General features: G+C 69.0%; 44 protein-coding genes. 26 read left to right on the top strand and 18 right to left on the bottom strand.

Features of this window, described 5'->3' with window-relative positions; all coding sequences use genetic code 11:
• Positions 1-131: 131 nt before the first annotated feature.
• From ACZ5BU_RS35600 to ACZ5BU_RS35585, 4 genes are read left to right on the top strand one after another with little or no spacing between them, the layout of a single operon-like run.
• Positions 132-347, top strand: coding sequence for a hypothetical protein (locus ACZ5BU_RS35600; RefSeq protein ID WP_465705255.1), 216 nt, complete (start codon positions 132-134; stop codon positions 345-347).
• 13 nt (positions 348-360) lie between these two features.
• Positions 361-1,128: an alpha/beta fold hydrolase gene (locus tag ACZ5BU_RS35595; RefSeq protein ID WP_465705253.1), complete on the top strand. Its 768-nt coding sequence runs from the start codon at positions 361-363 to the stop codon at positions 1,126-1,128.
• Positions 1,129-1,161: 33 nt separating this feature from the next.
• Positions 1,162-2,121, top strand: a complete 960-nt coding sequence (locus tag ACZ5BU_RS35590) for a GNAT family N-acetyltransferase (RefSeq protein WP_465705251.1) — start codon at positions 1,162-1,164, stop codon at positions 2,119-2,121.
• 45 nt (positions 2,122-2,166) lie between these two features.
• Entirely contained in the window at positions 2,167-2,919 is a 753-nt protein-coding gene (locus ACZ5BU_RS35585; RefSeq protein ID WP_465705249.1) for a carbohydrate deacetylase, read from the top strand.
• Positions 2,920-2,936: 17 nt separating this feature from the next.
• Here ACZ5BU_RS35585 and ACZ5BU_RS35580 read toward each other — a convergent pair whose 3' ends face one another.
• Positions 2,937-3,248: a thioesterase family protein gene (locus ACZ5BU_RS35580; RefSeq protein ID WP_465705247.1), complete on the bottom strand. Its 312-nt coding sequence runs from the start codon at positions 3,246-3,248 to the stop codon at positions 2,937-2,939.
• Here ACZ5BU_RS35580 and ACZ5BU_RS35575 point away from each other — a divergent pair.
• Positions 3,157-3,549, top strand: coding sequence for an Lrp/AsnC family transcriptional regulator (locus ACZ5BU_RS35575; RefSeq protein ID WP_465705245.1), 393 nt, complete (start codon positions 3,157-3,159; stop codon positions 3,547-3,549). The two genes, ACZ5BU_RS35580 and ACZ5BU_RS35575, sit on opposite strands and share 92 nt — an antisense overlap.
• A 3-nt stretch (positions 3,550-3,552) precedes the next feature.
• On the opposite strand, the gene ACZ5BU_RS35570 is transcribed toward ACZ5BU_RS35575, so the two are convergent.
• Positions 3,553-4,290, bottom strand: a complete 738-nt coding sequence (locus ACZ5BU_RS35570) for a helix-turn-helix transcriptional regulator (RefSeq protein WP_465705243.1) — start codon at positions 4,288-4,290, stop codon at positions 3,553-3,555.
• 86 nt (positions 4,291-4,376) lie between these two features.
• Between ACZ5BU_RS35570 and ACZ5BU_RS35565 the strand changes: the two genes are divergently transcribed.
• The gene (locus ACZ5BU_RS35565) at positions 4,377-5,138 is read left to right on the top strand and encodes a phytanoyl-CoA dioxygenase family protein (protein ID WP_465705241.1); all 762 of its coding nucleotides are present in this window, start codon (positions 4,377-4,379) and stop codon (positions 5,136-5,138) included.
• Positions 5,139-5,501: 363 nt separating this feature from the next.
• Positions 5,502-6,026, top strand: coding sequence for a hypothetical protein (locus ACZ5BU_RS35560; protein ID WP_465705239.1), 525 nt, complete (start codon positions 5,502-5,504; stop codon positions 6,024-6,026).
• Positions 6,027-6,054: 28 nt separating this feature from the next.
• Here ACZ5BU_RS35560 and ACZ5BU_RS35555 read toward each other — a convergent pair whose 3' ends face one another.
• The 5 genes from ACZ5BU_RS35555 to mce form a co-directional block, all read right to left on the bottom strand.
• Complete coding sequence (locus ACZ5BU_RS35555; RefSeq protein WP_465705237.1) at positions 6,055-7,386, bottom strand: AI-2E family transporter; 1,332 nt, start codon at positions 7,384-7,386, stop codon at positions 6,055-6,057.
• The gene (locus tag ACZ5BU_RS35550) at positions 7,383-9,182 is read right to left on the bottom strand and encodes a cell envelope integrity protein TolA (protein ID WP_465705235.1); all 1,800 of its coding nucleotides are present in this window, start codon (positions 9,180-9,182) and stop codon (positions 7,383-7,385) included. Before ACZ5BU_RS35550 ends, ACZ5BU_RS35555 begins: the two co-directional genes overlap by 4 nt.
• Before the next feature lie 80 nt (positions 9,183-9,262).
• Positions 9,263-10,594, bottom strand: coding sequence for a crotonyl-CoA carboxylase/reductase (gene ccrA / locus ACZ5BU_RS35545; protein WP_465705233.1), 1,332 nt, complete (start codon positions 10,592-10,594; stop codon positions 9,263-9,265).
• A 135-nt stretch (positions 10,595-10,729) separates the two neighbouring features.
• Entirely contained in the window at positions 10,730-11,629 is a 900-nt protein-coding gene (locus ACZ5BU_RS35540) for an anti-sigma factor RsbA family regulatory protein (protein WP_465705231.1), read from the bottom strand.
• A 71-nt stretch (positions 11,630-11,700) separates the two neighbouring features.
• Positions 11,701-12,129 (bottom strand): methylmalonyl-CoA epimerase, encoded by a 429-nt coding sequence (gene mce / locus ACZ5BU_RS35535; RefSeq protein ID WP_465705229.1) that lies wholly within the window; start codon positions 12,127-12,129, stop codon positions 11,701-11,703.
• Positions 12,130-12,265: 136 nt separating this feature from the next.
• Between mce and ACZ5BU_RS35530 the strand changes: the two genes are divergently transcribed.
• The 4 genes from ACZ5BU_RS35530 (at position 12,266) to ACZ5BU_RS35515 (ending at position 15,704) form a co-directional block, all read left to right on the top strand.
• Complete coding sequence (locus tag ACZ5BU_RS35530) at positions 12,266-13,468, top strand: acetyl-CoA C-acetyltransferase (RefSeq protein ID WP_465705227.1); 1,203 nt, start codon at positions 12,266-12,268, stop codon at positions 13,466-13,468.
• A complete protein-coding gene (gene meaB / locus ACZ5BU_RS35525) occupies positions 13,468-14,424 on the top strand; it encodes a methylmalonyl Co-A mutase-associated GTPase MeaB (protein WP_465705225.1) in 957 nt (318 codons plus the stop codon). The genes ACZ5BU_RS35530 and meaB overlap by 1 nt, the downstream gene beginning before the upstream one ends.
• A 298-nt stretch (positions 14,425-14,722) precedes the next feature.
• On the top strand, positions 14,723-14,881 hold the full coding sequence (locus ACZ5BU_RS35520) for a hypothetical protein (RefSeq protein WP_185759051.1): 159 nt from the start codon (positions 14,723-14,725) through the stop codon (positions 14,879-14,881).
• A gap of 103 nt (positions 14,882-14,984) precedes the next feature.
• On the top strand, positions 14,985-15,704 hold the full coding sequence (locus ACZ5BU_RS35515; protein WP_465705222.1) for a PH domain-containing protein: 720 nt from the start codon (positions 14,985-14,987) through the stop codon (positions 15,702-15,704).
• On the opposite strand, the gene ACZ5BU_RS35510 is transcribed toward ACZ5BU_RS35515, so the two are convergent.
• The 4 genes from ACZ5BU_RS35510 to ACZ5BU_RS35495 form a co-directional block, all read right to left on the bottom strand.
• Positions 15,701-16,921 (bottom strand): RNA polymerase sigma factor, encoded by a 1,221-nt coding sequence (locus tag ACZ5BU_RS35510; RefSeq protein WP_465705220.1) that lies wholly within the window; start codon positions 16,919-16,921, stop codon positions 15,701-15,703. The two genes, ACZ5BU_RS35515 and ACZ5BU_RS35510, sit on opposite strands and share 4 nt — an antisense overlap.
• A 7-nt stretch (positions 16,922-16,928) precedes the next feature.
• Positions 16,929-17,276 (bottom strand): YciI family protein, encoded by a 348-nt coding sequence (locus tag ACZ5BU_RS35505; protein WP_465705218.1) that lies wholly within the window; start codon positions 17,274-17,276, stop codon positions 16,929-16,931.
• 62 nt (positions 17,277-17,338) lie between these two features.
• Positions 17,339-18,061, bottom strand: a complete 723-nt coding sequence (locus ACZ5BU_RS35500) for a maleylpyruvate isomerase family mycothiol-dependent enzyme (protein ID WP_465705216.1) — start codon at positions 18,059-18,061, stop codon at positions 17,339-17,341.
• Positions 18,062-18,093: 32 nt separating this feature from the next.
• Positions 18,094-18,540, bottom strand: coding sequence for a DUF4231 domain-containing protein (locus ACZ5BU_RS35495; protein WP_465705214.1), 447 nt, complete (start codon positions 18,538-18,540; stop codon positions 18,094-18,096).
• A 32-nt stretch (positions 18,541-18,572) separates the two neighbouring features.
• On the opposite strand from ACZ5BU_RS35495, the gene ACZ5BU_RS35490 reads away from it, so the two are divergent.
• The 4 genes from ACZ5BU_RS35490 (at position 18,573) to ACZ5BU_RS35475 (ending at position 23,519) form a co-directional block, all read left to right on the top strand.
• Positions 18,573-19,073 (top strand): MarR family winged helix-turn-helix transcriptional regulator, encoded by a 501-nt coding sequence (locus ACZ5BU_RS35490; RefSeq protein ID WP_141852622.1) that lies wholly within the window; start codon positions 18,573-18,575, stop codon positions 19,071-19,073.
• Between the two features lie 91 nt (positions 19,074-19,164).
• Positions 19,165-20,838, top strand: a complete 1,674-nt coding sequence (locus ACZ5BU_RS35485) for an acyl-CoA mutase large subunit family protein (protein WP_465705212.1) — start codon at positions 19,165-19,167, stop codon at positions 20,836-20,838.
• Positions 20,759-22,543, top strand: coding sequence for an NAD-binding protein (locus ACZ5BU_RS35480; protein ID WP_465705210.1), 1,785 nt, complete (start codon positions 20,759-20,761; stop codon positions 22,541-22,543). The genes ACZ5BU_RS35485 and ACZ5BU_RS35480 overlap by 80 nt, the downstream gene beginning before the upstream one ends.
• A 49-nt stretch (positions 22,544-22,592) precedes the next feature.
• A complete protein-coding gene (locus ACZ5BU_RS35475) occupies positions 22,593-23,519 on the top strand; it encodes a tetratricopeptide repeat protein (RefSeq protein ID WP_465705209.1) in 927 nt (308 codons plus the stop codon).
• Here the strand turns inward: ACZ5BU_RS35475 and ACZ5BU_RS35470 are convergent.
• On the bottom strand, positions 23,516-23,971 hold the full coding sequence (locus ACZ5BU_RS35470) for a MarR family winged helix-turn-helix transcriptional regulator (RefSeq protein WP_465705207.1): 456 nt from the start codon (positions 23,969-23,971) through the stop codon (positions 23,516-23,518). The two genes, ACZ5BU_RS35475 and ACZ5BU_RS35470, sit on opposite strands and share 4 nt — an antisense overlap.
• A 100-nt stretch (positions 23,972-24,071) precedes the next feature.
• Here ACZ5BU_RS35470 and ACZ5BU_RS35465 point away from each other — a divergent pair, with 100 nt between their 5' ends.
• The 3 genes from ACZ5BU_RS35465 to ACZ5BU_RS35455 all read left to right on the top strand — a co-directional run bounded on the left by ACZ5BU_RS35465 (position 24,072) and on the right by ACZ5BU_RS35455 (position 27,511).
• Positions 24,072-25,085 carry a hypothetical protein gene (locus ACZ5BU_RS35465; RefSeq protein WP_465705205.1) on the top strand — a complete coding sequence of 338 codons (1,014 nt, stop codon included), beginning with the start codon at positions 24,072-24,074 and terminating at the stop codon, positions 25,083-25,085.
• Between the two features lie 73 nt (positions 25,086-25,158).
• The gene (locus ACZ5BU_RS35460; RefSeq protein ID WP_465705203.1) at positions 25,159-26,040 is read left to right on the top strand and encodes a MurR/RpiR family transcriptional regulator; all 882 of its coding nucleotides are present in this window, start codon (positions 25,159-25,161) and stop codon (positions 26,038-26,040) included.
• Positions 26,041-26,074: 34 nt separating this feature from the next.
• Positions 26,075-27,511 (top strand): hypothetical protein, encoded by a 1,437-nt coding sequence (locus ACZ5BU_RS35455; protein ID WP_465705201.1) that lies wholly within the window; start codon positions 26,075-26,077, stop codon positions 27,509-27,511.
• A gap of 109 nt (positions 27,512-27,620) precedes the next feature.
• Here the strand turns inward: ACZ5BU_RS35455 and ACZ5BU_RS35450 are convergent, their stop codons facing one another.
• On the bottom strand, positions 27,621-28,784 hold the full coding sequence (locus tag ACZ5BU_RS35450; protein ID WP_465705199.1) for a citrate synthase: 1,164 nt from the start codon (positions 28,782-28,784) through the stop codon (positions 27,621-27,623).
• Positions 28,785-28,857: 73 nt separating this feature from the next.
• Here ACZ5BU_RS35450 and ACZ5BU_RS35445 point away from each other — a divergent pair, with 73 nt between their 5' ends.
• Positions 28,858-29,997 (top strand): citrate/2-methylcitrate synthase, encoded by a 1,140-nt coding sequence (locus tag ACZ5BU_RS35445; protein ID WP_465705197.1) that lies wholly within the window; start codon positions 28,858-28,860, stop codon positions 29,995-29,997.
• 4 nt (positions 29,998-30,001) lie between these two features.
• Here ACZ5BU_RS35445 and ACZ5BU_RS35440 read toward each other — a convergent pair whose 3' ends face one another.
• Entirely contained in the window at positions 30,002-31,435 is a 1,434-nt protein-coding gene (locus ACZ5BU_RS35440; protein ID WP_465705195.1) for a flavin-containing monooxygenase, read from the bottom strand.
• Between the two features lie 115 nt (positions 31,436-31,550).
• On the opposite strand from ACZ5BU_RS35440, the gene ACZ5BU_RS35435 reads away from it, so the two are divergent.
• Together ACZ5BU_RS35435 and ACZ5BU_RS35430 are read left to right on the top strand one after the other, a co-directional pair.
• Positions 31,551-31,922, top strand: coding sequence for a YciI family protein (locus tag ACZ5BU_RS35435; RefSeq protein WP_465705193.1), 372 nt, complete (start codon positions 31,551-31,553; stop codon positions 31,920-31,922).
• Between the two features lie 57 nt (positions 31,923-31,979).
• On the top strand, positions 31,980-33,206 hold the full coding sequence (locus tag ACZ5BU_RS35430) for an RNA polymerase sigma factor (RefSeq protein WP_465705191.1): 1,227 nt from the start codon (positions 31,980-31,982) through the stop codon (positions 33,204-33,206).
• Here ACZ5BU_RS35430 and ACZ5BU_RS35425 read toward each other — a convergent pair.
• Positions 33,190-33,612 carry a MerR family transcriptional regulator gene (locus tag ACZ5BU_RS35425; protein ID WP_465705189.1) on the bottom strand — a complete coding sequence of 141 codons (423 nt, stop codon included), beginning with the start codon at positions 33,610-33,612 and terminating at the stop codon, positions 33,190-33,192. The genes ACZ5BU_RS35430 and ACZ5BU_RS35425 overlap by 17 nt on opposite strands.
• Before the next feature lie 23 nt (positions 33,613-33,635).
• Here ACZ5BU_RS35425 and ACZ5BU_RS35420 point away from each other — a divergent pair, with 23 nt between their 5' ends.
• A complete protein-coding gene (locus ACZ5BU_RS35420) occupies positions 33,636-35,072 on the top strand; it encodes an MFS transporter (protein ID WP_465705187.1) in 1,437 nt (478 codons plus the stop codon).
• On the opposite strand, the gene ACZ5BU_RS35415 is transcribed toward ACZ5BU_RS35420, so the two are convergent.
• Together ACZ5BU_RS35415 and ACZ5BU_RS35410 are read right to left on the bottom strand one after the other, a co-directional pair.
• The gene (locus ACZ5BU_RS35415; protein ID WP_465705185.1) at positions 35,032-35,967 is read right to left on the bottom strand and encodes an RNA polymerase subunit sigma-70; all 936 of its coding nucleotides are present in this window, start codon (positions 35,965-35,967) and stop codon (positions 35,032-35,034) included. The two genes, ACZ5BU_RS35420 and ACZ5BU_RS35415, sit on opposite strands and share 41 nt — an antisense overlap.
• Positions 35,968-35,987: 20 nt before the next feature.
• A complete protein-coding gene (locus tag ACZ5BU_RS35410; RefSeq protein ID WP_465705183.1) occupies positions 35,988-36,884 on the bottom strand; it encodes an alpha/beta hydrolase in 897 nt (298 codons plus the stop codon).
• Between the two features lie 76 nt (positions 36,885-36,960).
• Between ACZ5BU_RS35410 and ACZ5BU_RS35405 the strand changes: the two genes are divergently transcribed.
• Positions 36,961-37,338 carry a DUF4870 domain-containing protein gene (locus ACZ5BU_RS35405; protein ID WP_465705181.1) on the top strand — a complete coding sequence of 126 codons (378 nt, stop codon included), beginning with the start codon at positions 36,961-36,963 and terminating at the stop codon, positions 37,336-37,338.
• Between the two features lie 9 nt (positions 37,339-37,347).
• Positions 37,348-38,163, top strand: coding sequence for a phosphotransferase (locus ACZ5BU_RS35400; RefSeq protein WP_465705179.1), 816 nt, complete (start codon positions 37,348-37,350; stop codon positions 38,161-38,163).
• Positions 38,164-38,397: 234 nt separating this feature from the next.
• Here the strand turns inward: ACZ5BU_RS35400 and ACZ5BU_RS35395 are convergent, their stop codons facing one another.
• The gene (locus tag ACZ5BU_RS35395; RefSeq protein WP_465705177.1) at positions 38,398-39,762 is read right to left on the bottom strand and encodes a helix-turn-helix transcriptional regulator; all 1,365 of its coding nucleotides are present in this window, start codon (positions 39,760-39,762) and stop codon (positions 38,398-38,400) included.
• Between the two features lie 132 nt (positions 39,763-39,894).
• Here ACZ5BU_RS35395 and ACZ5BU_RS35390 point away from each other — a divergent pair, with 132 nt between their 5' ends.
• Both ACZ5BU_RS35390 and ACZ5BU_RS35385 read left to right on the top strand, forming a co-directional pair.
• Complete coding sequence (locus ACZ5BU_RS35390) at positions 39,895-40,605, top strand: hypothetical protein (protein ID WP_465705176.1); 711 nt, start codon at positions 39,895-39,897, stop codon at positions 40,603-40,605.
• A gap of 106 nt (positions 40,606-40,711) precedes the next feature.
• Positions 40,712-42,570, top strand: a 1,859-nt coding sequence (locus ACZ5BU_RS35385; RefSeq protein WP_465705175.1) for a DUF222 domain-containing protein, incomplete at its 3' end; no start/stop codon positions are given.

Raw genomic sequence — 42,570 nt, 5'->3', positions numbered from 1 at the left:
GGGGAGGGAGGTTGGGGGGGGGGGCGAGGACAGAAGGTAATTGGGGGGGGGCGATGCCAAAAAAACCCCTCCCCCCCACCCCCCCCCCCCCCCCCCCCCCCCCGCTGCTCGGTGGTACCCAATCCCGCGAGGTGAAGGCGGACGGCGAGTGGAACGTCCGGCGGGTCTCCGGGTCCGCGTCGGCGAAGTCGTACCGCTGCCCGGGTTGCGACCAGCAGATCCCACCGGCCACCCCGCACGTCGTGGTGTGGCCGGACAACCCCAGCCTGCTCGGTGCGCTGGGCGGTGCGCAGTCCCTCGACGAGCGGCGCCACTGGCACACTGCGTGCTGGCAGCGCAGTCGGTGAAAGGTTGTCGCGCATGAAGCTTCCGGTCACGTCGTACGGCGAGGCGGGTACGCCGGTCGTGGTGATGCACGGGCTGTTCGGCTCGGGGCGGAACTGGATGACCGCGGCCCGGCGGCTCGCCGACCGGCACCGGGTGTTCGCGTTCGACCTGCGCAACCACGGCGCCTCGCCGCACGTGGACACGATGAGCTACCCGGAGATGGCCGACGACGTCCGGGAGACGATCGAGTCGCTCGGAGTCGGGCCGGTCGCGCTGGTCGGGCACTCGATGGGCGGCAAGACCGCGATGCTCACCGCGCTGCAGCACCCGTCGGTGGTGGAGCGGCTCGTCGTCGTGGACGCGGCGCCGGTCGCGTACCCACCGGCCTTCGTCGAGTACGCCCGCGCGATGCGGAACGCGGACCTGTCGTCGGTGACCCGGCGCGCGGAGGTCGACGCGCAACTGGTGGACGCCGTACCGACGCCCGGCACGCGGGCCTTCCTGTTGCAGAACCTGATCCTCGACGCGGACGGCGCGCGCTGGCGCCCGAACCTGCCGGTGATCGAGGGCGCGCTGCCCTCCATTTCAGGCTGGCCGGCCGAGGCGGCGGGGCTGGTGTACGACGGCCCGACGCTGTTCATCTACGGCGGCAAGTCCGACTACGTCCAGCAGGACCACCGCGCGACGATCGCGTCGTACTTCCCTCACGTCGTTTATGCCGAGGTCGCCGAAGCAGGCCATTGGGTCCACGCCGAGCGCCTCGACGACTTCCTTGCGGCACTGACTCCGTTCCTCCGGTAAACGTTGGTGGGCGGCTTCCGGGTCGAAGGGCCGATGATCCGTTCGTTCGAGGTCGGTGACGGGCCGGCGATCGCCGCGGCTTGGACCGCCGCGGCGCCGGCCGATCCGATTTCCTACCGGCGGTTCCGGGACCTGTTCCTGCTCGATCGGAACTTCGACGCGGCCGGTCTCCAGGTGGCGGTGATCAACGATCAGGTCGTCGGTGCCGCGTACGCCGTCCGGCGGCTGATCGCGGCCGACGCCGACGACCTCGAACCGGCGACCGGCTGGATCCCGTTCTTCTTCGTACATCCCGACCATCGCGGGCAAGGTCTCGGCCGCGCATTGTTGACGGCGGCAACCGACTGGTTGCGGTCGCACGGGCGGACCGAGGTCTTCTTCTCGTCGTACACGCCCAACTACTTCCTCCCCGGCCTGGACGCGGCCCGCTACCCGTCAGCCGCTCGTCTGCTCGCCGCACTCGGCTTCAAGCGTGAGTACGACGCCGTCGCGATGGACCGAGGGCTCGTCGGGTACGCCGTACCGGACGAGATCCGCAAGCGGATCGACGCGCTGACGGCCGGGGGCTACAGCTTTGGCACACCGTCCGGCGACGAGCTGACCGCGCTGATCGCGATCGCCGGCACGGAGTTCAACCCGGACTGGGCCCGCGCGATCCGCGAGGGCGTCGTCGCCGGTCTGCCACTGGATCGGATCGTGGTGGCGCGCAACCCGGACCGGGAGATCCTCGGCTGGGCGATGCACGGGACCTATGAAGGCGTGATCGACCGCTTCGGTCCGTTCGGCGTACTGCCGGCATCCCGCGGTACCGGGCTCGGCAAGGTGCTGCTGCACCTGACGCTGGAGCGGATGGTTGCCGTCGGCGCCCACAGTGCCTGGTTCCTGTGGACCGGGGAGAAGTCCGCCGCCGGGCAGCTCTACCTGAAGACCGGTTTCGAGATCACCCGCACGTTCACCATCCTCCGGGCGTCCGTAAAACTGCCCGGCCGGTAGAACGTACGGTGGAGCTCGGTCCGGTCGCGGAGATGGGAGAGGCGTATGAGTGAGGTTCGGTTGGTGGTCCAGGGGGACGACTTCGGGATGTGTCATGCCGTCAACGTCGGGACGGTGGAGGCGTTCCGCCGGGGGATCGTGACGCAGGTGTCGACGATGGCGGCGTGCCCGTGGTTCACCGAGGCGGCGGCGCTGGCGCGGGAGTTCGCGATTCCGCTGGGCGTACATCAGACGTTGACGTGTGAGTGGGACTTCCTGCGATGGCGGCCGTTGACCGACGGCGCCTCGCTGGTGGGTCCGGACGGTACCTTCCTCCGGACGGTGGAGGAGGCAAGCGCTGCGATTACGCATGACGACGCGGTGCGGGAGTTGTTCGCGCAGGTCGCGAAGTTCGGTGCGGAAGGGCTGACAGTCGGGTATCTCGACTTACATATGGGTGCTTCGGTGCCCTCGGCGTACGACGAGGTGTCGGCGGCGATCGGGAAGCCCTTCATCTACGGACCTTCGGAGGCGCAGCGGTTCGCGTCGATCGAGACGCTGAGCGACCGCGCCGACAAGAAGTCCTGGCTCCTCGCGCATCTGGAAAAGCTGACGCCCGGCGTACACCTGCTGGTGACCCACTGCGCCGCGGCTCATCCCGAACTCGGCGCCCTCCACCGCCCCGGCTCCGAGACGTACCGCTGGGCCGAGGAGTACCGCCTCTCGGACCAGGCCATCGTCCTCGACCCGGAGATCCGCCGAACCATCGAGTCCCTCGACATCGAACTCACCACCGTCGCCAAGGCATTCGCCGACTGACGACCGGCGGGGCAGGGTTATGTGGGGCGGACGGTGAGGACTTGGGCGAGGGTGCCGATCGGGCCGGTCGCGTCGTGGAGGACGCTGCTCGTGAGGCCGATGCCGGTAGGCCCGAAGGTGACGGTGGTGTCGAAGCCGAGCCAGTCGCCGCGGGGCTTGTCGAAGAGGTGCGCGGTCAGGTCGACGTTCGGAAACGCCACCTCCTTCGGGTCCGCCCGTACGGTCATCCCGTTCGCGATGTCGAACAGACCGGCGGCGCGGGCCAGCGGGCTGACGTCCTCGTCGTCGACCAGGCGTACCGGCGTACGGACCCAGAACGCCGGCGTCATCACCGGCTACACCGCCGTACTCGACCCGGCCGCGATGGGTCGCGGCTTCGAGGTGATCATCCACGCGGACCTGGTCGCGAAGGACCTGGCCACCGTCGAGGCGTTCGAGGACCGGCTCGCCGCGATGCCCGAAGTGATCGAACTGCGCCGGATGTTCGGCATCCCCGACTACCTGATCCGCGTCCGCGTCGAGAACCCGGACGCCTTCGAACGCTGGCTGATGACAAGAATGCTCGGCGACCCCGCCATCGCCCGGGTCGACTCCCGCATCACCATGAAACTCGTCAAGTCCGAACGATGACGGTCAGGGGCGAGGTTCCGTAGTGCGGAGCGCGCCAGGTGAGGAGCCGGTGGTGGATTTGATGTGGCGGGAGAGGTGGCTGACGGAGTGGTAGCCGGTCAGCTCGGCGATGGCTTGGAGGGGGAGCGTCGAGTTGCGGAGGTGCGCGAGCGCGTGGCGGAGACGTACGGCCTGTAGCGCGGCTTGCGGGCTCGTACGGCGGACGCGGGCGAACGCGGCGCGCAGACCGGACGGGGAGATGCCGAGGTCGACGGCGATGTCGGCGATGCGGGGGCGTTCGGCGAAGCGTTCCTCGAACAGTTGCTCTGCCTGGGTGACCAGTTGCTCGGCGGGGGTCGGCGGAGGAGTGGCGGCACGGCGGAGGCGGAGGTCGAGTTCGGTGAGGAGGATCGCGCGGAGCTCGTCGCTCTCGGTCTCGCGGACCAATGCGTCGAACACCCGGCGCAGCGTGTGGTCGGTGTCGTCGTAGCAGCGGCGCGGCCACGGATGGTTGCTCGGGGCATCTACCTGGAGGAAGCGGTTCGTGTAGCCGGTGCGGCTGTGTTCTGCGTGCCAGGTGTTCGGCGGGGTGAGGAGAACCGTGCCGGGCGTAGCGTCGTACGTCTCGTCGCCGACCGGGCAGGTGATGCGGCCGTGGACGTAGTACACGAGTTCCCAGGACGTGTGGGCGTGCAGTGGATAGTCCTTGCCCGGGGCGGCGGTATGGATGCCGGCGCCGAGGAGCCGTGGCGATTTGTGCATAAGCCTTGTCGCCTTCTGCATTGTTTCTCGGGTACGTCGACTTGATGCTTGCATCGATCCGTGCATCTTGTGAAGGAGCACCTGCGATGGACATGCAGACCGCGTTGCGCGATCTCGGCGTCACCAACGACGTACTGACAACGGCCGAGAAGGAGCAGCTGGACCGCGACGGCTTCCTGCCGCTGGAGGGGATCCTGTCCGCGGAGGAGCTGTCCGCAATCAACAAGCGGCTGGCCGAGCTGACCGCGGCGGAAGGGGATCGGGCGGGCCTCGAAGTACACCAGGAGAAGGGCGCGGACCTGCTGGCGGATCTCGTGAACAAGGACCCGCTCTTCGAGGTCTGCTTCAGCCACCCGCGCGTACTGGCCGCGATGCATCACGTGCTGGGCGAGTTCCGCCTGTCCTCGCTCAACAGCCGCGCGGCTCTACCCGGCCAAGGCCACCAGTCCTTGCACGCCGACTTCGGCCACCCAGTCGAGCCAGGCGCGTACGAGGTCTGCAACTCGATCTGGCTCCTCGACGACTTCACCCCCGAGAACGGCGCCACCCGAGTAGTCCCCGGCTCCCACCGCCGAGGCACCCTCCCCGCCGACGAAATGCCCGACCCCGCCGCGACCCACCCCGACCAGATCCAACTAACAGGCACCGCCGGCACGGTAGTCATCTTCAACAGCCACCTCTGGCATGGCGGCACCAAGAACACCACCACGAACCCCCGCCGAGCCCTCCACGCCTACTTCACCCACCGCCACCTCCCCCAACAACTGGACCAGCAGGCCTACATCCGCCTGAACACCTACAACCGCCTAACCCCCGCCCAACACTTCATCCTCGACGTCACTGCCTGACCGTCTATCCAATTTGCCTTGAAACTGTCTAGCTTCCTAGACTAAAATGCATGGTCAGCGAACAGCCGACACGCAAGGTCGTGAAGGCGTTCAAGGACGCCGGCCGGCGGCGAGTCAGAACGGAAGGGTCACACAGCTTGTACGAATGCTCTTGCGGCGGGCACAGGTTCGCCCTGCCGGACGGGCATCGGATGATCTCGCCAGGTGTGGTGCGAAAAGCCACCAAGGTACTCGCCGACTGTGAGGGGACAGGCAATGAAGACGTATGAGGTCACCGTCAGTCGTGAGGGTCGTTGGTGGATGGTCGCAGTGCCTGAGATTGATGGGTTGACTCAGGCGCGAAGGTTGGACGAGGTCGAACAGATGGCTCGTGAGTACATCGCGGTGTCGACGGATGTGCCCATGTCGAAGGTTGCGGTGGATGTGTCCGGTATCGAGGCCGGTGGCCAGGATCTACTCGAGGCGAAGACGCTTGTCGACGGACTGCGCCGACGTGCGAAGGACCTAGAGGCCCTGGTCGCCGAGCTCACCCGTGAGGTCGCATCGGCGTTGACCGACGTGGATATTCCGGTCCGGGACGTGAGCAGTGTGCTCGGGGTTTCGCATCAACGCGTCTCGCAGCTCGTACAGGCCGCAGCGGGAGGAGCCCCGGAGTCAGCGACGAAGGCCGCGCGGCAGGAGTTCGCGCACGATCTCGTGATCAGACTCGACGGCGGCCGATCCCTGCGCGTCATCGAGATCGAGGCGGGGAAGAGCAGCCGTTCCAAGAAACCTGCAGCAAGTCGCTCCGAGGCGCAGAACACCGAACGTCCGGCTCGACGGACCTCCACCACCCGCCTACGCCGGCCCGTCGCCGGACACGCATCTCCCCGGAGGCAGAGCGTGTAGGCGGGTCGACGGCTGCGGTGCCGGAGCTCTAGGACGCGTCGGCTTTGCGGACCCAGACTTCTCGGATGATGAGGAGGATGGCGGCGGCTGAGGGGATGGCTAGGAGGGCGCCTACTACGCCTAGGAGGGCGCCGCCGAGGAGGGCGGCGATGACTGTGACGGCGCCGGGGATGTCGACGGCTCGGCGCATGATGCGGGGAGCTACCACGTAGTTCTCGACCTGCTGGTAGATGATGCCGTAGATCAGGCAGGCGAGGCCGGTCCAGAGGCCGCCGGTGAAGCCGATCAGGGAGACCACGACGACGCCGATGAAACCGCCGACCATCGGGATGAAGTCGCAGAACATCACCACGATCGCCAGCGCCACGGCGTACTGCCGCAGGCCGATGATCTCCAGGAAGATGAACATCGTCACGCCCGCGCACAGCGCCACCATGAACTGACCACTGACGTAACCGCCGACCCGGCCGAGGACCTCGTCGCCGAGGATCGAGACGCGCCGGCGCCGGGTGTTGGGGACCAGGCTGTACGCCGCCCGCTTGATCGACGGGAGCGACGCCAGGAAGTACAGCGTGAGCACCAGGATCGTGAACGCGTTGAACAGCGCGTTCGCGACCACCTTGCCGACACCGAGGATGCCGCCGAACGCGCGCTGGGCGAGCGCCGGGTCCTGGATGTACTCCTGGGCCTTCTGGATGAAGTGGTACTTGTCGTTCAGCTGCTGGAGTGTCTTCGACTTCTCCAGCAGGTCGAGGTAGCCCGGCGCGTTCTTGACCAGGCTGTTGATCTGGTCGCTGACCACCGGGACGATCGCGAAGCCGACGCCGACGACCGCGAGGATCATCAGCAGGAACACCACGCCGACCGACAGGCCGCGCTTCAGGCCGCGGCGCATGAACCACTCGACCAGCGGGTTCAGGCCGACGGCGATGAAGATCGAGACCAGCAGCAGGATCAGTACCGAACGGGCCTGGCCGGCCGCGTTCCACAGGCCCCAGGCGACGAGTACGCCGAGCGCCGCGAAGAAGCCGAACGAGAACGGGTGGCCGCGGCGCATCGGCGGGCCGGGCTGGCCCATGCCCTCGGACGGGTGCCGTTCCTCGATCAGCAGCTCGTCGGCGATGTCGAGATCCGCATCGGCCTTGTCAGCCGACGCGTCCGCCTTGTCGGCCGACGCGTCCGCCTTCATCGCTGACGCTTCCGCCTCGTCGGCCGATCCGTCCGCTTCCTCGGCGGCTCGTTCGCTCTTGCCGGCGGCGGCTTCGGCCTTGGCGGCTGCGGACCTCGCTTCGCGGGTAGCTTCCGCGAGGTCCGTGTCGTCGGTGGTCGCTGTGGAGGTGTCGTCGCCGGGTGGCGTCACATCTTGTCCTTCGGGGATCGTGCGCCCGCGCCGGCCGCATCGGTCTTGTCGTCCGCGGACGACTTACCCCCGGAGGACTTCGCCGAGGCGGACGGCCGCGTGTTCACCCGAGTGTCCTCCGCCCCGAGGTCACCCAGCCGGAACTCGTCCACCATCGTCGAGTCCTTCGGCTCGTCACCGTCGCCGGCCGACGCGGTGCTGGTCGAGGCGGTGCCGGCCGAGGCGGTGCCGGTCGACTTGGTGCCGGTCGCCGGGCCGCCGGCGGTTTTGCTGGTCTTGTCCGCGAGGTCGCCGGCCTCCTTCGGGTCGACCCGCAGCCCGGTGTCGATCCGCGTCTCGTCCACCCGCGCGTCACCCGCATCGGCCCCGACGAACGGGCTCGCTCCGGTGAACGGCCCGCCGTCGTCGTACGACGAGATCGGCCCCGGCGTGGCACCCGGGAACGGGTTGTCCTCCGCCGTTGCCTCCGGGTACGAACCGGTGCCCGCGGAGGAGTCGTCCCCACCGAGCGGGCTGGAGGAAGCCTCCGGCACAGACGAGCTGCCGCTTGACGACCCCGCACCGAACGAGCTGGAGGAAGCGGACGGGCTGGTAGAGGACGTGTCGGCGCCGAACGGCTTGTCGGCCGAGAAGGAGTCCTCCGGCGCGAACGGGCTGCCGGCGCCGGTCCCCGGAGCGCCGGAGGCGGTGGGTCGCGGGGTTTCGGCGGGGCGGGAGAACGGGTTGACGTACGGCGCGGCAGCGGTCTCGGAGTCGAGTTCGGCGGCTTGCCGGGCGATGTTGCTGGCGATCTCGTTCAGGCCGGCGATCTGGGTGAGGATGCCGTCGCGGCGCTTCGCCAGGCGCTCCGTCTCGCGGGCTACGACGGTGCGCGAGCGCTCGGCCTCGTCGGCGGCGTTCGCCAGCTCGGCCTCCGAACGCGTCCGTGCCGTCGTCAGCAGCTGCTCCGCCTCGCGGCGGGCGCGCGCGAGCGTGCGCTCCGCCGACTCCTCGGCCTCGGCGCGGATCTTCCGTGCCTGCTCGGTCGCCTCGGCCACCCGGCGCTCGGACGCCTCGGCGGCCTCCTTCATCTGGGTGGTCAGGCTGTCGGTGTCGGCCGCGATCTGCTGGTGCTTGTCCGCGAGCTCCTTCGCCTGCTGTTCGCGCTCGTCTGCCAGCCGCGCGCGGAGCGCCGCCGACTCGCGCTGGATCGCCGTACGGATCTTCTCCGCCTCGTGCAGCGCGCCGTTCTTCAGCGTGCTCGCCTGCGACTCGGCCGTCAGCTGCAGCGTCTCGGCCTTCCGGCGGGCCGCCTCGAGTACCTCGGCCGCCTCGGTCTCCGCCGTACGGCGCAGTTCGGCCGCGTCGCCCTCGGCGGTCCGGCGCATGCTGTCGGCCTCGTTCAGCGCGACGGTACGGATGTCCTCGGCCTCGCGCTCGCCGGACGCCCGGGCCGCGGCGGCCTCCTTGGCGGCGTTCGCGCGCAGCTCGTCGGCCTCGCGCTTGGCCTCCTCGAGCGCCTCGGACGCCTGGTCCTGGGCGAGCCGGAGGATCTGCGCGGCCCGGTCGCCGAGCCCGGCGTACGACGGGTTCGCGCTGGCGTCGAGCTGGCGCCGGGTCTCCTCGAGCTGCTGCTGCAGCGGCGCGACGTTGCGTTGCAGCTCGTCGGCCCGGTTCCGCGCCTCGACGAGTTGCATCTCCAGCGCGCGGACATAGTCGTCCACCGCCTGCTTGTCGTACCCACGACGGCTGACCGGGAAGCCCCCGGCCGCGGTCGCCGTGCGGTCGAAGAACGGCAGGCTCGACTCGTCAGGCATTCCGGAGTTTCCCTTCTGGCGGCTCAGCGTGAATCCTTCACCTTAAGCCTGTCAGAACCCCACTCAAACGCCCAAACGTACTACTTGTCACGGAAGCGATTGATCGCGTCCAGATGCCGTGCACGGAGTTCCGGGTCGCGGACGCCGAGGCCCTCGGTCGGGGCCAGGGTCAGGACGCCGACCTTTCCCTGGTGCAGGTTGCGGTGTACGTCGTACGCCGCCTGGGCCGTCTCCTCCAGCGGGTAGACGCGGCTGACCGTCGGATGCACCATCCCGCGGGCAATCAGCCGGTTCGCCTCCCAGGCCTCGCGGTAGTTGGCGAAGTGAGAGCCGATGATCCGCTTCAGGTTCATCCACAGGTACCGGTTGTCGTACTCGTGCATGAACCCGGACGTCGACGCACAGGTGACGATCGTGCCGCCCTTGCGCGCGACGAACACCGAGGCGCCGAACGTCTCCCGACCCGGGTGCTCGAACACGATGTCCGGGTCGTCCCCGCCGGTCAGCTCGCGGATCCGCGCACCGAGCCGCTTCCACTCCTTCTGGTCCTGGGTGTGCTCGTCCTTCCAGAACTTGTACCCCTCCGCGGACCGGTCGATGATCAGCGAGGCGCCCATCGCCCGGCAGATCTCGGCCTTCTCCGGCGACGACACCACACACACCGGGATCGCGCCGCCGTTCAGCGCGAACTGCGTCGCGTACGAGCCGAGTCCGCCGGACGCGCCCCAGATCAGTACGACGTCGCCCTGCTTCATGTTGGCGCCGTTCGCCGACACCAGTTGCCGGTACGCCGTACTGTTCACCAGTCCCGGCGACGCCGCCTCCTCCCAGGTGAGGTGCGCGGGCTTCGGCATCAACTGGTTCGACTTCACCAGCGCGATCTCCGCCAGGCCGCCGAAGTTCGTCTCGAAACCCCAGATCCGCTGCTCGGAGTCGAGCATCGTGTCGTTGTGCCCGTCCGGCGACTCCAGTTCGACCGACAGGCAGTGCGCGACCACCTCGTCGCCGGGCTTCCAGGCGTTCACACCCGGCCCGGTCCGCAGTACGACGCCGGCCAGGTCGGAGCCGACCACGTGGTACGGCAGGTCGTGCCGGGCGGTCAGCGGTGACAGCTTCCCGTACCGCTTCAGGAACGCGAACGTCGACACCGGCTCGAAGATCGACGTCCAGACTGTGTTGTAGTTGATCGCGCTCGCCATCACCGCGACCAGCGCCTCGCCCGGCCCGAGCTCGGGAGTCGGTACGTCGTCCAGGTGCAGACTCTTCCGCGGATCCTTCTCCTTGGCGTCCAGTCCCTCGAACATCGTCGCCTCGTCGGCGTGCACGGTGATCCCGCGATAGTGGTCCGGTACGTCGAGCTCGCCGACGGCCGCGTTGTCGCCGGAGAGGATCGCTTCGAGGATCTGCTTCACGGAGGTACCTCCTGCAGCGGGGGTCTGGTGAGCGCCGAACTTACCGTTGAGTATGCGCCCCTGGCTGTGCCCTGTAACACAGCGGACGGCCGTTGAGACGACCGTCACTTTTCCAGTCCACCGTTGTCAGTGGTCTTATCTCAATCCGGTGTGCAGACGGACCTGGGTGAAGTCGTCACCCGATCTCAGCTGCACCAGGTCGCACAGCTGGTTGGCGAGCCAGACGCCCCGCCCGCCGAGCCCGTCGAGCGGCGGCAGGACCCGGCCGACGAGCAGGTTCTCGATCCGGCCGCGGTCGGTCACGTCGCAGATCAGCGCGCCTTTGGCGATCCAGACGGCGAGCGTCCCGCGCCCGCCGCCGAACCGGATGCTGTTCGTGCAGATCTCGTGCAACGCCAGCGACAGATCCTCGAGCCGATCCCGCGAGACGCCGTGCGAGGCCGCGTGACCGCCCAGCCACTGCCGCACCTGCCCGAGCTCGTCCGGCCCGAACTCCCACCGCTCGGCGCGGTCCGGTACGACGTCCAGCGCGGTCCGGAACACCTTCTCCGCAAGGGCATCCGCGCCGGCGTGCGTCGCGGTCGGGTCGATGCCGACGGACGCCTCGTACGCGCAGCACAACCGAAACGACCGGTCCCGCGCGAACGCGAGCTCGGTCAGCGCCTCGTGCAGCAGCACCTCGTCGTACGCCGCCGCGCTCCGGCCCGGGTACGCCGGTTCGCCGAGGCCGCGGACCGGTCCCGGGTGCTGGTCGAGGAGGTTCCGCCAGAACGGGATCAGCCGCGCAGGGTTGCCACCGGCAACGGTCATGTCGATGAACCGGACGGACTCCCGAGCCGTGCCGAGGGCGTCGCGCAGTACCGCGATCCGCTCCGGTGGAAGTACGGCCACGATGGTTTCCCCCGCCGCCAGACCCGCCTCGACGAACGCAGCCGCGCGCGGCACGAACGCCTCGTCCCCGGCATGGACGAAGGCATCGTGCTCGAACCCGGCCGGCGCACCGTGCAAGGAGTCGGTGGCGCTGTCCTTCAGCACCCGAACAGACTAGTCCGCCCGACCGACAAGCAGCAGTTCTTTAGCGTGCCGTCACCCGGTGTGCGCTCTGCTCATCTGTGGGTAGGCGATGGCTCCACGAGTTCGACCAGGACGCCGCCGGCCGACTTCGGGTGGATGAAGTTCACCCGGGAGCCGGCGGTGCCGCGCTTAGGTTCGTCGTAGAGCAGCCGTGCGCCACGTTCCCGCAGTACGGCGGACACCGCGTCCAGGTCGTGTACCCGGTATGCGAGCTGCTGGATGCCGGCGCCGCGCTGGTCGAGGAACTTCGCGATCGGTGACGCGTCGGACAACGGTGCCAGCAACTGGATCGAGGATCCGGAGTCGCCGACCGACAGCATCGCCTCCCGGACGCCCTGCTCCTCGTTGATCTCCTCGTGCGCCACGGTCATGCCGAACACGTCGGCGTAGTACCGCACGGCCTCGTCGAAGTCGGCCACCGCGATGCCGACGTGGTCGATCGCATCGAACAGCTGATCCATCCTTGAAGCTTTGCGCAGACCCGGCGTCCAGGACCATCGAAAGTGGCCGAGCTGACACGACCTGATGCGAACCGTGTGACCCGTCTGACGTGGTCGACCAGCGGCGTACCAGTGCCGTCGCAGGTATCGTGACAACATGTCTGACACGCGGAACTCAAGCGTCATCGTCGCCGGTGCACGGACCCCGATCGGGCGGTTGCTGGGCGGCCTCAAAGGCTTCACCGGCGCGGACCTCGGCGGGTTCGCGATCCAGGGCGCACTGCGGAAGGCAGGCGTCGCCGCGGATCAGGTGGAGTACGTGATCATGGGCCAGGTCCTGCAGGCCGGCGGCGGCCAGATCACCGCCCGCCAGGCCGCGGTCAAGGGCGGTATCCCGATGGACGTACCGGCCGTCACGCTGAACAAGGTCTGCCTGTCCGGGCTGAACGCGATCGCGCTCGCCGACCAGCTGATCCGCGCCGGCGAGTACGAGATCGTCGTGGCCGGCGGCATGGAGTCGATGACGAACGCGCCGCACCTGCTGCCGAAGTCCCGCGAGGGCTTCAAGTACGGCGACACCACGCTGGTGGACTCGATGTCGTACGACGGGTTGTGGGACGCGTTCACCGACCAGGCCATGGGTGCGCTGACGGACCAGGCCAACAACACCGGGCTCAAGCTGACCCGCGAGGAGCAGGACGAGTTCAGCGCTCGTTCGCACCAGCGCGCGGCCGAGGCCTGGAAGAACGGCGTGTTCGCGGACGAGGTCGTTCCGGTCGAGGTGCCGCAGCGCAAGGGTGACCCGATCGTGGTGGACACCGACGAAGGTGTCCGCGGTGACACGTCGGTCGATGCGCTGGCGAAGCTGCGACCGGCGTTCGGCAAGGACGGGACGATCACCGCCGGATCGGCCTCGCAGATCTCCGACGGCGGGTGTGCTGTCGTCGTGATGAGCAAGGCGAAGGCCGAGGAGCTGGGACTGAGCTGGATCGCCGAGATCGGTGCGCACGGTTCGGTCGCCGGTCCGGACTCGACGCTGCAGAGCCAGCCGGCGAACGCGATCGTCAAGGCGTGCACGAAGGAAGGCATCACCCCGGCCGACCTCGACCTGATCGAGATCAACGAGGCGTTCGCGGCGGTCGGGATCGCGTCGGCGCGCGAGCTGCAGGTCGGCGACGACAAGGTCAACGTGAACGGCGGCGCGATCGCGCTCGGCCACCCGATCGGGATGTCCGGCGCGCGGCTCGTCCTGCACCTGGCCCTCGAGCTCGGCCGCCGCGGTGGCGGCCTCGGCGCCGCCGCCCTCTGCGGCGGTGGCGGCCAGGGCGACGCCTTGATCGTCCGGGTTCCGAAGAGCTGATGCCACGACGTACGGCGCCGGTCGGTGAGCTGGTCGGGCGGGCCCGGGAGGGGGACTCCCGGGCGGTGGCCCGGTTGATCTCGCTGGTCGAGGACGAGTCGCCGTTGCTGCGCGACGTGATGGCGGCGTTGGCGCCGTACGCCGGGAACGCGCACATCGTCGGCATCACCGGATCGCCCGGGGTCGGGAAGTCGACGTCGACGTCCGCGCTGGTTTCGGCGTACCGCGAGAGCGGGAAGCGGGTCGGCGTACTCGCGGTGGACCCGTCGTCGCCGTTCTCCGGCGGCGCTTTGCTCGGCGATCGCGTCCGGATGCAGGACCATGCGACCGACCGGGGTGTGTTCATCCGCTCGATGGCGTCCCGCGGGCACCTCGGCGGACTGTCGTGGTCCACGCCGCAGGCGCTCCGGGTGCTGGACGCGGCCGGCTTCGACGTCGTACTGGTGGAGACCGTCGGCGTCGGCCAGTCCGAAGTGGAGATCGCCGGAATGGCGGACACCACCCTGGTACTGCTCGCGCCCGGCATGGGCGACGGCATCCAGGCGGCCAAGGCCGGAATCCTCGAGGTCGGCGACATCTACGTGGTGAACAAGGCCGACCGTGACGGCGTCCAGTCGGTCACCCGCGACCTCCGGGCGATGCTCGCGCTGGCCGAGCGTTCCGAAGGCTCCTGGGTGCCGCCGATCCTGAAGACGGTCGCGTCCCGCAACGAGGGTGTCGCGGAGGTCGTCCAGGCGATCGAGGACCGGCTGACCTGGATGTCCGGGAACGGCGTACTCACCGAACGCCGGCGCAGCCGCGCCCGGGACGAGATCGAGGCCATCGCGACCACCGCGCTCCGGGCCCGGTTCGCCCACCTGCACGGCGACGCCCGCCTCGACGTACTCGCCGCAAAGGTCGCCGAAGGCGGCACCGACCCCTATTCGGCCGCGGACGAGCTGATCGCCGCGTTGTGACGATTGTCTCCCTGTGGAACAATCGACCACGTAGTGTCACTTCGTGTCTTTGCATTTCGTTCACCAGGAGTTGTGCCGAATTCGGGCAAATGCCGCAGGATTTACCCTTGGCAAGGCGATCCGCGTCTCCGGGCGGCGCGCCGGTGGCTGCCGTGCCCCCGAATCCGTTACAGAATGGACCTTGTAGCTGGTGAGCATTGTGCGGTGGGCTGTGTTCAGTCAGTGACAATTGGTGACGGTCCGTGATACAAACTCAAGCACAGTCGACCGAGTGGATTTAGGAACAAGGAGTGGCGACATGCCGAAGAAGCTGTTGATCTGGTCGCTCATCGCCTTTGCCGGCTTCTATCTGTTCACTCAGCCGGCCAACGCCGCGGGAGCGGTCGGTGGCGCGTTCTCTGCCGTGGGTGACGCGTTCGGAAGTGTCATCACCTTCCTGACCGCGCTGTTCAAGTGAGCTGCCCCTGAAAAGGTGCCTGGGAGTGTCCCGTCGCGAGTGATCGTGCGGGACACTTGGGTCCACGGGGTCACACACCAGCGCGTGACAGGGGAGTGAGTGGATGGCCGGAATAGGCCTGTTCCGGATCTTCGACCCGAAGGTCCGGCGCCATCTGATCTCGGACGAGGGCGAAGTCGTCATCGACGAGGTGCGGCACCACTGGGTGGTGTTCACGGTGCCGATGCTCGAGGTGATCCTCGCGGCGGCACTGCTGCTGACGATGGCGACCACCGCGATCGGCGGGCAGCCGGTGCTGCTGGCGATCGTGCTCGTGCTGCTCGCGCACGCCTTCTGGCAGTTCCTCACCCAGCACCGGGACCGGTTCGTGGTCACGAACATGCGGGTGATGCGGATCCGCGGCGTCTTCTCGCAGACGGTCGCGACCACCCCGATCGCCCGGGTCCTCGACATCACGCTGCAGAAGCCGATCATCGGGCGGATGCTGGGCTACGGCCACTTCGTCTTCGAGTCGGCCGCGCAGGATCAGGGTTTCCGCGAGATCAAATGGGTCAGCCGTCCCGACGACCGGGACCTGACCATCCAGCGCGTCATCCAGCGCACCGGCCTGCGGGCGTCGGCGAGCGTCGACGTACTGCAGGGTGACGAGGACTCCGACGACGACGGCACCGGTCCGATCGGGATGGACTCCGCGCAGGAGGTCACCGCGAGCACCTCGGCTCCCGTCGCCACGCAGTCGTCCCGTCCGACCCCACCGCCGTCGTCGTCAGCGTCGAAGTCGATCTTCAACAGCGAACGCGGCAACTGGACCGACAACGATTAGGCCAGTCCTCTGAAGTAATCCCGGCGGCGTTCGCGGTGGGCGCGTTCGGGGTGACTCGGTGGGGCCGTGTCGAGGGCTGACTGCAGGGCGTCGGCGGCCTCGGCGTAGCGGGACTCGCGGGCGAGGAGTTCGCCACGTACGGCGTGGTGCCGTGAGCTGACCGGGATCGCGTCGAGGAGCTTCAGCGCGGTGTCGACGGCGCCGGTCTCGGCGATCGCGACGACGCGGGCGAGCTCGGCGGCGGGGCTGGGGGAGACCTCGACGAGCAGGTCGTACAACCGGACGATCTCGTGCCAGTCGGTCACGTTGTAGGCCGGGACGCGGGCGTGTTCGGCGGCGATCGCGGCCTGCAGTTGGTACGCGTCCGCCTGCCGCCCGGAGCGTTCCAGCGACTCGTTGAGCAGCCCGATGCCGCGGGCAACCATCGCCTGGTCCCACAACGATCGGTCCTGCAGGTCGAGCGTCACCACCTGGCCGTCGTCGTCGATCCGGGCCGCGCGGCGCGCCTCGGTCAGCAGGAGCAGCGCGAGTACGGCAATGGGCGTCGGCTGGTCGGGCAGCAACGAATGCAGCAGCTCCGCGAGCCGGATCGCCTCCGCGCAGAGATCGACGTCGTACGCCGCCTCGCCTTCGGGCGGTGCATGTCCTGCCGTGTAGAGGCTGTGGACGACCGCGCTGACGGCCGGCAGCCGGTCGGGCAGCTCGGCGGCGGACGGTACCCGGTACGGGATGCGCGCGGCGGCGATCTTCTGCCGGGCGCGGACCAGCCGTTTCGTCGTCGCGACCTCGGTGCTGAGCAGGACGCCGGCGATCTGGGCGGGGGTGAGGCCGCAGAGGGTGCGGAGCGCGAGGGCGACGCGGGTCGGCGGCGAGAGGGACGGATGGCAGCACGTGAAGATCAGCCGGAGCAGGTCGTCCTGGACAACCTCCTCGGGCTCGAGGTCCCGGCGGGTGAGTTCGATCAGGTCCTGGCCGTCGCGTTCCTTGGCGCCGCGGGCGCGTTCGCGGCGGATGATGTCGATCGCCTTCCGCCGCGCGGTGACGGTCAGCCAGGCACGCGGCTCGGGCGGTATGCCGGTGACGGGCCACGCCCCCAGCGCCGCCAGCGCCGCCTCCTGGACGGCGTCCTCGGCGAGCTGCACGTCGCCGAGCGTCCGGATCAGGGTCGCAAGAATCCGCGTCCCCTCGATCCGGATCGTCTCGGCCAGCACGTCCATGACTCGACTACTTGGCCACGATCACCGGCCGGACCTCGACTGCACCGCCCCAGGCGGCGGGGATCTCGGCGGCGATCTTGACGGCTGCCTCCAGGTCGTCGGCCTCGATCAGGTAGTAGCCGGTCAGCGCCTCTTTCGTCTCGGCGTACGGCCCGTCGGTGGTGACGACCGGTCCGCCGCGTGCGCCCTCGACCCGGACGACGGTCGCCGTCGCGGTCGGGTGCAGGACGGCGCTCGCCTTGACCTGGTCGGCGTACTCGAGGCCGAACCGGCGGTACTCGGCCAGCTCGTCGGCCTGCTCGGGCGCCCACCAGTCGACGTCCGCGGTGTAGGTCAGTGCCAGGTATTGCGCCATGGGAGTCCTCCTTCTCAGCTGTTGTGAAGGGAACGAACGGGAACCCCCCGCAAAGGACATCATCACTGCGAGGCTTCGGAAATCCTCCCGCGGAAGGCGCGTACCACGTTCGGGTCGCCGAGGATCTCGATCGCGTCCTCCCCGGCCCGGCCCCACAACCACAGGTAGACCGGCTCGGGTTCGCCGGTCACCTCGGCCGCGACCACGCCCTCGTCCCCACGTTCCACGTCGACGCTGGTCGCGTCGGCGCGGACCGTCCAGGACCAGCCGCCGGCCCGTAGCCGGATCGCGGCGTCGATCGGGTACTCGGTGTCGCCCTCCTCCCACCACGGGCCGCCGAGCGTCGGGTACAGCACCTCGTCGATGCCGTCTCGCGCCAGCCCCGGGTCGATCGGCGTGACCGCGTCGTGCGCCTGTTCGACGTCGATCCGGTGCACCACGGTCTCGTGCGCCATCCGCCGGTACCAGAACGCGGACGTGCTGTCCCGGGGGTTGAACGTCCAGGTCGGCGTCGTCGTACCGGCGCTCTCCAGGGCGTCGACGATCGCCACGCGCGCCTCGTCGTACCACTCGAGGCTGTCCAGGCCGGAGAAGTCCGGCGGCCACGGGTCGGGCAGGGCGCTGCGCTTCAGCACTTCGATCTTGTGGACGTAGACCTGCGCGACATGCCGTACGACGTCGTCGACCGTCCAGCCGGGGCAGCTCGGCACCGCCGCGTCGAGCCCGGTCCGCGCCACCTCGCCCAGCCGCGCACTGTCGGCCCGCACGTGATCCAGGTATCTCATGGTCCGCACCCTGTCAGAGCCCGCCGACAGTTTCAGATGCTCCGCGCCTTCAGGGCGGCCTCCCAGTCCTCGGTCTCGGTGTGGCTGATCTCGACGACGCGTTCGGCGAGCAGTTTCACCGGGTCGTCGGCGCTCGCGTAGCGGCCGGCCTTCTGCGCGTACAACCAGGCCTCGTTGCGCAGTTCCTGGGCGGTCCGGGTGTACGTCGGGTACGAGTCCTTGAACCCGAACAACGTCCGGATCCCCTCGGCCAGCGCGATCACGCCACCGAGGGCCGGAGCCAGCCAGGTCGGCGCCGAGATCGCGACCGAGATCGCGATCACCAGCGCGGCCAGCAGTTGTACGGTGCCCAGCGCCCGATACCAGATGCGGGCCTGCCGGGCGTGCGCGGCGTACCACCGGAAGCGGATGCTGATCAGCTGCTCGGCGGGCGAGTCCGTCCCGAGCGCGGGGAAGTCCGAATCTCTGAGCTTCGACATGGTCCGACAAGTCTGGGGCTAAGGTTCCGGTCATGGCCAGGAGAAGGGCGTTGCCGTTCGATCCGATCGACGAGGCGTCGCGGCAGTGGGGGCGGCGGTGGGGTGCGGTCGAGCAGATGCGGGCGGTCACGTCGCTGATGCGCGCGCAGCAGATCGTGATCAACGAGCTGGACGACATCCTCCGCAAGCACGGGCTGACGTTCGCCCGGTTCGAGGCGCTGGTGCTGCTGACGTTCTCGCGCCGCGGGTCGCTGCCGCTCGGGAAGATGGGCGAGCGGCTCCAGGTGCATCCGACGTCGGTGACGTCGATCGTGCGCCGGCTGGAGGCGGCCGGGCTGGTGACCCGGACGCCACACCCGGACGACGGCCGTGCGGTGCTGTGCGAGATCACCCCCGAGGGCCGTGACCTGGTCGAACGCGCCACCGCCGACCTGGTCGCCGCCGACTTCGCGCTCCGCGGCCTCACCGACGAGCAGCTCAAGATGCTCTGGTCGGTACTCGAGCCGCTGCGGCACAACGCCGGCGACTTCTGAGCTGTCTCCCCAATGGTGTGACGCAGCTGCGATTGGAAATAGTTGGACGTCCTAGTATTTTGGGAGCCAGTTCCCTAGGGAGGTCTGACTGATGGATGCCGAGCAGATCGCGGCCGGGCAGAGCCGGTGGCAGCAGCGGTACGACGCCGCGCGCAAGCGGGAGGCGGATTTCACCACGCTCTCCGGCACCGAGGTCGCCCCGGTCTACGGTCCGCCCGAGGGCAGCGCCGACCCGCGGATGGAGCGGATCGGCTGGCCGGGGGAGTTCCCGTTCACCCGCGGGCTGTACGCGACCGGGTACCGCGGCCGGACCTGGACGATCCGTCAGTTCGCCGGCTTCGGCAACGCCGAGCAGACCAACGAGCGGTACAAGATGATCCTGAACGGCGGCGGTGGCGGCCTCTCGGTGGCGTTCGACATGCCGACGCTGATGGGTCGCGACTCCGACGACCCGAGGTCGCTCGGCGAGGTCGGGCACTGCGGTGTCGCGATCGACTCCGCCATCGACATGGACCGGCTGTTCAAGGACATCCCGCTGCAGGACGTCACCACCTCGATGACGATCTCCGGCCCCGCCGTACCGGCCTTCTGCATGTACCTGGTCGCCGCCGAGCGTCAGGGTGCGGACATCTCCAAGCTCAACGGGACGCTGCAGACCGACATCTTCAAGGAGTACATCGCGCAGAAGGAGTGGCTGTTCCCGCCGGAGCCGCACCTGCGCCTGATCGGCGACCTGATGGAGTACTGCGCGACCACGATCCCGGCGTACAAGCCGCTCAGTGTCTCCGGGTACCACATCCGCGAGGCCGGCTCGACCGCCGCGCAGGAGCTCGCGTACACGCTCGCCGACGGCTTCGGGTACGTCGAACTGGGCCTCAGCAGAGGCCTGGACGTCGACGTGTTCGCGCCCGGTCTGTCGTTCTTCTTCGACAGCCACCTGGACTTCTTCGAGGAGATCGCGAAGTTCCGCGCCGCCCGCCGGATCTGGGCGCGCTGGCTGCGGGACGTGTACGGCGCCAAGACCGACAAGGCGCAGTGGCTCCGCTTCCACACCCAGACCGCGGGGGTCTCGCTGACCGCGCAACAGCCGTACAACAACGTCGTACGGACAGCCGTCGAGGCGCTCGCCGCCGTACTCGGCGGGACGAACTCGCTGCACACCAACGCGCTCGACGAAACGCTCGCGCTGCCGAGCGAGGAGTCGGCCGAGATCGCGCTGCGCACGCAGTCGGTGCTGATGGAGGAGATCGGCGTCACGAACGTGGCCGACCCGCTGGGCGGGTCCTGGTACGTCGAGGCGCTCACCGACGCCATCGAGGCCGAGGCCGAGCAGATCTTCGCGCGGATCAAGGAGCTGAGCCCGGACGAGACGATGACCGGCGGGATCCTGCGCGGGATCGAGGACGGCTGGTTCATGGCCGAGATCGCCGACGCCGCCTTCGAGTACCAGCAGAAGCTCGAGAAGGGCGAGAAGAAGATCGTCGGCGTCAACACGCTCACCGACACGGTGTCCGGCGAGCTGGAGATCCTCAGGGTCTCGCACGAGGTCGAGGTCGAGCAGTGCCGGGTGCTCGCGGAGCGCAAGTCCCACCGCGACGAGGACCGGGTACGTCGTACGCTATCGGCTCTGGTGGAGGCGGCCAGCGGCACTGGCAACCTGATCGAGCCCATGCTGGAGGCAGTGCGTGCGGAGGCCACGATGGGGGAAATCTGTCACGTTCTTCGGGAACAGTGGGGCGAGTACCGAGAGCCCGCCCGCTTCTGAGGAACCGGCCGACCGGTCCGCCGCGACCGGGACCGCCGACGAACGGCCGGTCGTGGTCTGCGGCTCGGACCGCACGATGCTGCGGGTGGTCACCGAGCTGGTGAGTTCGGGCGAACGGGTGACCGCGATCGTCAACCCGGCGTCGCGGCACCGCGACCGGATCGCGGAGCTGGGCGCGACCGTGATCCTCGCCCCGGTGATCAGCGAGTCCCTGCTCCGCAGGGCCGGGATCGACGGTGACGAGGACGGTACGCCGTCCACCGCCCGCGCGCTGGTGCTGCTCGACACCAACGACGTGCACAACGTCCACACCGCGCTGACGGCCCGCGACATGGATCGGGACCTGCGGATCATCCTGCAGATGGTGAACCCGCGGCTGGGCAGTCAGCTGAACAGCCTGCTCGGCGACTGCGTGGTGATCAACGGGCCGTCGCTGGCCGCGCCCGCGTTCGTCTCGGACGCGCTCGACGACGACGAGCTGACCTGGATGGAGCTCGGCGGACGGATGGTCGTCGTCGGTCAGGCCGACCTGATCCGCGAGCCGCATCTGACCGTGCTGGCCGACACCACGTCGTCGGCGACGCCGCAGTTGTTGCCGCAGGCCAGCACCGACCCGGAGGGCGACATCGTCCTGGGTACCGGCGTACGGACAGTCTGGTACGGCCGCGGGGTCCGCCCGGCCGGCTGGGCGATGGCGGTCCGGGACATCCTCGACAGCCGGGTCCGGAAGATCGCCGCGCTGATGGCGGGGCTGATCGCGATCGGTACCGGGGTCGTGCACTTCTTCGGCCACATCGAATGGTGGCGCGCGTTGTACCTGGCCGCCGGTGTGGTCACCTCGGCGGGGATCGACGACGACAAGTTCAACGACGCGCAGCCGTGGGTGAAGGTCAGTGCGGTCGTCGTCCAGCTGACCGGGATCGTGTTGATGGCGCTGCTGACCGCCGTCGTGGTCGACTCGCTGATCGGCGCGCGGCTGTCGCGGATCATCGGCGGGGTGCGGGGACGGCCGCGCAACCACGTGGTGGTCTGCGGCCTCGGTACGGTCGGCGCCCGGGTGCTGGAGATCCTCGTCGAGCGGGGCGTCGCGGTGGTCGGCGTCGACCAGGACGACGACGCACCCGGCATCCTGGTCGCGCATCGGCTGAAGATCCCGGTCGTGGTGGGAGACAGCAGCAACGAGGAGACGCTGCGGTCGGCCGGTGTCCAGCGCTGCCGGGCGATGCTGGCGATCACCGACGGGGACATCACCAACCTGGAGTCGGCAATGGTCGCCCAGGAGCTGAACCCGGACGCGCGGATCACGATGCGGATGTTCGACCACGACCTGGCCGAGCGGGTCGAGCGGCAGCTCGGACTCGGCAACAGCCGGTCGGTGTCGATGCTGGTCGCGCCCGCGGTCGCGGCGGCTGTTGGTGACAAGCGCCGCCAGGTGATCGTGCCGGCCGGTCGTCGGGTCCTACTGCTGACCGAGGTGGTGGTCGAGTCCGGCTCGGTCGCCGAAGGACGGAACCTGGGCAGCCTGAACGAGGCCGAAGGCCTGCGCATCCTCGCCCGGCAGGATCGGAACGGGCCCTGGGACTGGCAGCCGGCGCCGACCCGGGCCGTCAGCGCGGGCGACCGGGTGGCGGTCGCGGGCACCCGTGCCGGGCTCGCCCGGCTGCTGATGGTGACCCGGGCGCAGCGCAAGTCGGCCGCGTCGTAGAGGATAGGTTTGTGAACATGCGGAGCAGGTACGGAATGCGAGGAACACGGTGAGCCAGTCCAACTTCTCCCGTCCCGGGGCGGTCGACCTCTCGTCCCTGCGCAAACCGGCCGGCGCTCCAGGTGGCAACTCGGCCGCCGGTGCTGCCGCTGCCGCCGGTGGTGCCTATGTGCTCGAGGTGACCGAGGCGAACTTCCAGGCCGACGTGATCGAGCGGTCCCTGCAGGCGCCGGTCGTGGTCGAGCTGTACTCGCCGCGTTCCCAGGGCGCGGCCACGCTCAGCGCCGCGCTGACCAAGCTCTCGACCGAGTACGACGGCAAGTTCCTGCTGGCCCGGATCGACGTCGACGCGAACCCGCAGGTGGCGCAGGCGTTCGGCGTACAGGCCGTACCGGTGGTGATCGCGATCCTGCGGGGTCAGCCGGTGCCGCTGTTCCAGGGCGTGCTGGGCGAGCCGGAGGTCAGGCAGTACCTCGACCAGCTGCTGACCGTCGCGGTGGCGAACGGGATCACCGGGCGCGCCGAGCCGGTCGGCCAGGCGGCCGAGCCGGTCGAGGAAGACGCCCCGAACCCGCGGTACGAGAAGGCGGAGACCGCCCTCGGCACGGGCGACCTGGACGGCGCGGTCGCGGCGTACGAGGAACTCCTCAAGGAGACCCCGAACGACGCCGAGGCGAAGTCCGGGCTGGCTCGGGTGCAGCTGGTGAAGCGTACGCAGGACGTGCCGGCCGACGTACGGACCCGGGCCGCGGACAACCCGGCCGACGTCGAGGCGCAGATGTTGGTCGCCGACGTCGACCTGATGGGCGGGCACGTCGACGACGCGTTCGCGCGGTTGATCTCGACGATCCAGGCAACGGCCGGCGACGAGCGCAACGCCGTGCGGCTGCACCTGCTCGAGCTGTTCGAGGTGGTGGGTGCTGACGACGAGCGGGTGGTCAAGGCTCGCCGGCGGTTGATGGCGGCGCTGTTCTAACTCTTCTCGGTCTTCAGGATCGGATCTGTGGTCAGGGTCTCTGAGACCCTGGCCAGGAGTTTGCGGAGGGTTTCCGCTTCCTCGTCGGTGAAGGCGGCGGCCAGCCGGCGTTCGACGCCGGCCGCCCGCTTGTCCGCCTGATCCAGGGCCGTCCGGCCGGTCGCGGTCGGACGGGTCTCGATCACGTGCTTGTGCAGTGGGTGCGGCGTGCGTTCGATCAGGCCGGCCGACTCCAGGTTGCGCAGGATCGTGGTCATCGTCTGCGGCGTGACCTGGCACCTCCTGGCCAGCTCGGCGGCCGAGATCCCCGGCTGTTCGTCGAGGACGAACAGGGCCGCGTACTGCGGCACCGTCAGCCCGGCCGGCTTCACCGCGGCCGACTTCGCCGCCTGTAGTTCCTGCTCGACCCGCTTGAGGTGACTCCCGAGCCGCTGGTCGAAGGGCATCCGCATAGCAGCCATCGTACGAACAGCGGTGGTGATATATGCATTGACGACCATCAGAGCTCTGATTAGTCTCTGTGGTCGTATCCAGTTCTCGAGAGAGGTTCTTATGAGGTTTCGCGTGCTGGGGGCAGCGCTACTGACGCTGGCCACCTCACTACTCACCACTGCTGCTGTCACTACTGCTACTGCTGCCGTTCCTGCTGTTCCTGCGGCCCGAGCCGGGTGTTTGCCGGTGCGGATCGACGGGCGGACGGGCGATCGGTATCCGGAGGGGATCGCCTGGGATCCGACCCGGCGGGCGTTCCTGATCGGGTCGATCGCGACCGGGCGGATCTCCGTGGTCGGGCGGGACGGCGTACCGCATCCGTTCGGGGTCGCGCCCGGCGTGTCCACCTTCGGGTTGCATGTCGATGCCGTCCGCAACCGGGTACTCGTCACCTACGCCGACATCGGCAACGGCGACCGCTCGTCGGAATCCACCACCTACAAGGAATCCGGCGTCGCGATCTACAACCTGCGCACCGGCCGCCTCGAACGACGCGTCGACCTGAACACGCCGCGACTGAACCCGGCCGGCGGCCGCCACGGCGTGAACGATCTCGCGATCGATGCCGCGGGCAACGCGTACGTCACCGACCCGGCGTCCGACGCGATCTACAAGGTCACCCCGGCCGGCGCCGCATCGGTGCTGGTCCGCGACGAACGACTGCGCAGCGACACGATCGGCGCCAACGGCATCGTCTGGTTGCCGTCCGGCGACGTGCTGACCGTCCGGTACGACACCGGCACGCTCTACCGGATCTCGCCGCGAGGTGAACTCAGCGCCACTGGTCTGACCAGTGCACTGGTCGGCGGAGATGGCTTAGCACTCACGAAGGACGGCCGGCTGATCGCAATCACCAACAAACTCGGCGCACCTGGTGCCGAGCAGGCGACCGTGCTGAGCAGTCGCGACAACTTCCGGACCGCGCAGGTCCGCTCGGTCGAGCCGTGGCCGGTCGCCGGTCCGACCACTGCGGCGGTCACGCCGTACGGCACCTATGTCCTGAGCGGCCGGATCGACGTGCTCATCGCGGGTGGCTGGTCCGACCAGTTCACCATCCAGCGGATGGCCCGCTGAGTTCTCGTGGTGGCCGGAATCGGCCAGTGTGAATTGTTGTAATCGATGCTGAAGCACTCTGAGAATCAATTACATGAGTGCTGTCGAGTCACCGCCGCCGAGTCTCGAGGCGCGGATCCGCGGGTTGTTGCCGGCGCTCAGCCCGGCACAGGCGCGGATCGCGACCGAGGTACTGCGGGATCCGGCGGCGGTGGCGTCGTCGACGATCGGGCAGTTGGCGGACCGTTGTGGTACGTCGCTGCCGAGTGTGACGCGGTTCTGTCTCGCGCTCGGCCTGTCCGGGTACGCGGAACTGCGGCTGGCGCTGGCGGCCGAGACTGGTCGGACCAGTCTCAGCTGGGAACGCGGGACCGGCTCCGAGGTCGGGCCGGACGACTCGCTGGACGACGTACTGCGCACCCTGCTCCGTGCCGACAGCCGTGCGCTCGAGGACACCGTCGCGGCTCTCGACGTCGCTGAGCTCGGGCGGGCCGTACAGGCGATCTCGGACGCGCGGCGGATCGATCTGTACGCCGTGGCCGGATCCGCGGCGGTGGCCGAGGACCTGCGGTTGCGACTGCACCGGATCGGGCGCGGCGCGAGCAGTTGGAGCGACGTCCACACCGCGCTGGCCAGTTCCGCGTTGCTCGGGGTCGGGGACGTCGCGGTCGGGATCTCGCACAGCGGCGAGACCGTCGAGGTGCTCGAGCCGCTGGTCAGGTCCGGGCGGCAGGGCGCCACGACCGTTGCCATCACCAACTATCCGCGATCGCCGCTGGCGCGGGTCGCGGACATCGTGCTCGTCACCGCCGCGCGTGACGTGACGTTCCGGACCGGGGGACTGGCCGGGCGGCACGCTCAGCTGCTCGTCCTCGACGCGTTGTACCTCGGGGTCGCGCAGCGCGACTACCCGCTGGCAGAACAGGCCTTCGACGCCACTGCCGACGCGGTCGCCGGTCATCGCCGGCGTTCCTGAGTTTCTCCGTTCGTCCGCCTCCCGAAGGAGAGCCATGCAAAGTCCGCACCAGCTCCTCGGCCCAACCCGCCGCACCCTGCTACTCGGCGCCGGCGCCACCGCCCTCACCGCCGCCGGTGCCACGGCATCCACCGGCACCGCCGCAGCATCCACCGCCGCCGCCTCTGCCTCCGCCAGCGCGGCAGCCGCCTCCACCTCCGCCTCGGGGGCGGGTGCAGTGTGGCCGGCGGATGCTGCCGTGCCGTCGCCTGACACGCTGCCGCTGACCGGTGGGCCGGACTTTCCGGTCGGGTTGTTCTGGCCGCCTCACCCGTATGCGAGTACGGCGGCGCGGTTCGCCGAGATCAAGGACGCCGGGTTCGACTTCGTCATCTCCGGGAACTACGCCGGGGACGGCAACATCTTCCAGTACCAGCTCGGCCTGGCCCGCGATGCCGGACTGAAGATGCTGATCTCCGACGACATCCAGATCCGGAACATGTCCCGCTGGTTCTCGATCTCCGACACCACCACCGACTTCCTCAGCATCACCCCCGCCGAGGCGCGCGAGCTCTACACCCGCGCCCGCAACGCGTACGGACCGTACTCCTCGCTCGCCGGCTTCAACTTCTACGACGAACCCGGCGCCGGCTGGTTCGCGACGCTGGCGAAGGCCCTCGCGATCTCGCGGGACCTCGCGCCACAGCTCCTCCCGTACGTCAACCTGCTGCCGTCCGACGACCCGGCGTACTACCGGAGCTTCGTGGACGTCGTGCAGCCGTCGCTGATCTCGTTCGACCGGTACCCGCTGTTGTCCGAGGGCCGCGACGACGCGAACTACTTCCACAACTGGGCGATCGTCCGGGACGCCGCGCTGTACGGTGACGTCCCGGCCTGGGTGTTCATCCAGACGCTTGCCTACAACAACCATCGGGAACCGACCGCTGCCGAATTGCTCTGGCAGATCAACATCAGCCTCGCGTACGGCGCCAAAGGCATCCAGTACTTCACCTACTGGACGCCCGAGGCCGCGCGGGGTGAGGGATTCGGGCCGGCGCTGATCACCGTCGACGGTCAGCGGACCTCGCGGTACTACGCCGCGCAGCAGATCAACACGACCTGGCTGCATCCGGTCGGGCGGGAGCTCAAGCCACTGGTGTCGGAAACCGTTGAGCACGCCAACGAAACACCGCTGCCGAACGGGGCAGTCGGGTTCACGCCGACACAGCTGGTGTCCGGGGTCACTGGCAGCGCGGTGGTGGTCGGTACGTTCCGCTCGCGCGACACGACGTCGGCCGACCGCTGGTTGCTGGTTGCCAACCGCTCCCACAGCGCTCGCGCCGAGGCTGTGGTCGTGCTGAACGAGCAGACGGTCGGCTCGGTCGGTGTGTTCCAGCCAGGACGCCAGACCTACGTCCCGCAGCCGGTCGGTCCGGTGCAGGTCCCGCTTGCACCGGGTGCCGCGACGCTCGTCAAACTCACAGCACGGTAGTCCTGCAGCTCGACAGGACGTATGTGTCCACTGTCGGGTGCGCCGGGTCCTGCTCAGGCGTGGGCTCGCAGGCAGTGGGCGTATACGTCCTGTTCGGATGCAGCGTCTCTTAGGTGCTTTGGCCGGTGTAGACGCCCATGGTGCGGAAGCGGAGGGCAGGGGCCGCGTACTCCTCAAGGGCGTGGGCGGTCCAGCCGATCATCCGGGCGAGGGCGAACAGGGCGTCGCCGGCGTCGGGGCGGAAGTTGTACGCGTGCATGATCGCGGCGATCGCGAGGTCGCTGTTGGGGAACGCCGGGGTGCGCTCGGCGATCGCGTTGACCGTGCTGACGATCGGGTGGTCGTTCAGGAGTTCGAGGAGTACCTGGGCGCGCGGGTCGTGGTGCTGGTAGATCTTGTGCCCGAAGCCGGGGATCGGTTCGCCGGTGCGCAACTGGTCGGACAGGGCCTTCATCGGGTCGTGTTTCGCGCGGGCGAGGAACTCGTACGCGAGGGTCGGCGCGGCGCCGTGGTACTGCCCGTCGAGCGCGCCGAGTCCGGCGGAGATCACGGCGTACAGGTTCGCGCGAGCACTTGCGGCGACCCGCGCGGCCACGGTCGACACCGCGAGCCCGTGATCAGCGAGCAGGATCAACGCCGCATCGAGCAGTTCAGGCCGAGGCTCCTCGTCCGACAGCTTGGGCCACAACCGAGCCCCCAACGTCGTGTCGCCGTCCGCGTCCTCACCCGGCAACGCCGCCACCAGGTTCCCGATCAACCGCCCGGCCGCCCCAGTCACCGAGCCAGGCGACAGATCGAACCGCAACCCGTCAGCCGCCCCCAACACCGCCACCGCCACTCGAACCCGATCCACCAACCGAGCCCCCTCCGGCACCACCTGCATCCCGCGCCGAGCCAGCTCCACGCCCACCTCATCAACCGCGAACAACCCGGCGCTGGAGGTGAGCTGGTTGGTCCACAGGAGGTTTGCCACTTGTTCGACCGTGGATGTGGTCGCCAGCGAGCGGGCCGGGTGGCCTCGGTAATAGAGCTCGTCGTCCTTCAGGAGAGTGAGCTCCGACTCGATGCGTTCGACGACACCGGAGTGTTCCACCGAGCGGGCGGCGAGGCGTTCTACCTCCGTGGTGGAGAAGAGGCTGCCCCGGCGGCCGCGGGCGCGGACGCTGGTGAGGAGGCCTCGGCTGACGTACGCGTAGATCGTGGCCGGCTTGACCTGCAGACGGCGCGCGACCTCGGCGGTGGTCAGGTAATTCTCGTCACCTTCGGCTGACATCCCCGCTCCTCGGCGCGTTCATATTGACTGGATCAATATTGACAATAGTTGATTGCCTGTCAACCCTGAAGATATGTCCACAACGATCACTGTCCCGCCCGGTCTGCGCAACGTCGTCGTCACCGAGACGACCCTCGGCGACGTCCGTGGTGACGAGGGGTTCTACCACTACCGGCAGTACTCGGCGATCGATCTCGCCAAGTCCAAGACCCTCGAAGACGTCTGGTACCTGATGTTCGAGGGCCACCTCCCGACCACCGCCGAGCGCGAGCGGTTCGTCGCCGAGCTGGCCCCGCTGCGCGTCCTCCCCGACGAGGTCCGCGCCGTACTCCCGGCGATCGCGACCGCCGGACCGACCTTCAACCCGCTCGCCGGCCTCCGTACGGCGCTCTCCCTGCTCGCCGCCGTCCGCGCGCTGCCGCCGCTCTGGGACGCGGACCCGGCCCGCCGGAAGGCCGACGCGATGCTGGTCTGTGCGGTCACGCCGACGATCCTCGCCGCGCTCTACCGCCTCCGCCAGGGACAACAGCCGCTGGAGCCGCGCGCCGACCTCACGGCCGCGGAGAACTGGCTGTACCTGGTCACCGGTGACGAGCCCACCGCCGTCCACGCGGCCGCGATCGAGCACTACCTCGTGTCGACCGTCGACCACGGGTTCAACGCATCCACGTTCACCGCCCGGGTGATCGCCTCCACCGGCGCGGATGTCGTCTCCGCCGTCGCCGGTGCGATCGGTGCGTTCTCCGGGCCGCTCCACGGCGGCGCGCCGGACCGCGCGCTGGCGAGCCTCGACGAGATCGGTACGCCGGACCGCATCGACGGCTGGGTCCGCGCGAAGGTGTCCGCGGGCGACCGGATCATGGGGTTCGGGCACGCCGTGTACCGCACCGAGGACCCGCGCTCGCTGATGCTGCGTGACATCGCCCGCGGCATCGGCGGTGATCTGGTCGACTTCGCGACGACGGTCGAGCAGCGCATCGTCGACGTACTCGCCGAGCTCAAACCGGGGCGCAACCTGTACGCGAACGTCGAGTTCTACGCCGGCGTGGTGATGGAACTGTGCGGCATCCCGCGCGCGATGTTCACCCCGACGTTCGCCGTCAGCCGCATCATCGGCTGGTCCGCCAACATCCTCGAACAGTCCACCGACCCGAAGATCATCCGCCCCATCGCAACCTACGTAGGCCCCCAGCCCCCGGCGCCCATCCCGTGATCCTTCAGAAGAACTGCATCACGCCGTCGGTTACGGGGCTGAGGCGGAGGGTCAGGAGGTCTCGGGGGTAGTTCTGGCGGAGGCGCCAGGGGCCGTGGGTGCCTTGGCGGGGGAGGATGTCGGCGGCGCGTTGGATGTAGCCGGAGGTGAGGTCCACGACCGGGCGGCGTGGGGCGTCGTAGGCGTTCGGGTGGATGTCTGCGCGGCAGATGCGGCTGTTCGAGGCTGTCAGGTGGTTGAGCAGGCGGCAGACGTACTGTGAGGTGAGGTCGGAGCGGAGGGTCCACGAGTTGTTGGTGTACCCGATGCACCAGGCGAGGTTCGGTACGCCGTCCAGCATCATGCCCTTGTAGACGAATCGGTCGCCCGGCTTGACGCTCCGGCCGTCGACGGTGAGCTTGATGTTGCCGAGTGCAACCATACGGAGGCCGGTCGCGGTGACCACGAGATCGGCCTCCAGTTCCCGCCCGGAGCGCAGCCGCAAACCCGTCGGCGTGAACCGGTCGATCTGGTCGGTCACCACCGACGCCGACCCGTTCCGCAACGCCTCGAACAGATCGGCGTCCGGGACCAGGCAGAGCCGCTCGTCCCACGGCTTGTACCGGGGCGTGAAGTGCGGATCCACCGGGATCGAGTCCGGTAGTTGCTTCGCCACCGTACTGTTCAGCAACCACGCCGCATGCGCCGGAAACTTCCGGAAGGCGTTGTAGAACAGGGTGCTCATAGCAACGTTCTTCCCGCGGATCACCCGGTGTGCAGCGTTTTCCGGGAGAACCGCGCGGATCCGGTCCGACAGTGCGTCGACGGCCGGGCGGGACGCGACGTAGCTCGGCGAGCGCTGCAGCATCGTCACGTGTTCCGCCGTACCGGCCATCGCCGGCACCAGCGTGACCGCCGTCGCGCCGCTTCCGACCACGACGACCCGCTTGCCGGCGTAGTCCAGGTCGGCCGGCCAGTGCTGCGGGTGGACCACCTGCCCGCCGAACTCGTCCTGCCCGTCGAAGTCGACGACGTGCCCCGAGTCGTAGTCGTAGTACCCGCTGCAGGCGTACAGGAACGAGCACGTGTACGACGTGACCGACGTGTGCACGGTCCACCGCGCGTCCGCGGACGACCACGAGGCGCGGACGACGCGCTCGCCGTACCGGATGTGCTTGTCGATGCCGTACTTCGCCGCGGTCTCCTGCAGGTACGACAGGATCGACGGCCCGTCGGCGATCGCCTTCGCCGCCTTCCAGGGGTGGAACGGGAACCCGAGCGTGAACATGTCCGAGTCCGACCGCACCCCCGGGTACCGGAACAGGTCCCAGGTGCCGCCGAGCGCCTCTCGCGCCTCGAGGATCGCGTATGTACGCTCCGGGCAGCGGGTCTGCAGGCGGTACGCCGCTCCGATCCCGGACAGTCCCGCGCCGACGACCAGAACGTCGTAGTGCTCCATGTACCCCACGGTAATAAAGAATCCGATCCGGCGTTGTCGATTCCGTGTCGTGGCGATCGTCAGCAAGATGTCCAGTAAGAGGCGCCGTAAGAAGCGCTAGACGAGGGAGTCCGACATGGCGCAGTACATGTTCCTGCTGTTCGACAGCGAGGACTGGTACGACAACCTGACCAAGGACGAGTGGAACCAGGCGATGAAGCTGCACGGCGAGTTCGCGGCAGCGGTGGAGAAGGCCGGGGCGAAGATCCTCGGCGGCGAGGCGCTCGAGCGGTCCAGTACGGCGAGCACCGTGAAGAACCGCCAGGGTGCGGAGCCGCTGGTCACCGACGGGCCGTTCATCGAGACCCGCGAGGCGCTCGGCGGGTACTACCTGCTCGAGGCGCGCGACCTCGACCAGGCGCTCGAACTGGCCAAGCTCTGCCCGTCCGCCAACATCGAGGTACGTCCGGTGATGCCGACGTCCGAGGCCGACGCGCCGCCGGCCTGACCAGTCGTCGGGTCGCGGGGGTACGCCGTTGCGTCGGCGTACCCCCGCGGAAGCGGAATGGGGGAGAAGGTGACCGAGGCGGTCGAGGTGACCCGCGTCGTCGACCGGGCACACCGGGAGTGCTGGTCGACGGTGCTGGCGTCGGTGGTGCGGCTGACGCGTGACCTGGATCTGGCGGAGGACTGTACGCAGGACGCCTTCGTACGGGCGCTGCGAACGTGGCCGGACGGGATCCCGGACAATCCGGGCGGGTGGCTGACGACGGTCGCGCGGCGGCTCGCGCTCGATCGGCTGCGGCGGGAGACGAACCTGCGGCGGAAGCTCCCGCTGCTGGTGGAGGAGCCCGGCGAGATCGAACAGCAGACGGATCCGCTGCGGCTGGTATTCACGTGCTGTCACCCGGCGCTGGCGCGGGAGTCGCAGGTGGCGTTGACGCTGCGGCTGATCTGCGGGCTGACGACGCGGGAGGTCGCCGCGGTGCTGCTGATCGGCGAGGCGACGGCCGCGGCGCGGATCACGCGGGCGAAGAAGAAGATCGCGGCAGCGGGCATCCCGTACCGGATCCCGGCGGATCACGAACTGCCGGCGCGGATGGACGTGGTGCTGACGGTCGTACATCTGGTGTATACGGCCGGGTACGTCGCTACCGGGACGGAGCTGACGCGCACGGACCTGACCGGGCGGGCGATCGAGCTGGCGCGTCTTCTGCAGCGGTTGATGCCGGACGAACCGGAGCCGCAGGCGTTGCTCGGGTTGTTGTTGATGACCGAGGCGCGGGGTGACGCGCGGGTCAGTGCTGACGGCGAGCTGGTGTTGCTTGCGGACCAGGACCGGTCGCGGTGGGACGGGAGGTTGCTGGCGGAAGGGGTGTCGCGAGCTACTGCGGCGTTGCAGGGCGGGTCCGGGAGGTTCGCTCTGCAGGCGGCCGTTGCCGGGTTGCACGTGACGGCTCCGTCGTGGGAGAAGACGGACTGGCAACAGGTGGTCCGCATGTACGACGCGATGATGGTGAGCTGGCCTACGCCGATCGTCGCCCTCAACCGGGCAGCCGCCCACAGCTTGGTGCCTGGCGCCGACCTGCAATCCGTTCTCACAGAGCTGGACGCCCTGGCAAAGGAACCAGCGTTGGCGACTTACGCCTACTTACCCGCCACCCGCGCAGACATCCTCACACGCTTGAACCGACCCGCCGACGCCGCCGAGTCCTACCAACAAGCAATTCGCCTGACCGCGAACGAAACCGAACGCCGCTTCCTCACCGCCAGGCTCAGGTCTCTGGGCTAGGTGCCCACAGCCGATCGGCGTCGCCGGCTTCCAGGCGGCCTCGGTACACGTCGATCTTGTGGTCGATGAGTCCCAGGCTTTCCTGGAGTTCGGCCAGCTTCTCCAGGATCTCGGCGCGGTGCGTCTCGAGCAGTTCCAGGCGGTCCTTCTCGTTGCCGCGGCCCGCCGTGACCAGTTCGGCGTACTTGCGGATGATGCGGATCGGCATGCCGGTGGCGCGGAACTTCGTACAGATCTTGATCCAGTCGAGGTCGATCTGGCGGTAGCGGCGGCGGCCGCCGGCGGTGCGGTCGACCGTGGTGACGACCAGGCCGGCGCGTTCGTAGTAGCGAAGAGTGTGGACGCTGACGCCGGTGCGTTCGGCGGCTTCGGCGATGCTGATCCCGCGTTCATTGACTTCGAGCACGCTCTAAATCGTAGCTTCGTTGTATGACCCTCACAACAACTGAGGCCACTGGTCAGACCAGTGTACGGAGGTACCTGGTCCTCACCATCTGCTGTGCGAGCCTGCTGATCTCGGTGATGGACATCTCGATCGTCAACATGGCCCTGCCCGCGATCCGGGACGACCTGAACGCCTCGACCGCCGGCCTGCAGTGGACCGTCGACGCCTACACCCTGGTGCTCGCGAGCTTCCTGATGCTGGCCGGATCGACCGCCGACCGGTACGGCCGGAAGCGGATGTTCCGCCTCGGCCTGATCGTCTTCGGGCTCGGCTCGCTGCTCTGCAGCCTCGCCCCGGGCATCGGCACGCTGATCGCAGCGCGGGCCGTCCAGGCGGTCGGCGGCACGATGCTGAACCCGGTCGCGATGGCGATCGTGGTCGGCGTGTTCCCGGACCGCGCTGAACGGGCCCGCGCGATCGGCATCTTCGGCGCCACCGCGGGCCTCTCGCTGGTCCTCGGCCCGATCCTCGGCGGCGCGCTCGTCGACGGTCTCGGCTGGCGCTCGATCTTCTGGGTGAACCTGCCGATCGTCGTCCTCGCGGTGATCTTCACCAGCCGGTACGTCCCGGAGTCCCGCGCCGCACACGGCCGCCGGTTCGACCCGGTCGGCCAGCTCCTCGTCGTACTGCTCCTCGGCGGCGTCGTCACCGCGATCATCGAGTCCGAAAAGCACGGCTGGGCCGCGCCGCCGATCATCGCGCTGCTCGTGGTCGCCGCGATCGCGGCCGTCGTCCTCATCTGGTACGAACGTCGCCGAGCGGAACCGATGCTCGAACTCCGCCTGTTCCGCAGCATCCCGTTCAGCTCGGCCGTGGTCATCGCGCTGGTCGCGTACAGCGGGTTCGGCGTCTTCCTGTTCGTCACAACGCTCTACCTGCAGAGCGTCCGGCACCTGTCCGCCCTGGACGCCGGCCTGAGCCTGCTCCCGGTCGGCCTGCTGATCTGCGTACTCTCACCACTCACCGGCCGGGTCGTCGGCGTCCGTGGCCCCCGCCTGCCGCTCACCGTCGCGGGTACGGCGCTCGCGCTCGGAGCCGCCGCTTCGCTCACGATCGGGCTGACCACCCCGCTCCCGGTCGTACTCGCGATCTTCCTGCTGTTCGGGGTCTTCCTCGGCACGATCAACCCGCCGATCGCGAACTCCGCGGTGTCGGGCATGCCGACGTCGATGGCCGGCCTGGCGGGCTCGGTCGCCTCGGTCGGCCGTCAGACCGGTACGTCGCTCGGCGTCGCGGTGGCCGGCTCGATCGTCGGCGCAACCGCGACCACCGACCCACACCACTTCGTCCGCGCGGCGCATGCCGTCTGGTGGCCGATGATCGCTGTCGGCCTCGTCGTCGTCGCACTGGCCCTGATCAGCACCAGCCACCGCGCTCGCCTCACCGTCCAGGAGCTCGAGCCGGCATCCCGAAATGCGTGACCAGTGAAGGTGTGCTGAAGACGTGGATGTGGGTGAGTCCGCCGGGAGTCGGTGTGAGTACGGCGATGCCGTACGGCTCGCCCTTGTAGTAGGAGCCGACCGCGGGCTGGCCGTTCGCGATGATCGGGATCATCCGCCAGTCGCCCGGCTCGCCGGCCGCGTCGGACATCACCTTCAGGCAGGTCACCAGGCCGTCGAACCAGGTCGTCGTACCGACCATCTCGAGCGCGGCGTCCGCGCGGAGGGCACGTTCGAGGGCGGCGGTGTCGGCGTTCTCGAAGCCGGCGATGTAGTCGTCGAGCAACGCCTTCGCCGCCGGATCGGTCGGCTCGTAGACCTCGCCCTGCGTCGGCGCCGTCTCGTCGATCCGGGCCCGCGCCCGTTGCAGCGTGCTCTTCACCGCCGCGACCGAGGTGTCGAGCATGGTCGCGACCTCGGCGGCCGGGAACGCTAGCACCTCGCGCAGGATCAGTACGGCGCGCTGCTTCGGCGGCAGGTACTGCAAGGCCGCGATCAGCGCGAGCCGCAAACTCTCGCGCTGCGCCACGATCGCCGCGGGATCGGCAGCCACCAGCGACTCCGCGATCGGCTCGATCCAGCCGATCCCCGCCGGTGCCGGGGCCGGCGTACCGCCCAGTTCGGTGCTTGGGGCAACGATCCCGGAGGGGAGCGCACGCCGGCCGCGCTGTTCGAGCGCGGTCAGGCAGACGTTGGTCGCGATCCGGTACAGCCAGACCCGCACCGACGACCGGCCCTCGAAGTCCGCCCAGGCCCGCCAGGCCCGCAGATACGTCTCCTGGACCGCGTCCTCGGCCTCGTGCACCGACGCGAGCATCCGGTAGCAGTGCGCCAGCAGCTCCTTGCGGAACGGCTCGAGGTCGGCGAATTCGTCCATCTCGACTCCCTGAAGTACGGTCACAGCCCCAGCACCTTCCGTCCCCACTGTCCCATCCGCGCGATCGCATCGTCCGCCTCGGGCGCGCGACCCGCTGCCATCTGGAACGTGTGCTGCATCTCCGGGAACACATCGAGCCGTACGTCGACGCCGGCCTTCTCCGCCGCCTCCGCGAGCAGCCGCGCGTCGTCCAGGAGTACTTCGTCGCCACCGACCTGGATGTAGATCGGCCCGAGCCCGGTCAGGTCGCCGTTCGTCGGGTTCACGAACGGGTCGTGCGGTGAGCCGTCCGGGCCGAGGAACATCCAGGCGAGTCCACGGACGAGGTCGCGGTGGAAGAACAGATCGCGATCGCGGTTGGTGTCGTACGACGCTCCCGTCGCCTCGAAGTCCACCGCCGGCGAGAACGGCACCGCACCGGCGGGCAGCGGCAGACCGATCGAGCGCGCGCGGAGCTGGGTGGTGATCGCCATGCCGCCTCCCACCGAGTCGCCGGCGAAGAGGATGTGCTCAGGGGCGATGCCCTGATCCAGTAGCCAGCGGTAGGTGTCGACGCCGTAGTCGAGCTGGGCCGGATGCGTGTGCTCGGGCGCCATCGGGTAGTCGAAGACCAGAGCCCGGGCGCCGACGGCTCGGGCCAGGTGGGCGAAGAGCTTGCGGTGGGAGTACCGCGATCCGCCGATGTAGCCGCCGCCGTGGAAGCACAGCAGAACTCTGTCGGTGACAGCTTCGTGCGGCACGATCCAGAGCGCCGGCCGGCCGGCGACGGCCAGATAGTCCACATCGGACGGCTCGGTGGTGAGCTCGGCCCAGCGGTGATCGCTCAGCTCTTGATCTCCCTCGCGGGTCTCCTGCTCGGCGGCGGCCTTGGCCGCCGCCCAGTGCCGCCGTACCGCTCCTGACTCCTTGCTTGCCATGGTTGCGTCCTTTCCGTTGCTGTGTTGACCAGCGACTGCCCGGAAAGGAATCGGTGTGTTTCAGTGGAGTATGAGCATGCCGAATTCTGGGCCACCACTGACGGCCTCGGAGGAGCGCACGTGGGCGATGGTCGCGCATGTGGGGGTGTTCGTCGCGGCCTGGTTCGCGATGGGGTTCCTGTGCCCGCTGGCGGTCTGGCTGGCGTTCCGGAACCGGTCGGAGTTCGTCCGGCGGAACGCGGTCGAGTCGCTGAACTTCCAGATCTCGCTGCTGATCTACTCTGCGGTCGCGAGTGTGCTGATCTTCGTGACGTTCGGGCTCGGGGTACTGATCGTCGTACCGCTGCTGGTGATCGGCGCGGTGGCGGCTGTCGTGGTGATCGTGCTGGCGACGATCGCGGCCTCTGATGGGAGGGAGTACTCGTATCCGTTGACGATCCGGCTCGTCCATTAGGGTTCGCGGGTGGAGCTGATCGGGCAGGGGATGGAAGGCGCCGTCTACGACCTGGGGGACGGGACGGTACGGAAGGTCTGGTTCGATCGGCGGCCGGAGGACGTGCTGCCGTTGAAGGCGTTTCTCGACGAGTTGCCGGAGCTGCCGTTCCGGACGCCGCGGATCCGCGAGGTCGATGCCGGGGCGGACGGGTTCGCGGTCAGCGTCGAGGACAAGCTGACCGGGGTACCGCTGCACGAGGCGGGGTTGGCGGAGTCTGTTGCGCTGGACGCCTTCGTCTCGGTGGTGGAGGCATTGCGGTCGACCAGTCCTGGTCCGGCGAGTCAGGCGCTGCCGGTGGTCGGCGAGCCGTTCTGGAAGGGTTCGTGGGGCGAGAGTCTGGCGGCTCTCGTACGACGACGTGCTGCAGCCGCGCGTGTCTTCCTAGAGCGTGACGTGCCTGGTTTTCCGCACCTGCTGGAAGAAGTAGTAGGCGCGTTGAGCGACCTCGGGCCCGGGATGAGCGTTGTGCATGGCGATATCTGCCCGCCGAATGTGTTGATGGAAGGGGATCGCGTTGCGGCGGTGCTGGACTGGGGGTTCTTGTCCACGGCCGGCGACAACACCTTCGAAGCCTCGTTGGCCGCGGGCTTCTTCGACATGTACTCACCGGAGGCGCGGCGGCTGGACGAGCTGCTGACGAACCGATTCGCGGAGCTCGGGCACGACCGAGAGCGGATGCGGTTGTACCGGCATGCCTACGCGATCATCACAGCAACAATCTACGACGAGAACGCCGCCGACGGTCACTACCGATGGTGCGTCACCCAGCTCACGAGGCCCTAGTCCCTCGACCAGGTCTGCCCGCTGGCTATGACCAAACGCTTTCTACGCAAAGGCAGCCGCCCCGGGACATCCACGACAGTTGCCGATCTTCGCCGAACGCAGCAGAAGTTGCCGACGGCAACTTGGTCAACCGCGCGCTGCTAGGCGCTTCGGCTTCGGCGTCTGCGGAGTCGGTGTGATTTTCCGGGACTCCGAGTGGTCTATCGGCTGCCTTCTCCCTGGTGGTGGGTCTCGTCAGCTGCGGTGGTACTCCAGGGCCGCGAGCACGCGGCGGTTCACAGTCGGATCGGCGTGCAGCCCGAGCTTCCGGAAGACGGTGCCGATCAGCGGTTCGACCGTCTTCACACTCAGGTGCAGCTCCTGGCAGATCGCCGCGTTGCTCAGCCCGCGAGCCATGAGCTCGAGCACCTCACGCTCCCGCGGCGTGAGGTGCTCGAGGTGGCCGGCACTCGACTCCCGCCGGACCACTTCGGCCAGCGTGAGCCGGTCCAGGAGCAGGGCCGCCTGGGCGCCGAGGTCCTGCATCATTCGCTCCTCACTGCGCGTGAGAACCGTGACTCCCGGCACGACGAGTGCGCCCACCACCCGGCCGCTCGAACTGACCGGCCACGCGCGCTCGGGAAGCGCGTCCAGCGGACAGGGCGCGGGGTCGATGTCGGTTTCGGGCCAAACGCCCACCGCGTGCAGCGCCGCCTCGTCGCCCATCCACACGGTCGCTCCTGGTGCATCCAGCGCCTCCGCGGCAGTCCGGGCCAGCGCCGTTGGCAGCTCTACCTGTCCCTTGTGCGCGTCCGTGAGCCAGGACAGGGCCCGGTACCGCCCGAGCACGTGGCCGTGGAGGGCTGACCACCCGGCGACCAGCGGGATCAGCGACACCGTGACCAGCCCCGGCGTCGTCGAGCCCACCGCCAGCACGCCGACAGCGAGTACCACGAAGGCGATCGCGACTCCGAGGAGCAGACCGAGGAGCGGTGCGCGGCTGCGGCCCGCGCGCCATCGCACGACAACCGCGACGACCCACGAGATCTGGAGGACGAGGTAGAGCGGATGTGCCAGGACCTGCCAGACGGCCGCAGCCGTTGCGCGTCCTGGCAGGCTGAACGGCGCTGGGCGCATGAGCCCGGCCGACGCCCACTCGACTGGCCACAGTGCCGAGAGCATCGCACAGACCGTAGCGAGCACGCAGGCGACGACGACGGCCGGGCGCCACCGGCGCGAGGGCAGGTGACCCTCCGGGAAACAGACCACGGCGAAGGTCGTCACCAGCATGCCGACGACGATCGGCCAAACACCGAGCCAGCCCAGCCACGAGGCGGCGGTTCCGGTCGCCGTGTGGCCGATCTGGCGACCAGCGAACATGACCGCCTCGACCAGGCCGGCGGCCAGGAAGAGGACGCCCTCCCGGCTGCGCGGCCGCTCGGCCGCGAACCAGGCCCCCACCAAAGAGAGGGTGACGCCGAGGATGCCGTTGTGGATGTTGCTCCACCACAGTCCCCGGGTGAAGCCCACCGCCACCAAGACACACGCGAAGCTCGCAGCGACCAGCGAGAGCATTTCGCGCCGAGCACGGCCTGACAGCTCCGGCGCTGACCTCGTCATGCAGCTGATCGTGACACAAACGACAGCCGCCGTACTCCGGGGAACACCCTGCTTCGCGATTGCAGGGACAACCCCGTACCGGCGAACACGGCCGTCGGCAGATCGTGAAGCCCTCCAACGAAGGGACAAGTCATGATCACCACCCTCGACTCGCCCGCCCGCTCGCGCCGCCGCACCCTGGACGGCCCGACCATCGCCGCCCTGGCCGGCGCCGGGGTGACGTTCAACCTCGGTGGCGCCCTGCACCCCAACGACAGCGGCACCGGCAACAAGGTCACCCAGTTGCATCACATGCTGCTGCAGAGCAGCTGGTACCCCTCGCACCTGGCCCTGCTGGCCTCGTTCGGCCTGTTCACGGTCGCCTTCCTGCGGCTGCAGCGCCGACTGGAGCCGGCGCCGGTCACCCGACGCATCGTCCGCGTGATGGCCGTGGTCTCGGCCCTGACAACAGCCGCGATGGTCCCGCACCTGCTCGCACCTCTGGGCGCCGACTCCATCGCCGATGGGCACTCGAACGCGTTGAGCGTCTTCATGACAATCGACGAGACGCTCGCCGACGCCCCGTGGGCGCTCGGCATCTCACTGCTCGCCCTCGTCGCCGGCGTGACAGGCAACCTCGGCAACCGCGTGACGGCCGTCGTCGGCACGGTCGGAGGCGCCAGCTTCGCCGCCGCAGCTGTCACGATCCCGTTCACAGACGCACTGGACGGGCTCTTCGCGGTCGGCGGTATGGGCGTCACACTTTGGGTCCTCGGCGTCATCGCCGTGGGCGCGTGGCGGCGCATCGGCAACGGCAGACCCCGCGGCCCAAACCCCAAGACCACCGAACCACCGAAGCCCTGACACCAACTGTCACCAATGTCCTGATGCAGAACCCATGTCCTGAGACATCACACGGAGCCGGGATCAAGCGTTTGGATTCTTCGAACAGATGTTCTATTGTTAACGCATGTCAGCTTCGACGACCGCCGTGAACTCGGGTACGCAGCTAGCCCCCCGGCCGGCCGCCGCTGACCACGCCGCTGACCACGCCGCTGACCACGCCGCTGACCACGCCGCTGACCACGCCGCTGACCACGCCGCTGACCACGCCGCTGACCACGCCGCTGTGCCGACCCCGCCGGACGACGCCTACGACATCGACGACATCCGCGGCGCCGAAGGCCCGTTCGTCCTGCGGTCTCTAGACGAGGACCTGTTCGATGAGGATGTGTGGGATCCGGATCGGCATGAGGAGTTGCCGGCGATGTCGCGGGTCGATGCGTTGGAGTGGGAGTTGTGGGCCGGTGTCGAACAAGACGAGGCCGAACGGCAGATGCTGCGGCTGAAGGCGCCGGCCTGGGTGTTCCTGCCGCCCGGCGCGGAACTGGCCGCGGCCCTGGAGTTGCTGCGCCCGCAGTGCGAGTCACCGATCGCGCTGATCGAGGCCATGAAGGCCGCCGCCCGGATGGAAGCCTGGGCCGCCGCGATCAAGACCGCCGCGATGGCCTCGTTCGCCCGGCAACGCAAAGCCCAACTCAGCGACATCCCGCGCCCCACCCAGCTCGACAACACCGGCCGCCCGATCGACCCCGAACGCTCCTGGACCGCCGAAATCGGCGCCGCGCTGCACCTGGCCGAACCCACCGCGTCCCGCCACCTCGACACCGCCCTGCACCTGACCGGCACCCTGACCGCCACCCACACCGCCCTGCGCTGCGGCGCCCTCACCTGGTCCAAAGCCCTGGCCATCTCCGAAGCCACCCGCGCCCTGCCGGCCGCCGCCGCCCACGCCGTCGAGGCCCACGTGCTGCGCCGAGCCCCCGGCCAAACCCACAAAAACCTGGCCACCGCGCTGCGCCGCCAGGTCGCCAAACACTCCACCCGCGACGACGCCGACCGGCACCGCGACGCCGTCGCCGACCGCACCTGCAAAATCGTCCCCCTGGCCGACGGCATGGCCGGCCTGTGGGTCGTCCACACCGCCGACAAAATCCAGCAAATGTGGATCGTCATCCAAGCCATCGCCAACCTCACCAAACGAGGCACCCCCACCCCAGACCCCGCCCCAGACCCCGCCCCGGACCCCGCCCCGGACCCGGCCCCAACCCGAGCCTCCACCCCAGACCCGGCCCCGGACGGGGCCCGGGACTCCGCCCCGGACCCGACCCCGGACGCCTCCAGACAATCGACGAGCGACCCCAACCTGGGCTCGCCCCGGGACTCAACCTCCGGCTCCACCCACAACCCCACCTCGGCCGGCGAACCGGTCAGCAACTCGCCCAGCGCACCGGGTAGTGAACCCGTCGACAGTCCCCGCAGCACGCCGGCCTCGCGCACCAACCGCACGAACCCCACCACCGGCGGCACCACTCACACCACCGGCACCACCGGCACGGTCGACATCGTCGGTTCTGGCGTACCCGCCGGCGAATCGGTGGCGGCGGGAGCTGCCGCGCCCGCCGGAGCTGCGGCGTGGGCAGGAGCTGCCGGAGCTGCCGCGGAGTTCGGGGTCGAGGGACGGATCGACGGTGCGTCGTCAGGGGCTGCCGCGCCCGCCGAAGGTGCCGCGTCGGCAGGGGCTGCCGGGCCCGCCGGAGCTGCCGGGCCTGCCGGGACTGCCGGGTCGGCAAGAGCTGCGGCGCCCGCCGGGGCGGTGAAGGACGAGCGGATCGCGCCGCAGCGGCGGGCGGACGCGGTAGCCGACCTGTTCGAACACATGCTGCACAACGGCCTGGACTGGCTCGGCCGCCGGCTGCCCGACCAGCACCGCAGACGACCACACATCGAGGTCCTCGTCCCGATCACCACCCTGCTCGGCATCGACGA

This window comes from Kribbella sp. NPDC031520 (assembly GCF_055580825.1).
This window is presented reverse-complemented; position numbering and strand designations above follow the sequence as displayed.

Excerpts from the sequence above, each read along its gene's own strand:
- meaB (WP_465705225.1), top strand. The coding sequence starts at position 13,468 with ATGCCACGACGTACGGCGCCGGTCGGTGAGCTGGTCGGGCGGGCCCGG.
- ACZ5BU_RS35495 (WP_465705214.1), bottom strand. The coding sequence starts at position 18,540 with ATGTCGAAGCTCAGAGATTCGGACTTCCCCGCGCTCGGGACGGACTCG.
- ACZ5BU_RS35565 (WP_465705241.1), top strand. The coding sequence starts at position 4,377 with ATGGACATGCAGACCGCGTTGCGCGATCTCGGCGTCACCAACGACGTA.
- ACZ5BU_RS35405 (WP_465705181.1), top strand. The coding sequence starts at position 36,961 with ATGCCGAATTCTGGGCCACCACTGACGGCCTCGGAGGAGCGCACGTGG.
- ACZ5BU_RS35415 (WP_465705185.1), bottom strand. The coding sequence starts at position 35,967 with ATGGACGAATTCGCCGACCTCGAGCCGTTCCGCAAGGAGCTGCTGGCG.
- ACZ5BU_RS35560 (WP_465705239.1), top strand. The coding sequence starts at position 5,502 with ATGGCTCGTGAGTACATCGCGGTGTCGACGGATGTGCCCATGTCGAAG.
- ACZ5BU_RS35590 (WP_465705251.1), top strand. The coding sequence starts at position 1,162 with ATGATCCGTTCGTTCGAGGTCGGTGACGGGCCGGCGATCGCCGCGGCT.
- ACZ5BU_RS35580 (WP_465705247.1), bottom strand. The coding sequence starts at position 3,248 with ATGACGCCGGCGTTCTGGGTCCGTACGCCGGTACGCCTGGTCGACGAC.
- ACZ5BU_RS35435 (WP_465705193.1), top strand. The coding sequence starts at position 31,551 with ATGGCGCAGTACATGTTCCTGCTGTTCGACAGCGAGGACTGGTACGAC.
- ACZ5BU_RS35575 (WP_465705245.1), top strand. The coding sequence starts at position 3,157 with ATGTCGAACAGACCGGCGGCGCGGGCCAGCGGGCTGACGTCCTCGTCG.
- ACZ5BU_RS35515 (WP_465705222.1), top strand. The coding sequence starts at position 14,985 with ATGGCCGGAATAGGCCTGTTCCGGATCTTCGACCCGAAGGTCCGGCGC.
- ACZ5BU_RS35485 (WP_465705212.1), top strand. The coding sequence starts at position 19,165 with ATGGATGCCGAGCAGATCGCGGCCGGGCAGAGCCGGTGGCAGCAGCGG.
- ACZ5BU_RS35585 (WP_465705249.1), top strand. The coding sequence starts at position 2,167 with ATGAGTGAGGTTCGGTTGGTGGTCCAGGGGGACGACTTCGGGATGTGT.
- ACZ5BU_RS35410 (WP_465705183.1), bottom strand. The coding sequence starts at position 36,884 with ATGGCAAGCAAGGAGTCAGGAGCGGTACGGCGGCACTGGGCGGCGGCC.
- mce (WP_465705229.1), bottom strand. The coding sequence starts at position 12,129 with ATGGATCAGCTGTTCGATGCGATCGACCACGTCGGCATCGCGGTGGCC.
- ACZ5BU_RS35420 (WP_465705187.1), top strand. The coding sequence starts at position 33,636 with ATGACCCTCACAACAACTGAGGCCACTGGTCAGACCAGTGTACGGAGG.
- ACZ5BU_RS35570 (WP_465705243.1), bottom strand. The coding sequence starts at position 4,290 with ATGCACAAATCGCCACGGCTCCTCGGCGCCGGCATCCATACCGCCGCC.
- ACZ5BU_RS35500 (WP_465705216.1), bottom strand. The coding sequence starts at position 18,061 with ATGAGATACCTGGATCACGTGCGGGCCGACAGTGCGCGGCTGGGCGAG.
- ACZ5BU_RS35470 (WP_465705207.1), bottom strand. The coding sequence starts at position 23,971 with ATGCGGATGCCCTTCGACCAGCGGCTCGGGAGTCACCTCAAGCGGGTC.
- ACZ5BU_RS35390 (WP_465705176.1), top strand. The coding sequence starts at position 39,895 with ATGATCACCACCCTCGACTCGCCCGCCCGCTCGCGCCGCCGCACCCTG.
- ACZ5BU_RS35505 (WP_465705218.1), bottom strand. The coding sequence starts at position 17,276 with ATGGCGCAATACCTGGCACTGACCTACACCGCGGACGTCGACTGGTGG.
- ACZ5BU_RS35520 (WP_185759051.1), top strand. The coding sequence starts at position 14,723 with ATGCCGAAGAAGCTGTTGATCTGGTCGCTCATCGCCTTTGCCGGCTTC.
- ACZ5BU_RS35440 (WP_465705195.1), bottom strand. The coding sequence starts at position 31,435 with ATGGAGCACTACGACGTTCTGGTCGTCGGCGCGGGACTGTCCGGGATC.
- ACZ5BU_RS35490 (WP_141852622.1), top strand. The coding sequence starts at position 18,573 with ATGGCCAGGAGAAGGGCGTTGCCGTTCGATCCGATCGACGAGGCGTCG.
- ACZ5BU_RS35550 (WP_465705235.1), bottom strand. The coding sequence starts at position 9,182 with ATGCCTGACGAGTCGAGCCTGCCGTTCTTCGACCGCACGGCGACCGCG.
- ACZ5BU_RS35510 (WP_465705220.1), bottom strand. The coding sequence starts at position 16,921 with ATGGACGTGCTGGCCGAGACGATCCGGATCGAGGGGACGCGGATTCTT.
- ACZ5BU_RS35430 (WP_465705191.1), top strand. The coding sequence starts at position 31,980 with ATGGGGGAGAAGGTGACCGAGGCGGTCGAGGTGACCCGCGTCGTCGAC.
- ACZ5BU_RS35450 (WP_465705199.1), bottom strand. The coding sequence starts at position 28,784 with ATGTCAGCCGAAGGTGACGAGAATTACCTGACCACCGCCGAGGTCGCG.
- ACZ5BU_RS35465 (WP_465705205.1), top strand. The coding sequence starts at position 24,072 with ATGAGGTTTCGCGTGCTGGGGGCAGCGCTACTGACGCTGGCCACCTCA.
- ACZ5BU_RS35530 (WP_465705227.1), top strand. The coding sequence starts at position 12,266 with ATGTCTGACACGCGGAACTCAAGCGTCATCGTCGCCGGTGCACGGACC.
- ACZ5BU_RS35455 (WP_465705201.1), top strand. The coding sequence starts at position 26,075 with ATGCAAAGTCCGCACCAGCTCCTCGGCCCAACCCGCCGCACCCTGCTA.
- ACZ5BU_RS35395 (WP_465705177.1), bottom strand. The coding sequence starts at position 39,762 with ATGACGAGGTCAGCGCCGGAGCTGTCAGGCCGTGCTCGGCGCGAAATG.
- ACZ5BU_RS35595 (WP_465705253.1), top strand. The coding sequence starts at position 361 with ATGAAGCTTCCGGTCACGTCGTACGGCGAGGCGGGTACGCCGGTCGTG.
- ACZ5BU_RS35460 (WP_465705203.1), top strand. The coding sequence starts at position 25,159 with ATGAGTGCTGTCGAGTCACCGCCGCCGAGTCTCGAGGCGCGGATCCGC.
- ACZ5BU_RS35445 (WP_465705197.1), top strand. The coding sequence starts at position 28,858 with ATGTCCACAACGATCACTGTCCCGCCCGGTCTGCGCAACGTCGTCGTC.